The organism is Rhodococcus sp. NPDC059968 (assembly GCF_042738615.1).
Lineage (GTDB): Bacteria > Actinomycetota > Actinomycetes > Mycobacteriales > Mycobacteriaceae > Rhodococcus_F.
The window spans coordinates 56687-97137 of the sequence record NZ_JBHWUE010000038.1 but is presented as its reverse complement, the minus strand read 5'-3'; the positions used below and the strand labels follow the sequence as shown (position 1 = coordinate 97137).

General features: G+C 67.4%; 46 protein-coding genes and 1 riboswitch (1 of these 47 cut by a window edge). Of the genes, 20 read left to right on the top strand and 26 right to left on the bottom strand.

Annotated elements, in window-relative coordinates:
• Positions 1–284 precede the first annotated feature (284 nt).
• Positions 285–1892 (top strand): PucR family transcriptional regulator, encoded by a 1608-nt coding sequence (locus ACFWAY_RS27455; protein ID WP_378512864.1) that lies wholly within the window; start codon positions 285–287, stop codon positions 1890–1892.
• A gap of 213 nt (positions 1893–2105) precedes the next feature.
• The gene (ald, locus tag ACFWAY_RS27450) at positions 2106–3212 is read left to right on the top strand and encodes an alanine dehydrogenase (protein WP_378512863.1); all 1107 of its coding nucleotides are present in this window, start codon (positions 2106–2108) and stop codon (positions 3210–3212) included.
• A 14-nt stretch (positions 3213–3226) separates the two neighbouring features.
• On the opposite strand, the gene ACFWAY_RS27445 is transcribed toward ald, so the two are convergent.
• Positions 3227–3916, bottom strand: a complete 690-nt coding sequence (locus ACFWAY_RS27445) for a ZIP family metal transporter (RefSeq protein ID WP_378453518.1) — start codon at positions 3914–3916, stop codon at positions 3227–3229.
• A gap of 47 nt (positions 3917–3963) precedes the next feature.
• Between ACFWAY_RS27445 and ACFWAY_RS27440 the strand changes: the two genes are divergently transcribed.
• Positions 3964–4845 carry a biotin-dependent carboxyltransferase family protein gene (locus ACFWAY_RS27440; RefSeq protein WP_378512862.1) on the top strand — a complete coding sequence of 294 codons (882 nt, stop codon included), beginning with the start codon at positions 3964–3966 and terminating at the stop codon, positions 4843–4845.
• A 12-nt stretch (positions 4846–4857) separates the two neighbouring features.
• Here the strand turns inward: ACFWAY_RS27440 and rlmB are convergent, their stop codons facing one another.
• From rlmB to carD, 5 genes are read right to left on the bottom strand one after another with little or no spacing between them, the layout of a single operon-like run.
• Complete coding sequence (gene rlmB / locus ACFWAY_RS27435) at positions 4858–5826, bottom strand: 23S rRNA (guanosine(2251)-2'-O)-methyltransferase RlmB (protein WP_378453520.1); 969 nt, start codon at positions 5824–5826, stop codon at positions 4858–4860.
• 2 nt (positions 5827–5828) lie between these two features.
• Positions 5829–7223 carry a cysteine--tRNA ligase gene (gene cysS / locus ACFWAY_RS27430; protein ID WP_378453521.1) on the bottom strand — a complete coding sequence of 465 codons (1395 nt, stop codon included), beginning with the start codon at positions 7221–7223 and terminating at the stop codon, positions 5829–5831.
• 11 nt (positions 7224–7234) lie between these two features.
• Positions 7235–7711, bottom strand: coding sequence for a 2-C-methyl-D-erythritol 2,4-cyclodiphosphate synthase (gene ispF, locus ACFWAY_RS27425; RefSeq protein ID WP_378453522.1), 477 nt, complete (start codon positions 7709–7711; stop codon positions 7235–7237).
• Positions 7711–8391 carry a 2-C-methyl-D-erythritol 4-phosphate cytidylyltransferase gene (ispD, locus tag ACFWAY_RS27420; RefSeq protein WP_378453523.1) on the bottom strand — a complete coding sequence of 227 codons (681 nt, stop codon included), beginning with the start codon at positions 8389–8391 and terminating at the stop codon, positions 7711–7713. The genes ispF and ispD overlap by 1 nt, the downstream gene beginning before the upstream one ends.
• 18 nt (positions 8392–8409) lie before the next feature.
• A complete protein-coding gene (gene carD / locus ACFWAY_RS27415; protein ID WP_005262216.1) occupies positions 8410–8898 on the bottom strand; it encodes an RNA polymerase-binding transcription factor CarD in 489 nt (162 codons plus the stop codon).
• Between the two features lie 263 nt (positions 8899–9161).
• Here carD and ACFWAY_RS27410 point away from each other — a divergent pair, with 263 nt between their 5' ends.
• A complete protein-coding gene (locus ACFWAY_RS27410) occupies positions 9162–9794 on the top strand; it encodes a hypothetical protein (protein WP_378453524.1) in 633 nt (210 codons plus the stop codon).
• A gap of 46 nt (positions 9795–9840) precedes the next feature.
• Positions 9841–11223, top strand: coding sequence for a DNA repair protein RadA (gene radA, locus ACFWAY_RS27405; protein WP_378453525.1), 1383 nt, complete (start codon positions 9841–9843; stop codon positions 11221–11223).
• 31 nt (positions 11224–11254) lie between these two features.
• On the opposite strand, the gene ACFWAY_RS27400 is transcribed toward radA, so the two are convergent.
• Complete coding sequence (locus tag ACFWAY_RS27400) at positions 11255–11818, bottom strand: PaaI family thioesterase (RefSeq protein WP_378453526.1); 564 nt, start codon at positions 11816–11818, stop codon at positions 11255–11257.
• 85 nt (positions 11819–11903) lie between these two features.
• Between ACFWAY_RS27400 and disA the strand changes: the two genes are divergently transcribed.
• The gene (disA, locus tag ACFWAY_RS27395) at positions 11904–12989 is read left to right on the top strand and encodes a DNA integrity scanning diadenylate cyclase DisA (protein ID WP_005244912.1); all 1086 of its coding nucleotides are present in this window, start codon (positions 11904–11906) and stop codon (positions 12987–12989) included.
• Here disA and ACFWAY_RS27390 read toward each other — a convergent pair.
• Together ACFWAY_RS27390 and ACFWAY_RS27385 are read right to left on the bottom strand one after the other, a co-directional pair.
• Entirely contained in the window at positions 12986–13771 is a 786-nt protein-coding gene (locus ACFWAY_RS27390) for an HpcH/HpaI aldolase/citrate lyase family protein (RefSeq protein WP_378512861.1), read from the bottom strand. The genes disA and ACFWAY_RS27390 overlap by 4 nt on opposite strands.
• Positions 13772–13827: 56 nt before the next feature.
• Positions 13828–14547, bottom strand: a complete 720-nt coding sequence (locus tag ACFWAY_RS27385; protein ID WP_378512860.1) for a FadR/GntR family transcriptional regulator — start codon at positions 14545–14547, stop codon at positions 13828–13830.
• Between the two features lie 219 nt (positions 14548–14766).
• On the opposite strand from ACFWAY_RS27385, the gene ACFWAY_RS27380 reads away from it, so the two are divergent.
• Genes ACFWAY_RS27380 through ACFWAY_RS27370 form a run of 3 tightly spaced genes read left to right on the top strand, consistent with a single transcriptional unit; the run spans position 14767 to position 18638 of the window.
• A complete protein-coding gene (locus tag ACFWAY_RS27380; RefSeq protein WP_378512859.1) occupies positions 14767–16218 on the top strand; it encodes an aspartate ammonia-lyase in 1452 nt (483 codons plus the stop codon).
• The gene (locus tag ACFWAY_RS27375; RefSeq protein WP_378453530.1) at positions 16215–17660 is read left to right on the top strand and encodes an amino acid permease; all 1446 of its coding nucleotides are present in this window, start codon (positions 16215–16217) and stop codon (positions 17658–17660) included. The genes ACFWAY_RS27380 and ACFWAY_RS27375 overlap by 4 nt, the downstream gene beginning before the upstream one ends.
• Positions 17661–17675: 15 nt before the next feature.
• Positions 17676–18638, top strand: a complete 963-nt coding sequence (locus tag ACFWAY_RS27370; protein ID WP_378453531.1) for an asparaginase — start codon at positions 17676–17678, stop codon at positions 18636–18638.
• On the opposite strand, the gene ACFWAY_RS27365 is transcribed toward ACFWAY_RS27370, so the two are convergent.
• Positions 18631–19386, bottom strand: a complete 756-nt coding sequence (locus ACFWAY_RS27365; protein ID WP_378512858.1) for a hypothetical protein — start codon at positions 19384–19386, stop codon at positions 18631–18633. The two genes, ACFWAY_RS27370 and ACFWAY_RS27365, sit on opposite strands and share 8 nt — an antisense overlap.
• Before the next feature lie 59 nt (positions 19387–19445).
• Positions 19446–20072 carry a carbonic anhydrase gene (locus tag ACFWAY_RS27360; protein ID WP_378453533.1) on the bottom strand — a complete coding sequence of 209 codons (627 nt, stop codon included), beginning with the start codon at positions 20070–20072 and terminating at the stop codon, positions 19446–19448.
• A gap of 100 nt (positions 20073–20172) precedes the next feature.
• On the opposite strand from ACFWAY_RS27360, the gene ACFWAY_RS27355 reads away from it, so the two are divergent.
• On the top strand, positions 20173–21051 hold the full coding sequence (locus ACFWAY_RS27355; RefSeq protein WP_378512857.1) for an A/G-specific adenine glycosylase: 879 nt from the start codon (positions 20173–20175) through the stop codon (positions 21049–21051).
• Positions 21052–21062: 11 nt separating this feature from the next.
• Here the strand turns inward: ACFWAY_RS27355 and ACFWAY_RS27350 are convergent, their stop codons facing one another.
• Positions 21063–21818, bottom strand: a complete 756-nt coding sequence (locus ACFWAY_RS27350) for an alpha/beta fold hydrolase (RefSeq protein ID WP_378512856.1) — start codon at positions 21816–21818, stop codon at positions 21063–21065.
• A 32-nt stretch (positions 21819–21850) separates the two neighbouring features.
• Between ACFWAY_RS27350 and ACFWAY_RS27345 the strand changes: the two genes are divergently transcribed.
• The 3 genes from ACFWAY_RS27345 to ACFWAY_RS27335 all read left to right on the top strand — a co-directional run bounded on the left by ACFWAY_RS27345 (position 21851) and on the right by ACFWAY_RS27335 (position 23352).
• A complete protein-coding gene (locus ACFWAY_RS27345; protein WP_378453536.1) occupies positions 21851–22165 on the top strand; it encodes an antibiotic biosynthesis monooxygenase family protein in 315 nt (104 codons plus the stop codon).
• Between the two features lie 51 nt (positions 22166–22216).
• Positions 22217–22350: riboswitch (cobalamin riboswitch) on the top strand.
• A gap of 22 nt (positions 22351–22372) precedes the next feature.
• Positions 22373–22567: a CbtB domain-containing protein gene (locus tag ACFWAY_RS27340; protein WP_005244930.1), complete on the top strand. Its 195-nt coding sequence runs from the start codon at positions 22373–22375 to the stop codon at positions 22565–22567.
• Entirely contained in the window at positions 22558–23352 is a 795-nt protein-coding gene (locus ACFWAY_RS27335) for a CbtA family protein (RefSeq protein ID WP_378512855.1), read from the top strand. Before ACFWAY_RS27340 ends, ACFWAY_RS27335 begins: the two co-directional genes overlap by 10 nt.
• A 14-nt stretch (positions 23353–23366) precedes the next feature.
• Here ACFWAY_RS27335 and ACFWAY_RS27330 read toward each other — a convergent pair whose 3' ends face one another.
• Positions 23367–24308 (bottom strand): DUF5996 family protein, encoded by a 942-nt coding sequence (locus ACFWAY_RS27330; RefSeq protein WP_378453538.1) that lies wholly within the window; start codon positions 24306–24308, stop codon positions 23367–23369.
• A gap of 140 nt (positions 24309–24448) precedes the next feature.
• On the opposite strand from ACFWAY_RS27330, the gene ACFWAY_RS27325 reads away from it, so the two are divergent.
• Positions 24449–24904 carry a hypothetical protein gene (locus ACFWAY_RS27325; RefSeq protein WP_378512854.1) on the top strand — a complete coding sequence of 152 codons (456 nt, stop codon included), beginning with the start codon at positions 24449–24451 and terminating at the stop codon, positions 24902–24904.
• On the opposite strand, the gene ACFWAY_RS27320 is transcribed toward ACFWAY_RS27325, so the two are convergent.
• The gene (locus ACFWAY_RS27320) at positions 24901–25566 is read right to left on the bottom strand and encodes a DsbA family protein (protein WP_378512853.1); all 666 of its coding nucleotides are present in this window, start codon (positions 25564–25566) and stop codon (positions 24901–24903) included. The genes ACFWAY_RS27325 and ACFWAY_RS27320 overlap by 4 nt on opposite strands.
• Positions 25567–25820: 254 nt before the next feature.
• On the opposite strand from ACFWAY_RS27320, the gene ACFWAY_RS27315 reads away from it, so the two are divergent.
• Genes ACFWAY_RS27315 through ACFWAY_RS27295 form a run of 5 tightly spaced genes read left to right on the top strand, consistent with a single transcriptional unit; the run spans position 25821 to position 27796 of the window.
• Positions 25821–26015 carry a CbtB domain-containing protein gene (locus ACFWAY_RS27315; protein ID WP_005244942.1) on the top strand — a complete coding sequence of 65 codons (195 nt, stop codon included), beginning with the start codon at positions 25821–25823 and terminating at the stop codon, positions 26013–26015.
• Positions 26016–26038: 23 nt separating this feature from the next.
• Complete coding sequence (locus ACFWAY_RS27310) at positions 26039–26482, top strand: hypothetical protein (RefSeq protein ID WP_378453541.1); 444 nt, start codon at positions 26039–26041, stop codon at positions 26480–26482.
• Positions 26479–26778, top strand: a complete 300-nt coding sequence (locus ACFWAY_RS27305; RefSeq protein WP_009477495.1) for an SH3-like domain-containing protein — start codon at positions 26479–26481, stop codon at positions 26776–26778. The genes ACFWAY_RS27310 and ACFWAY_RS27305 overlap by 4 nt, the downstream gene beginning before the upstream one ends.
• Positions 26775–27464, top strand: a complete 690-nt coding sequence (gene scnC / locus ACFWAY_RS27300) for a thiocyanate hydrolase subunit gamma (protein ID WP_378453543.1) — start codon at positions 26775–26777, stop codon at positions 27462–27464. The genes ACFWAY_RS27305 and scnC overlap by 4 nt, the downstream gene beginning before the upstream one ends.
• The gene (locus tag ACFWAY_RS27295) at positions 27461–27796 is read left to right on the top strand and encodes a ScnB (RefSeq protein ID WP_378453544.1); all 336 of its coding nucleotides are present in this window, start codon (positions 27461–27463) and stop codon (positions 27794–27796) included. The genes scnC and ACFWAY_RS27295 overlap by 4 nt, the downstream gene beginning before the upstream one ends.
• Positions 27797–27806: 10 nt before the next feature.
• On the opposite strand, the gene ACFWAY_RS27290 is transcribed toward ACFWAY_RS27295, so the two are convergent.
• Complete coding sequence (locus tag ACFWAY_RS27290; protein WP_378453545.1) at positions 27807–28244, bottom strand: OsmC family protein; 438 nt, start codon at positions 28242–28244, stop codon at positions 27807–27809.
• A gap of 40 nt (positions 28245–28284) precedes the next feature.
• Positions 28285–29235 (bottom strand): helix-turn-helix transcriptional regulator, encoded by a 951-nt coding sequence (locus tag ACFWAY_RS27285; RefSeq protein WP_378512852.1) that lies wholly within the window; start codon positions 29233–29235, stop codon positions 28285–28287.
• Between the two features lie 37 nt (positions 29236–29272).
• Between ACFWAY_RS27285 and ACFWAY_RS27280 the strand changes: the two genes are divergently transcribed.
• Complete coding sequence (locus ACFWAY_RS27280; protein ID WP_378453547.1) at positions 29273–29881, top strand: TIGR03086 family metal-binding protein; 609 nt, start codon at positions 29273–29275, stop codon at positions 29879–29881.
• 67 nt (positions 29882–29948) lie between these two features.
• Here ACFWAY_RS27280 and ACFWAY_RS27275 read toward each other — a convergent pair whose 3' ends face one another.
• The 10 genes from ACFWAY_RS27275 to ACFWAY_RS27230 all read right to left on the bottom strand — a co-directional run.
• On the bottom strand, positions 29949–32486 hold the full coding sequence (locus tag ACFWAY_RS27275; RefSeq protein ID WP_378453548.1) for an ATP-dependent Clp protease ATP-binding subunit: 2538 nt from the start codon (positions 32484–32486) through the stop codon (positions 29949–29951).
• 612 nt (positions 32487–33098) lie between these two features.
• On the bottom strand, positions 33099–34034 hold the full coding sequence (locus ACFWAY_RS27270; RefSeq protein ID WP_378512851.1) for an esterase/lipase family protein: 936 nt from the start codon (positions 34032–34034) through the stop codon (positions 33099–33101).
• A gap of 100 nt (positions 34035–34134) precedes the next feature.
• Complete coding sequence (locus ACFWAY_RS27265) at positions 34135–34485, bottom strand: Lsr2 family protein (RefSeq protein WP_378453550.1); 351 nt, start codon at positions 34483–34485, stop codon at positions 34135–34137.
• A 138-nt stretch (positions 34486–34623) separates the two neighbouring features.
• Positions 34624–36135: a lysine--tRNA ligase gene (gene lysS, locus ACFWAY_RS27260; protein WP_378512850.1), complete on the bottom strand. Its 1512-nt coding sequence runs from the start codon at positions 36133–36135 to the stop codon at positions 34624–34626.
• A gap of 114 nt (positions 36136–36249) precedes the next feature.
• Positions 36250–36672, bottom strand: coding sequence for a rhodanese-like domain-containing protein (locus tag ACFWAY_RS27255; RefSeq protein WP_005244960.1), 423 nt, complete (start codon positions 36670–36672; stop codon positions 36250–36252).
• The gene (locus ACFWAY_RS27250) at positions 36669–37202 is read right to left on the bottom strand and encodes a cysteine dioxygenase (protein WP_378439656.1); all 534 of its coding nucleotides are present in this window, start codon (positions 37200–37202) and stop codon (positions 36669–36671) included. Before ACFWAY_RS27250 ends, ACFWAY_RS27255 begins: the two co-directional genes overlap by 4 nt.
• A 122-nt stretch (positions 37203–37324) precedes the next feature.
• Positions 37325–38140, bottom strand: coding sequence for a type III pantothenate kinase (locus ACFWAY_RS27245; protein WP_011596827.1), 816 nt, complete (start codon positions 38138–38140; stop codon positions 37325–37327).
• 3 nt (positions 38141–38143) lie between these two features.
• Positions 38144–38590, bottom strand: coding sequence for an aspartate 1-decarboxylase (gene panD, locus ACFWAY_RS27240; protein WP_005262154.1), 447 nt, complete (start codon positions 38588–38590; stop codon positions 38144–38146).
• Between the two features lie 18 nt (positions 38591–38608).
• Positions 38609–39547 (bottom strand): pantoate--beta-alanine ligase, encoded by a 939-nt coding sequence (gene panC, locus ACFWAY_RS27235; protein WP_378512849.1) that lies wholly within the window; start codon positions 39545–39547, stop codon positions 38609–38611.
• Between the two features lie 5 nt (positions 39548–39552).
• A protein-coding gene (locus ACFWAY_RS27230) for a Rossmann-like and DUF2520 domain-containing protein (protein ID WP_378453555.1) crosses the window boundary here: on the bottom strand, positions 39553–40451 show its 3' portion. Its footprint extends 28 nt past the window's final position; 899 of the gene's 927 nt are visible here — the last part of the coding sequence; its start codon lies off the right edge, out of view — the gene reads right to left on this strand; it ends in the stop codon at positions 39553–39555.

The window sequence follows — 40451 nt, the reverse complement described above, 5'->3', positions numbered from 1 at the left end:
GACGCTGGCGAGGGCGACCTGACCGGTCACGGCACCGGTCGCCGGGTTCGTCACGGGCGCGGTATCGACGCGCGTTCCGGGGTAGGACTTGTTGTCGAACCAGTGCGAGATCGTTCGGGTCTGCGCTGCGCCATCGCTGTGGGTCATGAAATGGGTGTCCTTACCGAGAGAGCCGATACGCGGGAACTCCGCGTGAAGTGCGATGTCTTCACTCTGGTCCGTGAACCAGCCCCCAGAGCCCGACGATCTGTATAGAAATCCGGCTTCTGATTTACACTGCGTAAATGCAGCCCACCATCGTCGACATCCTGGCGCTCCCGGTCGTGCAGGCGGGAACGCCCGAGGTGATCGGCGGCGGACCGCTCGACAGGCCGGTGCGATGGGTGCACGTCAGCGATCTACCCGACCTGTCGAACCTTCTCCAGGGTGGCGAACTCGTCCTCACCACCGGCCAACCCCTCGCGGACGACTCGTCGAGCGTGGCGTACCTGGAGGGACTGGCCGCGGCGGGCGCAGCCGGACTCGTCGTCGAACTCGGCGTCCACGTCGACACCGTGCCGGAAGGGGTGGCGCGCGCCGCCGACAGACTGTCGTTCCCGGTGATCGCGCTGCACCGCCAGATCCGGTTCGTCGAGGTCACCGAGGAGGTGCACCGATCGATCGTCGCGGAGCAGTACGACGAGGTCGCCTTCGCACGGCACGCACATGAGGTCTTCACCGACCTGAGCATGAAGCGGGCGTCGCTCGGTGAGATCGTCGACGCCGCGGCCGGCATGCTCGGCGCCCCGATCGTGCTCGAGGACCTCAACCGGCAGGTGCTGGCCTTCGCAGCGCAGGGAACCACGGCGGCGGATCTCCTCGCCGAGTGGGAACGTCGGTCGCGGCTGACGCCCGTATCGCGTCAGACCGCGGTCGACGGCCCGGAGTCGTGGACGACGACGCCCGTCGGCGCACATCGGCAGGAATGGGGACGACTCGTCGCCCCTCGCCCCGTCGCCGCGGAAGGTCGGGCGCGGATGACCCTCGAGCGTGCCGCGCAGGCGCTCGCACTGAACCGCATGGTCGAGCAGGACCGGACCGCACTCGAGCAGCAGGCCCAGAGCGGACTCGTCGACGAACTCCGCCGCGGGCGCATCCAGGACGAGGCAGAGGCGACCGCGCGCGCCCATGCGCTCGGCCTCCGTCCAGCACTGACCTACCTGCCGATGACGGTGCGAGTCAGCGAAACCGCCAGCGCCGACCAGGTTCTCGCGCAGCGACGCCGAGTGAACATGCTCGATGCCGTCCGCCACGCGGTCCGGACGTCGCGGCAAACCGCACTCACCGCGAACACCCGCGCCGGGCAGATCGACCTGCTCCTGTCCCATCCGCCGGCGTCCACACCCGACGCGCTGCCCGAACTCTGCGCGGCGATCCGTGCCGCGCTCACCCGTCTCGACGGCGTCCTGCATTGCACGATCGGCGTCGGTCCCGAATCGACCCGGCTCCTGGACGCCGCGGGCGGCCTGACGGAATCCGCTCACATCGCCGAGGTCGCGCTGTCGTTGCCACCGGGCGACAAGGCCTTTCACCGAGCAGCCGACATCCGGTTGCGCGGTCTCCTCGCCCTCATCCGGAATGACCCGCGGGTGCAGGCCTTCGCCGAGACCGAACTCCGCGGCCTGCTGGAGTATCAGGCGCGCCACGGCGGCGACAGCGTCGACGTCCTGCGCAGCTTTCTCGAACTCGGTGGCAACAAGACGGAACTCGCGAAACAGCTCCACCTCTCCCGCCCCACGCTCTACGCGAAATTGGCCACGATCCAGCGCCTGCTCGGTGTCGACCTCGACGACGCCGAGTCCCGGACGTCGCTGCACACGGCGATGCTGATCCTGCGGCTCCGCCACCCGTGAGTACTTGTTAACGGCGGGCGGTTAATAAGTACTCACGGGGCGAAGCCACTGGCCGAACATCCTTCGACGAGGACCGGCTCAGGGTGCCGGCATCCGAATAGTCGCGAGCCAGCACCCCAAGGTTGAGAATTATCTTCACAACTGTTGGCAAGAATGGACGTTTTCTTCACTATTGGCACCTACCAATCGAATTTCCGACAGCACGGAGCTCTCATGAAGATCGGCATCCCCCGCGAAATCAAGAACCACGAATACCGTGTGGCCATCAGCCCCGCCGGTGTCCACGAACTCAGCGAACGCGGCCACGAAGTCGTCATAGAATCCGGCGCCGGCATCGGCTCGTCCTTCGCCGACGAGGACTTCAAAGCCGCAGGCGCCCAGATCCTCTCGACCGCCGACCAGGTATGGGACACCGCCGACCTGCTCCTGAAGGTCAAAGAACCCATCGCCGAAGAATACGCACGCCTGCGCCAGGGCCAGGCGCTCTTCACCTACCTGCACCTCGCCGCGTCCAAGGACTGCACCGACGCCCTGCTCGCATCGAAGACCACCTCGATCGCCTACGAAACCGTCGTCGGCGGCGACGGCTCCCTCCCCCTGCTGGCCCCGATGAGCGAGGTCGCCGGACGCCTCGCCCCGCAGGCCGGCGCCTACCACCTCATGCGCCAGGGCGGCGGCCGCGGCGTCCTCATGGGCGGCGTCCCCGGCGTGCGCCCGGCGAAGGTCGTCGTCATCGGTGCCGGCGTCTCCGGCCGCAACGCCATCGCCGTCGCCTACGGCATGCAGGCCGACGTCACCGTCCTCGACCTGTCCATCGCCCGCCTCCGCGAGATCGACGCCCAGTACTCCGGCCAGGTCAAGACCATCACCTCCAACAGCCTCGAACTCGAGCAGGCCGTCCAGGGCGCCGACCTGGTCATCGGTGCGGTTCTCGTCCCGGGCGCCAAGGCACCCACCCTCGTCTCCAACACCCTCGTCTCGCGGATGAAGCCCGGCTCGGTGCTCGTCGACATCGCCATCGACCAGGGCGGCTGCTTCGAGGACTCGCGTCCCACCACGCACGCCGAGCCCACCTACCAGGTCCACGACTCCGTGTTCTACTGCGTCGCCAACATGCCCGGCGCCGTCCCCCGCACCTCCACCTACGCCCTCACCAACGCCACCCTCCCCTACGTCGTCGCCCTCGCCGACAGAGGCTGGAAAGAGGCCACCGCGACCGTTCCCGGACTCGCCGAGGGACTGTCCACCCACGACGGACAGCTGCTGTCCACCGAAGTCGCTGCTGCGCACGGCTACACGGCGGTGCCGCTGCCTGCCTGAGCGACATCGCCCGGCTAGGCGCCGAGACCGAATGCGACGAGGAACCCGAGTGCGGTGGACAGGCCGACCCACCACCCGCCTTCGCGGTACGCCTCGGGCATCAGCGAGTCCGCAAGCACGGCGATGGTCGCGCCTCCGGCGAACGCCTGGACCGTTGCGATGGTGCCGTCGGAGATGGTGTCGGACACGGCGTCGGCGCCGATCACGACCAGCACCAGCAGGGCTGCAGTCGCCGCCCACACGGACAGCGCACGACCGCGACTGAAGTGCGGCTGTGCTCGCATGGAGGCCGCGCCCGCCACCGCCTCCGGCACGTTTCCGACGGCGACGGCCACGAGCAGCACCACCCCGCCGGCGCCGCTGATCGATACGCCGAGGGCGGTGTTCTCGGGGATGCCGTCGAGTAGCGCACCGAGCATCAACGCCCAGCCCAGTGCGCCCGCACCCAGTTTCAGCTCGATGAGCCGGTCCGCGCCCACGTAGACGAGTGCTCCCGCGAACAGGGCCGCGCCTGCTGTCCAGATCCCCTCGGTCTCGAACGCGGGCTGGAACAACTCGGTGGACACGGCGGCGACCATCGTTCCGGCGCCGAAGGCCATGAGTGCCGCGAGAACCGGCCGCGGCAAATCGAAGCGCAATCCGACGACAGCACCGATCAGCAAGGGCAGGGCCGTACCGAGGCCGTACAACGTCGCGGTCAACATGGTCGAGAGCGTATCCACAAGACCTGCGGATGCGGGACAATCGAACGATGGCTTGGCTCGAGGTCGTGCGCACCGGACCCTTCACCACCGTGCAGGATCGTGGCCGCCCCGGTTACGCGTCGATCGGCGTCGGCGAGTCGGGTGCCGCCGACCGCGACGCGCACGACAGCGCAAACCGTTTGGTGGGCAACCATTCCGACGCAGCAACCCTGGAAGTCACGCTCGGTGGGCTCGCGGTGCGTGCGGCCGGGACCGTCTCCGTCGCCGTCACGGGCGCCCGCAACCCCGTCACCGTCAACACCGAACCCCGGCCCGACTACACGATGCTGCACCTGAATACCGGGGACCTGCTGGAGATCGCGTTCGCGTCGGAGGGCCTTCGCAGCTACGTCGCGGTGCGCGGAGGTTTCGACGTGCCCGCGGTGATGGGGAGCCGGTCCACCGACAGTCTGTCGGGGATCGGCCCCGATCCCGTCGCCCTGGGTGATCGGCTGCTGGTCGGCGCGGATGCCGGCGACTGGCCTGCGGACGAGATCATCCCCCCACCCGTAGCTCCCGAGGATCCGCTGACGATGCGGGTTCGGCTCGGACCGCGGGACGACTGGTTCACACCTGCGTCCGTCGAGGCCCTTCTCCGCGAGACGTGGACGGTCAGCTCCGACACCAATCGCGTGGGGGCGCGGCTCGAGGGTCCGGGACCGTTGCACCGCGCCGTGACGCACGAGATGCCGAGCGAGGCCATGGTTGCGGGGGCACTGCAGGTGCCGCCCAACGGTCGGCCCATCCTGTTCCTCGCCGACCATCCGGTGACCGGCGGCTATCCGGTGATCGCCGTGGTCACCGAGGCCGACCTCCCGGTGGCCGCACAATTGCGGCCCGGGCACCGAGTCCGCTTCCACCGCGCGGTGGCGTCGCCGATCCCGAGGTGACCGTGGCGGAATCTAGCCCCGGCGACGGCGGGCGATGTCGGCGAGCACGACACCCGCAGCGACGGACGCGTTGAGCGATTCGACGGGGCCTGCCATCGGGATGCTGAGGATGGCGTCGCAGTTCTCGCGGACCAGACGCGACAATCCCTTGCCCTCGGAGCCGACGACGACCACCACGGGGCCGCTGCCGTCGAACTCGTCGAGGGTGGTGTCGCCACCCGCATCGAGACCGACCACCTGAACACCCTTGGACGCCCAATCCTTCAGCGTGCGAGTCAGATTGGTGGCGCGGGCGATCGGCAGGCGGGCCGCCGCGCCGGCACTCGTCCGCCACGCGACCGCGGTGACCGACGCACTGCGGCGCTCCGGGATCACCACACCGTGACCACCGAACGCGGCCACCGAACGCACGACGGCACCGAGGTTGCGGGGATCGGTGATGTTGTCGAGGGCCACGAGCAGCGGCGCCTCCTGATGCTTGCGGGCCTCCGCGATCAGGTCGTCGGGGTGCGCGTAGCGGTACGGCGGCACCTGCAACGCGATGCCCTGGTGCATGCCGTTGGCGCTGAGCCGGTCGAGATCGGTCCGGGGAACCTCGAGGATGGAGATGCCCGCGTCGGCCGCCCGCTGAACGGATTCCTTCAGGCGATCGTCGCTCTCGGTCCCGACCGCGACGTACAGCGCGGTCGCGGGGACACCGGCGCGCAGGCACTCGACGACGGGGTTGCGGCCCAGCACCGTCTCGGGGCCGTCGAGCACCTTGCGTCCGGCGGTCTGACGACCGCGCCCGGGCTGCTTGTCGGCTTCCCTGGCTGCGCGGGCGGCGCGCTTGGCGGCGGGGTGCTTGGTGCGGGCCTCCGCGGGCGGCGTGGCGCCGCGGCCTTCCAGCCCCTTGCGGCGCTGGCCACCGGAACCGGCGACCTGCCCCTTCTTCGTACCGGTCTTGCGGATGGCTCCGCGCCTACTCGAATTTCCAGCCATTACTACTGTCCTGCCTTGAGAGACCACTCGGGCCCGTTGGGGGTATCGGTGACCTCGATGCCCGCCCGGATGAGACGGTCACGCACCTCGTCGGCCACAGCCCAGTTCTTCTCGGCGCGGGCACTCTGCCTGCGCTCGAGTTCGGCCCGGACCAGAACGTCCAGGGCATCGGTTGCCGCGGACGCATCCGCGGTCTCCTGAGTCCAGTGCTCGTCCAGCGGGTCGACGCCGAGGATTCCGAGCATGGCCCGGACCTGCGACGCGATCTCGCGCGCACGCTCGAGACCTCCACCGTCGAGGGCGATATTGCCCTCGCGGACCTTGCCGTGCACCTCGGCGAGCGCGGCGGGGACGGCGAGGTCGTCGTCGAGCGCGCGAGCGAACGCCTCCGTCCACCGACCGACGGACACCTCACCGGCACGCTCCTGCGTGCGCATGACGAACGACTCGATCCGGCGGAACGCCGCGGCCCCCTCGTCGAGCGCGGTGTCGGAGTACTCGAGCATCGACCGGTAGTGGGCACTGCCCAGGTAGTACCGAAGCTCTTGCGGCCGAACCTTTTTCAATACGTTCGGCACCGAGAGAACGTTGCCGAGCGACTTCGACATCTTCTCGCCACCCATGGTGACCCAGCCGTTGTGCAGCCAGTACTGCGCAAAGTCGTCGCCGGCACACTTGGCCTGCGCGATCTCGTTCTCGTGGTGCGGGAACACCAGGTCCAGGCCACCGCAGTGGATGTCGAACGCCGCCCCGAGATAGAACTCGGCCATCGCGGAGCATTCGAGGTGCCAGCCCGGACGGCCCCGGCCCCACGGCGTCGGCCACGACGGCTCACCCGGCTTCTCCGCCTTCCACAGCGTGAAGTCGCGGGGATCACGCTTGCATTCGCCGGCGCTCTCGCCCTGGTGCACGTCGTCGAGCTTGTGCCCGGACAGGCTGCCGTACCGGGGGTAGCTGCGGACGTCGAAGTAGACGTCCCCGCCCGCCGCGTACGCGTGGCCGTTGTCGATGAGGCGCTGCATCATCTCGACCATCTGCGTGATGTGCCCGGTGGCACGCGGCTCGACGGACGGCGGCAGCACACCCAGCTGCTGATAGGCCCACGTAAAGGACCGTTCGAACGTGGCGGCCCACTCCCACCACGGCCTGCCCGCCTCCGCGGCCTTGTTCAGGATCTTGTCTTCGATGTCCGTTACGTTGCGGACGAACGCCACGTCGTAGTCGTGGGCGAGCAGCCACCGTCGCAGCACGTCGAAGGCGACGCCGCTGCGTACGTGGCCGATATGGGGGTCGCCCTGCACCGTGGCGCCACACAGGTACACCGATGCGTGTCCAGGGGCCAGCGGAACGAAGTCACGCATGGCCCGCGTCTCGGTGTCGAATAGGCGCAGGGTCACGACCAGCGATCCTACCTGGCGCTTCGATCGGGAATGACCAACGCGGTGGCCATGGCGGCGATCCCCTCGCCGCGCCCGGTGAGGCCGAGCCCGTCCGTGGTGGTCGCGGACACCGAAACCGGCGCGCCCAGAATGTCGCTCAGCACCTTCTGCGCCTCGTTTCGGCGCGGGCCGATCTTCGGCCGGTTCCCGATCACCTGGACGGCGGCGTTGGCGATGCCGAAGTCGTCCTCTTCGAGGAGCCGGCGTACCTCGGCGAGCATCGCGGCACCGCTCACCCCGGACCACTCGGGCCGCCCGGTTCCGAAGACGGAGCCGAGATCGCCGAGCCCGGCGGCGGAGAGCAGGGCGTCGCAGAGTGCGTGAACGGCCACGTCGCCGTCGGAATGACCCGCGCAGCCGTTCTCGTCCTCGAACAGCAGGCCGGCCATCCAACACGGCCGACCCTGCTCGATCGGGTGGACGTCCGTCCCGATTCCGACTCGCACTAGTGCGCTCCCTCTTCCACCAGCGCGCGGGCCAGCACGAGGTCCAGCGGCGTGGTGATCTTGAATGCTGTGGGTTCTCCGACGATGCTGCGGACCCGTTCGCCGAGACGCTCCACCAGGCCGGCGTCGTCCGTGGCAATGCCGTCGGCGGCGTCGTAGGCGCGCCGGAGCAGTTCCGCGGTGAAACCCTGCGGAGTCTGCACTGCCCGCAGTTCGGACCGTTCGGGGGTGCCGGTGACCGCGCCGAGAACGTCGACGGTCTTGATGGTGTCCGTCACCGGGAGGACGGGAATGACCGCGTTGCGACCGCACCGCAACTCCGCGACCACCCGCGCGATGAGCGTCGGCGGCGTGAGCGCGCGGGCGGCGTCGTGCACGAGCAGGTATTCGGCGTCGTCCGCGACGGCGAGTCCGGCACGAACCGAATCGGTCCGCTCGCTTCCACCGGCCACGACGGTGACGCCACCGGGGAGGAGGGTCCGCGTCGACTCGACCAGTTCCTCCGGAACGATCACGACGACGCGGTCGACAGCCCCCGACTGGAGGAGCCCGTCGACCGCGCGTGCCAGCATGGTCGTCCCACCCAGATCAACGAATGCCTTGGGCTTGTTCTCGCCCAAACGCACTCCCTGACCTGCGGCGGGAACCAGCGCGACTACAGGACCCTTTCCCTCGGCCACTGTGTGTGTCGCGACTGGCTAGGACGCGGCCGCGAGGACCTCGTCGAGGATGGTCTCGGCCTTGTCGCTGTCGGTACCTTCGGCCAGTGCGAGTTCGCCGACAAGAATCTGCCGCGCCTTCGCGAGCATGCGCTTCTCTCCTGCGGACAGGCCGCGATCCTGCTCACGACGCCACAGGTCACGCACGACCTCGGCGACCTTGTTGACGTCACCTGACGCGAGCTTTTCGAGATTCGCCTTGTAGCGGCGCGACCAGTTGGTGGGTTCTTCGGTGTGCGGTGCCCGCAGTACCTGGAAGACCTTGTCGAGACCTTCCTGGCCGACGACGTCGCGTACGCCTACGTACTCTGCGTTGTCTGCGGGAACCCGTACGGTGAGATCGCCCTGAGCAACCTTGAGAACGAGATATTCCTTCTGCTCACCCTTGATGGTGCGGGTTTCAATAGCTTCGATCAGCGCCGCTCCGTGATGGGGGTATACGACGGTGTCTCCGACCTTAAAAATCATCTGTCCCGTGCCCCTTTCGATCATTCGAGTTTAACACGTGTCCGGAACCTGGTCTCATCAACGGTGCAGGTCAGGGGCATCATGGCCTGACCGTAGGGGTTGACAGGGTCCCCGATACGTGCATTCCGGACACCCCGATCGGGCGGTTCTTCAGCGCCGAAACCGCACGCAGACAACCATTGTGAGTACCCAGCGAGCAGGCCCCGCGGGCGAACTACTACTCTGCCTAGTTGAAGTGCGAACCTGACACCGGAGGACAACTCGTGACTGCTCTCGACAAGTCGACTCGCCGAGTCGCCACCGCCGTCGCTCTCGCTGCCGGCGCAGCACTCGTGCTGTCCGCCTGCAGTGCAGGCCAGATCACTCAGACGTCGAGTCAGGTCGCCGCGGTCAACGGCAACAGCGCGGACGCCGGGTCGATCGCCCTGCGCAACGTGCACGTGGTCTACCCCGACTCCGCCGAGTACAGCCTCGAGCCGGGCGGCAACGCCGTCCTCGCGTTCACCGCGATCAACAACAACGAGGACACCCCGGACAAGCTGACCCGGATCAGCACCGACTTCGCGCAGTCCGTCACGCTCGGCGAGAAGAGCGGCGGCCTCGAGATCCCGCCGCAGACCGCGCTCATCGCCGGCCTGCCGGGCGAGGACGCCGAAGCGAGCGCCGACGCCGCCGGTCAGAAGGACGAGAGTGCCGACGCACCGGCCGACGTCGTCCTCGTCACGCTGAACGGCCTGAAGGAAGGCGTCCGCCCGGGACTCACCTTCCCCGTCACGTTCGCGTTCGAGAAGGCCGGAGACGTCACCGTGTCCGTTCCCGTCGACGCGGGCCACGAGACCGAGCGCCACGTCTCCGACAAGTCGCCCGGATCCGAAGCCGAGGGCGGCGGACACTAGCAGCCGGACCGGGTCCGCTGTCGGACCCGATACCTAGGCTGGCCGGGTGGCCAAACTCAAATCCAGCTTCCGCTGCTCGTCGTGCCAGTGCACGGTTCCCAAATGGGTCGGCCGGTGCCCCGAGTGCGATAGCTGGGGATCGATGGACGAGGCCCCGATCGTCGCGTCCGTCGCGAGCCGCCCCGGGGCCTCGCTCGCGAAAGCCGGGGCCGGAGCGGTACTTCCGTCCACCCCGGCCACTCCGATCACTCAGATCGACAGCACGTCCACCCGCGCCAAGCCCACAGGCATCGACGAACTCGACCGTGTTCTCGGCGGCGGCGTGGTTCCCGGTTCCGTCGTTCTCCTCGCCGGCGAACCCGGCGTCGGCAAGTCGACGCTGCTCCTCGAGGTGGTCCACCAGTGGGCCCGCCGCGGCCCGGACGACCGGTCCCTCTACGTCACCGGTGAGGAATCCGCCGGACAGGTGCGACTGCGGGCCGACCGCACCGGCGCCGTCCACGAGCGGGTCTACCTCGCCGCCGAATCCGACCTCGCGACCATCCTCGGTCACGTGGAGCAGGTGCGCCCCACCCTGCTGATCGTCGACTCCGTGCAGACCATGCTGGCTGCGGACGTCGACGGCGTGGTCGGCGGAGTCACCCAGGTGAAGGCCGTCACCAGCGCCCTCACCTCCCTCGCGAAGGCCAGCGGCGTGCCGGTGCTCCTCATCGGCCACGTCACCAAGGACGGCGCGGTCGCCGGACCGCGGTCGCTCGAGCATCTCGTCGACGTGGTGCTGCACTTCGAAGGCGACAAGCACTCCACACTGCGGATGGTGCGCGGCGTCAAGAACCGTTTCGGCGCCGCCGACGAGGTCGGTTGCTTCGAACTGCGGGAAGACGGCATCGCCGGCATCAGCGACCCGTCCGGACTGTTCCTCCACCACCGCGCCGAGGCCGTTCCCGGAACCGCCGTCACCGTCATGATGGACGGCAAACGGCCCCTCCTCGGTGAAGTGCAGGCCCTCGTGGCGGCCACGTCCATGCCCGCACCCCGGCGCGCCGTGAGCGGGCTCGACAGCGCCCGCGTGGCCATGGTCCTGGCCGTGCTCGACCGCCGGTGCGGGGTGCAGATCGCGAAGAACGACGTCTATGCGGCCACGGTCGGCGGAATGCGGATGACCGAACCCTCCGCCGACCTCGCGCTGGCAATCGCCGTCGCGTCCGCGGTCAAGGACAAGCCTGTTCCGGACGGACTGGTGATCCTCGGCGAAGTGGGACTGGCCGGCGAGGTCCGCCGGGTACCCGGCGTCGGGCGCAGGCTCGCGGAGGCATACCGCCTCGGATTCACCCGCGCCATCGTTCCCCTCGACTCCGGGGCGGCTCCGAAGGGCATGAAGGTCACCGAGGTCGGGAACCTGGGAGCAGCCATCGCGTCACTGCGGTGACGCTCGGATCGAGGTGTCACTGCAGTGACACTCAGATCGACGACGTGCCGAACGGGCGCTCCGGCACGCCGTCCACGAAGTCCTTGGTCTTCTCGAAGTGCTCGGCGGTGACGGTGAGGAACAGCCCCCGCGACGTCGCCACCACCACGTCGGGATCGGCTGTCGGCCCCTCGACGATGCGCGCCTCGGCGCTCGCGTACACCTTGCGGCGGATCGATCCGTCGATGCTCGCGTGGAATTCGAGGACGGAACCCAGCGGGATGGGCTTGGCGAAGTCGATCTCGAGATGACCCGTGACGACCGGTCCGTCGACGATTGATCGGCACACCATGCCCAGTGCCTCGTCGAACGCGGTCGAGAGGATGCCGCCGTGGATCACTCCCGGACCGCCCTGGTAGCGAGGTGCCACCTCGAGGCGCCCCCACACGTCGAGCCCCTCCCCGGCCGTGAAGCTCATCGACATCCCGGCGGGCGACTGGTCGCCGCACCCGAAGCACCGTGACCAGTGCTGCGGCACGCGCTGACCTGCGGCGGGAAAGCTGCCGACCAGTTCGGGCAGGGTCAGGTCGTCGGGCAAAGTCCAGGTACTACTCATGGATAGGTAATCTAAACGCGGGTCCGGACGTGTTTCCGCGGCGGTCCCCGACAAGTGACGTCTACCTCAGCGGGAGTATTGCGCGATGAACGATGCCGAGTCGTCGTCAGCGCTGCGCGAAACGATTGCCCGGCTGGCTCCCGGAACGGCACTTCGCGACGGCCTGGAGCGCATTCTGCGCGGTCGCACGGGCGCACTGATCGTCCTCGGCTACGACGAGCAGATGGAAGAGATCTGCGACGGCGGCTTCGAGCTCGACGTGGAGTTCGCCCCGACCCGCCTGCGTGAGCTGTCGAAGATGGACGGCGCCGTGGTCCTGTCCACCGACGGGTCCCGCATCGTGCGCGCCAACGTCCAGCTGGTCCCCGACCACAAGATCCCGACCGTCGAGTCCGGCACGCGTCACCGCGCCGCCGAGCGGACGGCCATGCAGACCGGGTACCCCGTGGTGTCGGTCAGCCAGTCGATGAGCATCGTCAGCGTGTACGTCGGCGGCATCCGGCACGTCATCGACGGTTCCGCCACGATCCTGTCGCGTGCCAATCAGGCGGTGGCCACCCTCGAGCGGTACAAGGCGCGGCTCGACGAGGTGACCCGTCAGCTGTCGGTGGTCGAGATCGAGGATTTCGTCACGCTCCGGGACGCCCTGACCGTGGTGCAGCGCCTGGAGATGGTGCGCCGCGTGTCCGTCGAGATCGAGCAGGACGTGCTCGAACTCGGCACGGACGGGCGTCAGCTCGCACTGCAACTCGAGGAACTCGTCGGCGACAACGACGTGGCGAGGGAACTCATCGTGCGCGACTACCTGGCCGGTACCGGCCCGGCGCCCGCCGACGACGTCGAGAAGTCGCTCTCCGCGCTCGACAGGATCACGGACGCAGACCTTCTCGACCTCACGACGTTGGCGCGGGCGTTCGGTTATCCGGGCACCATCGAAGCGCTCGAGGCCCCGATGAGTCCTCGCGGCTACCGCGTCCTCACCCGCGTTCCCCGACTGCAGTTCAACCAGATCCACCGGCTCGTCGGCTCGTTCGGAACGCTGCAGTCGTTGCTGGCCGCGACGGCCGCCGACCTGCAGTCGGTGGAGGGGATCGGCGGGCTGTGGGCCCGGCACATCCGCGAGGGCCTGTCCCGGCTCGCCGAGACGTCGATCTCCGGCCCGTACGACTAGTAGGACAGCCGCAGCGCTTCGAGGCGGGTGCGGATGGTCAGTGCACGCGCGAGTTGCGGACGGTCGCTGCCGCTCCGGACACCCGAACCGTCGACGCCGAGGCGGTCGATCACTTCGTCGGCCCATGCCGCGTCCGCGGCGGACGGGCTCAGCTCGCGATTGACGTCGCCGGTGTGTGCGGCCTTCATGCACAGCTTGCCGGACATCCCCATCGACCGCGTGACGGCCAGATCCGCGACCCGGGTGTTCAGGTCGTCGACCAGCGTCGGCCCGTCGACGGGTGCCGCGATACCGGCGGCGCCGCTCGCGACGACGAGGCGTCCCCGGGCGTAGGCGAGCGCGTCCGCCTCCGCGCCCGCGCCCGTGTCCCGCCGGAAATCGCCACTGCCGAAAGCCAATCGCAGCGTTGCCGGCTCGGAGGCGATCCCGAACGCGAACTCGATTCCCCGCGCGGACTCGACGAGGGCGAGCACCGGAACCGCACCGTCGAGCCGGGCAGCGGTGTCCCGGACCTGTTGCCCGGATTCACTTTTCGCCAGCATGACGCCCTGCAACCCGGTGAGGCCCCGGAGCGCGTCCACGTCTGCCGACCAGTCCTCGGTGGTCGCGGCGTTGATCCGGACCCAGGCGGCGCCGCCACCGGACAGCCACGCGGCGACCGAGCGCCGGGCATCGGATCGTTCCGCGGTGACCACACCGTCCTCGAGATCGAGGATGACGGCGTCCGCGTCGCTCCGTTCGGCGAGGTCGAAATCCTCGGTCCGCGAGGCAGATACCAGCAACCACGACCTCGCGTGCCGAGCGTCGAGGGGAATCGTTGTGAGAATGGTTCTCGTCCTTACTGTCGGTGGTCCGGGGCGGCGTCTCCGACCACGGATTCCAGTGCGACCCGGACCGCGTCCAGGTGTTCGGCCATGGCGCGGGCGGCCTCGTCGTAGCTTCCGGACGCGATGCCGTCCACGATCCGGTCGTGTTCGTCGTTCGACTTCTGCTGACGCCCCGCAACGAGATTCAGCGTTTCGGACTGCCGGGTGAGTGCCTCGCGGATGTCGACGATCACGGATTCGAATACGCGATTCCGGCTCGTGCGGGCGATGAACGCGTGGAACTGCGCATCCAGGGACACCCACACGAGGGGGTCGTCCTCGTCCCGCATCTGGTCCACCAGGCCGCGCAGGGCGGTCAGGTCCTCGCCGGTGTGCCGCTGCGCCGCCCATCCGGCGGCGGGAATCTCCACGTGCGGGCGCGCCTCGACGAGTTCGTTGGCCGCGTAGTTCCCGAAGTCGAGGTCGCGGGCTATCGAATCGCTGACGACGAACGTCCCGAGGCCCGACTTCGTCTCCGTGAGTCCGAGCGCATGACAGGACCGCAGGGCCTCCCGGATCACCGACCGGCTGACCCCGTGCCGCGCCGCGAGGGACGCTTCGGACGGAAGTCGTTCACCGACCGACAGCTCACCCGACGTGATCGCGTCACGAAGATCCGCGAGGACCGCCTCCGCGGCGCTGACCCGCGCCGTGACAGGGCGCCTGGCTGCCCAGCTGTCTGACAGGTTCATGTGGATATTCTTCTCACGCCCCGGCCACAACGTCAATACGGGACACCTCTGGGGTTGACGCCTGCAAGTGAGCGAGGTAACAATTGCACCTGTCTGACAGCCTGGCAGGTGGATAGCCGGGTGGCTCGACCGAGAATCGACCCTCTTCGAGCAGCAGACTCCGTCCACCGCATCCGTGCAGAGCAACGGCTCGCGCGAATCCCCGTGAGGAATGATCAAGTGCTCGAAACGCGAACAGAACACGATCTGCTCGGCGACCGCCAAGTGCCTGCGGATTCCTACTGGGGAATCCACACGCTGCGGGCCGTGGAGAACTTCCCCGTCACCGGCCGGCCGATCTCCACGAACCCCTACCTGATTCGCGGGCTCGCCTACGTCAAATGGGCCGCGGCGAGCGCCAACGAGAAACTCGGGATCCTCGACAACCGCCGGGCCGACGCGATCGGGCAGGCGTGCCGGGAGATCGTCGACGGCCGCTGGCACGAGCAGTTCGTCGTCGACGTCATCCAGGGCGGCGCCGGGACGTCGACCAACATGAACGCCAACGAGGTGATCGCCAACCGGGCACTCGAGATCCTCGGCCACGGGCGCGGGGAGTACGCGAAGCTCCATCCCAACGAGCACGTGAACCTCAGCCAGTCGACCAACGACGTCTACCCCACCGCGGTCAACATCGCGACGATCTTCGCGATCGACGACCTGCTGGACGCGATGCGCGTCCTGCAGGACGCCTTCGCGACCAAGTCCGTCGAGTTCGCCGACACCGTGAAGATGGGGCGCACCCAACTCCAGGACGCGGTGCCGATGACGCTCGGCCAGGAGTTCGCCACGTACTCGGTGATGATCGACGAGGACCGCGCCCGTCTCGGCGAGGCCGCTCTCCTCGTCCACGAGATCAACCTCGGCGCCACCGCGATCGGCACGGGCCTGAACGCTCCCGCCGGCTACGCCGAGGCAGCGTGCGACACGCTGCGGGAACTCACCGGACTCCCCCTCGTCCTGGCCACGGACCTGGTCGAGGCAACCCAGGACGTCGGTCAGTTCGTCCACCTCTCCGGCGTGCTCAAGCGGATCGCGGTCAAGTTGTCGAAGGTGTGCAACGACCTCCGCCTGCTGTCGTCAGGGCCGCGCGCAGGCCTGAACGAGATCAATCTTCCACCGGTACAAGCCGGTTCGTCGATCATGCCCGGCAAGGTCAATCCGGTGATCCCGGAAGTCCTCAACCAGGTGGCCTACGAGGTCATCGGCAACGACGTCACCATCACCATGGCCGCCGAATCCGGCCAGCTCCAGCTCAACGCATTCGAACCGATCATCGTGCACTCCCTGTCCGAGGGGATGCGCCACCTCGCCGCCGCCTGCCGGATCCTGGCCGACCGCTGCGTACTCGGCATCACCGCCAACACCGATCTGCTGCGTGCCCGGGTCGAGGACTCCATCGGACTCGTCACCGCGCTCAACCCGTACATCGGGTACACCGCCTCGACCCGGATCGCGCAGGAAGCGCTGGTCTCCGGCCGCAGGGTCGCCGACCTCGTGATCGAGGCGGGTCTGCTCGACCGTGAAGAACTCGACCGCCTCCTCAGCCCCGAGCATCTCGCCAACCTGAGAGCGTCCGGTTCGCCACGGCAGACACCTGTCGCCGCTGCCGCGGTGGTGGTGGTCTCGTGACGATCGAGAAGGACGATACCTCCGGCGCCGACATCTTCGTCGAGGAAGACCTCGGCTACCGGAAAGCGCTCGGCCCGAGACAGATCCAGATGATCGCGATCGGCGGAGCGATCGGCACCGGCCTGTTCATGGGCGCGGGCGGACGCCTCCAGCAAGCCGGCCCCGCACTCGTCCTCGTCTACGCCCTCTGCGGGTTCTTCGCCTTCCTGATCCTGCGGGCCCTGGGCGAACTCGTGATGCACCGACCCACATCCGGGTCGTTCGTGTCGTACTCTCGGGAATTCTTCGGCGAGAAGATGGCCTTCGCCGCGGGCTGGCTGTACTGGATGAACTGGGCGATGACGGCCGTCGTCGACGTCACCGCCGTCGCGCTGTACATGAACTTCTTCAAGAAGTACTGGGCACCGCTCGGGAACGTCGACCAATGGGTCTTCGCCCTGGCCGCAGTCGTACTGGTCCTCGGGCTGAATCTCGTCTCCGTCAAGGTGTTCGGCGAACTGGAGTTCTGGTTCGCCCTCATCAAGGTCGTCGCCCTCGCCGCGTTCCTCGGCTTCGGCATCTACTTCGTGCTGTTCGGAACGCCGATCGAAGGACATTCGTCGGGCTTCAGCATGATCACCGACAACGGCGGACTCTTCCCCAACGGAATCCTGCCCGCCGTCGTGGTGATCCAGGGCGTCGTCTTCGCCTACGCCTCGATCGAACTCGTGGGAACCACTGCGGGCGAGACGAAGAACCCACAGAAGGTCATCCCCAAGGCGATCAACACGGTCATCATCCGGATCCTCGTCTTCTACGTCGGATCCGTTCTGCTGCTGTCGCTACTGCTCCCCTACACCGAGTACCACGCCGGCGAGAGCCCGTTCGTCACGTTCTTCGGTTCCATCGACGTGCAGGGCGCCGACGCGATCATGAACCTCGTGGTGCTCACGGCCGCACTGTCCTCGCTCAATGCGGGCCTGTACTCCACCGGCCGAATACTGCACTCCATGGCCATGGCCGGGTCGGCGCCCTCGTTCGCCGCCCGGATGAACAAGGCCGGAGTGCCGTACGGCGGCATCGCCCTCACCGGATTCGTCATCCTGCTCGGGGTGGGACTCAACGCCGTCGTTCCCGCACAGGCATTCGAGATCGTCCTGAACCTCGCCGCGCTCGGGATCATCAGCGCCTGGGCCGTAATCGTGCTGTGCCAGCTGAAACTCTGGAAACTCGCGAAGGAAGGGAAACTCGCCCGGCCCGGGTTCCGGATGTTCGGCGCCCCCTACACCGGGCTCCTGACCCTGGTCTTCCTCGTGTGCGTCGTCATACTGATGGCGTTCGATCACCCTGTCGGAACCTGGACCGTCGGGTCCATCGCGATCATCGCCCCGCTGTTGGTGATCGGCTGGTTCGGCGCGCGGAACCGCATCCGCACCCTGGCCTCGGACCGCCCGACCGCTTAACGAGAGAGGACAACTGTGCCGAAAGTCGCCGTCGTCACCACCGGAGGCACCATCGCCAGCAGGCGGGACGGGCAGGGTGTCAGCAGACCGGTTGTCGCAGGCCCGGATCTGCTGGGCAGTGCGTGGACCGGGACGGAACTCCGTGTCGTCGACGTGATGTCGAAGGACAGTTCGAGCATGACGTTCGCCGATATGGACCGGGTACGCGACGCCGTCACCGCGGAACTGCGCGATCCCGATCTCGACGCTGTGGTCGTGCTTCACGGAACCGACACCATGGAGGAGACCGCATTCCTGGTCGACCTCCACCACGCCGACCCGCGGCCGGTGGTGTTCACGGGTGCGCAACGCACGTTCGACCACCCGGAATCCGATGCCCAGGCCAATCTGACCGACGCGGTCGCCGCGGGATCGGACCCCGCTCTGCGCGGAGCGGGTGTGCTCATCGCGTTCGGAGGCGCCCTGCACCGGGCGTCGGGAACGCGAAAGGTCGACACGACGTCCCTCGACGCGTTCCGATCCGTCCACCCCGCCGGTGTCACCTCACGGCGAAGTCTCGATCCGCTGCCGTGGCATCCGATCTCCGGAACCCGCGTCGACATCGTCGCCGCCTATCCGGGCGCCGACCGCGTCCAGATCGACGCGTGCCGGGCGGCCGGGGCCCAGGGTCTGGTGCTCGACGGCCTCGGATCCGGGAACGCGAACCCTGCGATCGTCGAGGCGGTCCGGGACTGCGCGTCCGCCGGGATTCCGGTCGTGGTTACCACCCGGGTGCCGCACGGCCCGACCTCCGCCACGTACGGCGGTGGAGGCGGCGGGCACGACCTCGTTTCGGCGGGCGCACTGTTCTCGACCGACCTCAGAGCAGGTCAGGCCCGCATCCTTCTCGCGGCGCTGCTCGCCGACCCCGAGCACACCGACCTCGACAAGGAATTCGGTCGACGCTCACGCATCGACCCCGCACCGAGGCTCAGCTGAGGTTGAACGGCTCCGGCGCGCTGCGGAGCTGGCCGAGCTGACCGACCACGGTGTACGCACCGGGCCCCACCGGATCGCGCTGGGGTTCCGGTTGCGTCAGGCAGTCGGGCGTGGACGTCTTGGCCGACCACTTCACGGTGAACTGTGCCTGCTCACCGGGCGCGAGGGTGCGCACGTCGGCCGCGGACTGTGGGAAGCAATCGATGTTGGACCACAGACGCACGGCACCGTCGATCGTGTAGACGAGCACCTGCTGGAGGCTGCTGCCCAGATCGCGTTCGCACGGTGTGGTGCCGATGTTGGTGACGACCGTCGTGAAGCTGGGCTCCTCACCCGCCAGGTACGTCGGCTTGTCGGCGGCCACCTTGATGGCCAGCGACTGGTCCGGGCACTGCCCCGCGGCGACCGGCTGGCCGCTGGGAGCCGCGCTGCTCGAGGCGCCGCTGCTCGACGCCCCGGACGAGCCGGACGTGCCCGAGGAGGCCTCCCCGCCGGCGGCAGCGGCGCCACCGCCGGCGCCACCGGACCCACCGCTGGACGTGGACGAACCCGAGGCTGTCGGGGAAATCGACACAGGGGTGGTCAACGAGGAACTCGCTGCCGCCGGATCCGTCTCTGAGTCACCGCCACCACGAAGTGAGTTGATCAACCACACCACGAGCAGCAACACGACGATGGCGCCGCCGATCGCCAGCGCCCTGCGGCGCCAGTAAATCTCGGGGGGCAACGGTCCATTCGGTTCCAGCACGACGTCAACGGTAGTTCGGCGTCGCGCGGCAACGGCTCAGCGGGTGCGGCGTGTCGCGGTCAGTCCGTGAGCTCACCGATGTCCCCGACTGCGCCCTGCAGGTGGGTGCGGCCGTCGGACAGCTTGTACGTGACACCCGCGATGGCGCACGCGCCGCTCTCCACCTTCTCCGCGATGATGCGCGACCGCTGCATGAGCAGCGCCCCGGTCTCCACCACGTGGCGACCCTCGAGTTCGTCGACGGTAGTGAGGCCTTCTCGGCGTCCCATGAGGATCGACGGCGCTACCCGTTCCACGATGCTGCGGATGAACCCGGGCGGCACGTTGCCCTCGTCGAGGGCGTCGAGCGTCGCCTTGACGGCACCGCAGCTGTCGTGACCGAGCACGACGATGAGCGGCACGTTCAAGACGCCGACGGCGTACTCGATGGACCCGAGCACGGCGTCGTCGATCACGTGACCCGCGGTGCGGACGACGAACATGTCGCCCAGACCCTGATCGAAGATGATCTCGGCGGCGACGCGGGAGTCTCCGCATCCGAACAGGACGGCCGTGGGGTGCTGGCCGCCGACGAGCTTCGCGCGATCGGCGATGCCCTGGCTGGGATGGAGCGAGGTGCCGCTCACGAATCGGTCGTTACCCTGACGCAGGGCCTTCCACGCGGACACGGGGTTGGAATTAGGCATGGGAACATTGTGCACCGGGCGCGTCGCACCGTCGCAACGGGAATGTGACGACGGCGGAAATTCCGTTTCCCCCGTGAACGAAGGGACTTGTGAGGACGAAGTGGCCGTTGACTCCTCCGCGCTGATCAGCTGGTACGACGTACAGGCCCGGGATCTGCCGTGGCGCCGCGGCGGCGTCACGGCCTGGCACATCCTGATGAGCGAGATCATGCTGCAGCAGACGCCCGTCGTCCGGGTGGCCCCGATCTGGGAGGAATGGGTGCAGCGCTGGCCCGTCCCGTCCCGCATGGCCGCGTCGAGTCAGGCCGACGTTCTGCGCGCCTGGGGCAAGCTCGGCTACCCGCGTCGGGCGCTGAGACTCCACGAGTGCGCCGGGGTGCTGGCCGCCGAGCACGGCGACGTGGTTCCCAGTGACGTCGACACCCTCCTCGGTCTGCCCGGCATCGGTGCCTACACCGCGCGGGCCGTCGCCTGCTTCGCCTACGGACAGCGCGTCCCCGTCGTCGACACGAATGTCCGGCGAGTGGTCGCCAGGGCCGTGCACGGAAGCGCCGAGCCGGGAAATCCGTCGACCACGCGTGACCTCGCCGACGTGTCCGCGCTGCTCCCCCGAACCCGCGCGCGGGCCGCCACGTTCTCCGCGGCCCTGATGGAACTCGGGGCCACCGTGTGCACCGCACGCTCCCCCGAATGCGCCCGCTGCCCGCTTCCGAAATGCGCCTGGGTGGATGCCGGACGTCCCGCGCACACGGGTGAGCGCCGGAAGGTCCAGAAGTTCGCCGGCACCGACCGTCAGGTGCGCGGCAAGCTCATGGCCGTACTCCGTGAGAGCTCCGCCCCCGTAGAGCGCGTCCGGCTCGACCAGGTGTGGCTCGGCGATCCCGGGCAGCGCGACCGCGCCCTCCACTCCCTGCTGATCGACGGACTCGTCGAGCAGACCGACGACGGCCTCTTCGCCCTCGCGGGCGAGGGGAGCTGACTGCCAAACGCTCAGCCGAGCCCGTCGAGGAATGCCTCGACCACTTTCCGGTACTGCTCCGGCTGGTCGTCGTGGACGAGGTGCCCGGCCTGCTCGATGCGGACGTACTCGGCGCCCGGGTGCCGCTCCGCCATGGTCCGCATCTGACCTTCGGGAGTGATCGTGAACTCTCCCTCGATCAGCAGGGCCGGAACGCTGATCGACGCCCACTGGTCCCAGAAGTGCCTGCCGCCCCACTCCTCGGAGATGTCGCGGAACGTGTCGACGTCCCCGTGCAGGTACCAGCCGTCGGCGCGCTTCTCGAACGAATCCAGGAAGTACTGTCCGGCAACCGGACCGAAGAACTCGAAGAGGTCTTCCCGCGTCGCGAACGGCCGCGGCCAGTTCGAGATCATCGCCGCCCAGTCCGCGGCGGTACGGCCCCGGAAGTCGGGGGCCATGTCTTCGAGCACGAGCGCCGACACCTTCTCCGGGTGTTCGGCCGCCAGGCACCACGCGTGCAGGGCGCCCATCGAATGACCGATCACCACCCACGGCCCGGCGAAGGGCGCGAGCGCGACGACCAGGTCTTCCACGAATGCTTCCGTCGTCAACCGCGACGGTGCGGGCCTGCCGTGACCTGCGGCGTCGAAGGTGAAGACGTGGCCGTGTTCGCGCAACCACGGCACGTGCCGCCCCCACGTCCGCGCGCTGCCCATCAGCCCGTGCAGGAGCAGAATCGGCTGTCCCGTCCCGCCCTCGTCGTGCAACGCACTCTCACTCGCCACCCCTCCGACGCTAGCGGAGTAACCTCGCCCGCATGGCAGTGGTGAAGATCAACGCAATCGAAATTCCCGAGGGCGCGGGCCCCGAACTCGAGAAGCGCTTCGCGGCGCGGGCGCACGCCGTGGAGAACTCCCCCGGCTTCCTCGGCTTCCAGCTTCTGCGCCCAGTCAAGGGCGAGAGCCGCTACTTCGTCGTCACCCAGTGGGAGAGCGAAGAGGCATTCGCGGCGTGGCGCGACGGTCCGGCCAGGGAAGCACACGCCGGTGAGCAGAAGAAGCCGGTGGCGTCCGGAGCTTCCCTGCTCGAGTTCGAGGTCGTGCTCGACGTCGCGGCGGCGAGCAAGAGCTGAGAGTCGGGGCCGAGCGGGAGGATTGACACGGCGGCCCGCCGGGTGCAAAAGTTCGCAGGACAAAGCGATGGTTCGGCAGGAATCCGGTGCAATCCCGGAGCGGTCGCGCCACTGTAAATCGGAGTAGTCCTTCACGGGAGCCACCTCGACAGCCAGATACTGCGGCCATCGCCTGGACCTAGGGGACGCGAAATCCCAGGAGGAACTATGGCACTCGCCTACGCACCCGGCTCGTCGGTCGACACGACCCGCCTCGCCGTCATCTCTTTCGCGATCGTTCTGTTCGCGATGCTCGCTCTCTATCTCGTTGGTTTCGACCAGGGCGCGATTTCGCGCAGTGGCATGTACATGCATGAATTGATGCACGACGGCCGCCACCTCCTGGGTCTGCCATGCCACTGACCGATTCCTTCGCGAAACTCCTCATCCGTGGTCTGCTGGCCGGCCTGATCGCAGGCATCCTGGCCGGTGGCGTCGCCTTCGTCCTCGGTGAGTCACACATCGATGCGGCCATCGCGATCGAAGAGTCGCACAGCGCTTCCGAAGCCGAAGTCCACTCGCACGACGCCACCCAGGCAGAAGAGCCGGCCGGGCACTCGCACGACGAGGAAGAAGCACTGGTCAGCCGTGACGGACAGCGCTTCGGACTGTTCCTCGCCACGTCCCTCGCGGGCCTGGCTCTGGGAGCGATCTTCGCCGTCGTCGCGAACTACGCGCGTCGGGTGACGACGCTGTCGGGGCCGTTGCTCGGGCTGACACTGGCCACGTTGGGCTGGTTGGCAATCGAGGCGGTGCCGTTCTTCAAGTACCCCGCCAACCCGCCCGCTGTCGGAGACCCCGAAACGATCACCCAGCGCACCTGGCTGTGGCTCGCCGCAGTCGTGCTGGGCCTGCTCGCGGTGGTGGCCTCCGTCTTCGCGGCGAAGGCCGTCGCAGCGCAGGAGTTCCTGTCGGTGCGGATCGCGGCGCCGGTTCTCGCCTTCCTCGCGGTGGTGACCATCGGATACCTCGTTCTGCCCACCGTCAACGAAGTGGGCGACGACTTCCCCGCAGTGCTGCTGTGGCAGTTCCGCCTGTCGTCCCTCGCGACGCAGGCCACGTTGTGGCTGGTTCTCGGACTAGCCTTCGCGTTCCTCACGGAGCGTGCCACCCGGGCCACGACGCCCGCGACGGCAAACGCCACCTGACCCGCCTCTCGGGGTCAGCGGGATCTGTCCCATCGGGCCGGGTCCGCCTCCAGGGCGGCCCGGTCCCAGCCACCCCGCTCGGCGGCCGCGTCGTACGTGCTGTGCAGGAACTTCAGCAGTGCGGCATCGGGATCGTCTGCGGTGCGGACGGTCTCGTACGGCAGCAGGAACTGCCCGTTCTCCTTGCTGTAGAAAGCTCCTTCAGGCCCGACCGGGTAGTCGGCGAAGCCGTCCGGTTCCGGATAGGCGTACGCGTAGAACGCGCCTTCGACACCACCACCGGGCCAGAAACCGCAGCTGCTCAGCTCGTGCGAGTAGCCCTCGACCATCACCCAGTCTCCGCAGTTCGGTGCTCCGCCAGGGTGAGTCGGTGCGGTTCGCCCGGAGAACCGTGTACAGGCCAGGTCGAGCGCACCCCAGAAGAAGTGCACGGGACTGACCTTCCCGATGAAATGGGAACGGAACTCGTGCAGGACGCGGTCTGCCTGCACGAGCTGCCGCCAGAACTGGTGCACCGACTCCCCGTCGTACGAACAGTGCTGGGTGTCCTCCGCGAACGGAACTGCGGGGTCCACCTCGTTGGGCCGGGCCAGAATGGTCGTCGCCACACCCAGTTCGGCCAGCGTGCCCATCGTCTCCGCATAGAAATCGGCCACCGACTTCGGTTCGAGGGCAATCGTCCCGGTGCCGCCCGTGCTCGTGCGGATCACCAGTCGGTGGTCGGCGAAGTCGAATTCGATGTCGAAACAGTCGGTGTCGTACGGGATCGTCGACGTCGTGAGACCGCGGGGGCTCACGTACAGCGGGACCTGCCACCAGTGGTTGATCAACGGTGCGTGGGCCAAGCGGATCTTCCCGACTATCTGCGTCCACATGTGCAGGGTGTCCCGCGTCGACGTCCAGTCGTCCACCTTCAACGCCGGCCATGCATCTCCGGATCGTGTCTGCTCGCGCACAGTGCCTCCCTGCTACGACGTGCATTCAATGTGCCCCTCGTCCGGGGTGATGGCAAGCGCGTCGCACCGATACCCGGGTAGGGGTGGACTCCACTCTCCGGGGTGATGTGCCGCGACGTCACCGATACCAGCATGGAGACATGACCACTCGCACTGCACCCTCGGTCCCGCAGCCGGTCGAGCGCGCGTACTGGCTGCTCGGACTCGCCTTGTTCGCCGGCGTGGTCGAGGCCATCGCGCACGCGTCGACGGCATTGCAGGGCCCGGGCGCCGACGTCGGGAGCCTCGCCGGACAACTCGCGGTCCGCGTCGTCGTCTACGGTGCGGTGCTGTCCGTCATGACCCGTTTCCGCAGTGGCAGGGCGTGGGCGCGGAACACCCTCGCGATCGGTCTCGGCGTGTTCGGCGTCGCTTCGCTCGTGATCGAACCGATCGCCTGGGTGTCGGCCGGCAACGACCCGATGTCCGCCGTCACCGGTCTGACGCTCGACGTCGCGGTGATCGCGACCGCCCGGCTCACCCATCTCATGGCGGTGATCGGTGCGGTGGCACTCATGTTCCGGCCCGACGCCAACCGGTACTTCGCGCGCCGCTAGTTCACCGGCGCTGCGCTCGCCTGCGTCAGAAGCTGCAGGAACACGTCCTTCGGCTGCGCGCCGGACACGGCGATTCGGCGGTTCGCAACGAAGAACGGCACCGCCGACACCTGCAGTCGACGGGCGGTCTCGAGGTCGGCGCGGACCGCGTCCGCACCGGCATCGGACTCGAGTTCGGCGCGCACGGTGTCGGCATCGAGCCCGGCCCGCGCCGCGATGTCGACGAGCACCTCACGGTCGTCGATCACGGCTCCCTCACCGAAGTGCGCGCGGAACAGCGCCTCCACCAAGGCATCTCGTTCGTCGCCCGCCAGCTGGATCAACCGGTGGGCGTCGAAGGTGTTGGCCGCGATCACGGTGTCGAAATCGAGACTCAGCCCCTCGTCGGCCGCCGTGCGCGCAACCTGACCGAACATCTGACGGACCTGCTCGGCAGGCATACCCTTGTGCTCCACCAGGGCGTCGAGTTCACTGCGCCGCTCCCCCACCGGCGTCTCCGGCGACAGCTGATACGACCGCCACACCACATTCACCCGGTCGCGCCCCTCGAACTCCGCGAGGGCCGACAGGAAACGGTGCTTGCCGATATAGCACCAGGGGCAGGCGACGTCGGACCAGATCTCGATCTCGATGTCGCCGTCGGTGTTCTGCTGTGTCGTCACAGTTCAGTGGAACGAATCGCTGGCACATTCTGTTCCGCCACGTTCGACACGGTGTTTGTCTTGGCTCGACGTTTGTCTTGGCTCGACGCGCTGCATTTCCGCACGCCGAATTCGACCGAACGGTACGGTGATGGGATCGACACGGCGAGAGTAACGTCGTATCGATCGTGCCGCTGAGTGAGGGGCGCTCGTTGCGATGCCCGGACAATCGGCGGCTCGATGATCGTGGAACCCGAACTCCTCCAGGAGTAACCATGGTTTACGTCTCCTCACCGAGCAAGTCCGTCGAGTCACTCGGAATCGTGCTGATCGCCGTCGGAGTCGTCCTGCTCGCTCTGCTCACCCTCTACCTGGTCGGATTCGACCAGGGTGCGATCTCCCGAAGTGGCATGTACCTGCACGAATTGATGCACGACGGCCGCCATCTCCTGGGAGTTCCCTGTCACTAGTTCCACCACGACCGGAGCACGCGATGAACTCTCCAGCAGATTTCGAAGCACACGCGAACAGGGTCGCGGAGTACGGCCCGGTCCATCACACTGAGATGGATTCGCCGTATTACCTCTCCAATTCCGCGTTCGACGCGTTGCGGCACGTTCTCCACGACGTCGGCGGCCAGACCGCCCTCCCCGTCAAGTACGAGGAGAAGGTCGAAGAGGACTGGGAGATGAGCACATACGTCACGTGCGAATGCCTCGGGTGGCGCGGTGTGTGGAACTCCGAGGAGCGCCGCCGCGCCGAGAACGATCTGGGCGCAACGCTCTATTTCGGGTTGCCGTACTACGCGCGGTGGATCACGGTGGCCGCCAAGACGCTCATCAACAAGGGCCTGATCACGCCCGACGAACTCTCCGCCAAGATCGACGAGGTCCGGGCGCGGTCGGGTGCCGGGAACGCGACTGGAGGCCAGTCATGACGAAGTTCGAGATCGGCGACCGGGTCACCGTCAAGGACGCGACCTCGATGTTCCACACCCGAACTCAGGCATTCATCCGTGGGCACACCGGCGTCGTCGTCGAACACCGCCCGGAGTGGGTGATTCCCGAGGACGAGGCGTGGGGACGCGTGGAGGACGGCCGGACCGAGCCGTTCTACGTCGTCCGCTTCCGGCAGACCGACCTCTGGCCCCGCTACACCGGATTCGAGATCGACACGTTGGAAACCGAGTGCTCCGAGCGCTGGCTCGAGCCGGCAGGAGAGGCGGACACATGACGCATTCGCACGGCGATCACGCCCCGATCCAGGCCTCGGAGGAGGTCAGCGAGTTCGAGATCCTGGAGACCGCCATTCGGGAACTGTCCATCGAACACGGACTGTTCTCCCGCGAGGACCACCGCCGTTTCTCCGAATGGGCCGAATCGGTAGGGCCGTCGGGTGGTTCGAAATTGGTTGCGAAAGCGTGGGTCGACCCGGAATTCAAGAAGCGACTACTGGCCGACGGCACCGAAACCTGTAAGGAAGTGGGGATCGACTGGCGCGACCCGACCGGATCGGGCACGCCGAGCGACTACACGTACTTCTACGTGCTGGAGAACACCCCGAAGGTCCACAACGTCATCGTCTGCACGTTATGTTCCTGCTATCCGCGGCCCGTTCTCGGTATGTCTCCGGACTGGTACCGCACCCCCAACTATCGCCGCCGGCTGGTGCGCTGGCCCCGCGAGGTGATCGCGGAGTTCGGTCTGCACTTCCCATCGGATGTCGAAGTGCGCGTGCATGATTCGAATCAGAAATCACGGTTCATGGTGATGCCGATGCGCCCCGAGGGCACCGAGGGGTGGAGTGAGGAACAGTTGGCGTCGATCATCACCCGCGACACCATGATCGGCGTCGCCGTCCCGCAGGTCGATTGGACCGCGACCACACCACCCTCGGACAACGGAGGAACCGCGCGATGATGACGGACAAGGCATACGACGTCATCCTGAACACGTTGGCCCCGGAGACGACCCGCGACGACGCGACGCTACCGGACCTCGACCGCAAGCCCGACCCGTGGGAATCGAGCATGCAGGCCACCGCGGAATGCTTGTCCTGGCGTGGCGCCTGGGACAATCTCGACAGGCGCCACACCGAGGACCAGTTGGGCGAAACCATATACCGCGACTTCCCCGTCCGCTCCCGGTCCGTCGTCGCCACCGCTCACGCGTTGATGGACAAGGGCGTCATCAGCCCGGACGAACTCCAGGCGAAGATGGCGGAAGTGCGCGCACGGTTCAGCCGTCAGTAGCCGGCTGGACTCAGGACTCGAGTGCCGCGTCCAGCGTGATCTCGACTCCGGTGAGTGCCTTGCTCACCGGGCACGACTCCTTGGCGGCCTGAGCGGCCTTCGCGAACCCGTCGGCGTCGAGACCCTCTACCTCACCGCGGACCGTCAGCTTGATGCCGGTGAGCTTGAAACCCGGGTTGTCCGGTCCGAGTGAGACATCCGCCCTCACCTCGAGGCTCTGCGGGGTGCCGCCTGCCTCCGCGATGAGTGCGGACAGCTGCATCGCATAGCAGGAGGAATGCGCCGCGGCGATCAGCTCCTCCGGGCTGGTGGTTCCACCAGCCTCCTCGGCCGCCCGCTTGGGGAACGAGACGTCGAAGGTCGCGACACCGGAACTGGTGAGTTCCACCTGGCCGCTTCCCTGTTCTAGCGATCCGTTCCAAGCGGTCCGTGCGGTACGTGTCGGCATGCCACATCCTCTCGTGGTTCTTCGGGTTGACGTCTCGAACCTACTCGTACCGGGCGGACATGCGCACCGCCCGGGAACGCAGGGCGGCCCGCAGATCATCCGGTGCCAGCACTTCCGCGTCCTCGCCGAATGCCCACAGAACCCCGCTCGCGTGGGAGTCGTCGCCGAATACCATTTCCAGGCGGACCCGGTCGTCGTCGGCCGACTGCTCGGACCGGACGGCGTAGGCGCGCTCCACCAGGTCGTCGCGGCGCTCACGGCGCACGAGAACGTCGGCGACCACTGGTGTCCCGCGCGCCCGGAACGTCGAGCGGCGACGCTCCCAGATCGCGGCGAGGTCGATGTCGGCCGATCGCTGCGCCGGCTCGTCGAGTTCGCGGACGTCCTCGATTCGCTCGAGCCGGTACGTCCGGTCGCGGCCGGAGTCCGTCGCGACCAGATACCACCGTCCCGCCGCATGGATGAGGCCCTGCGGGTCGATGACGCGCCACACCGCATCGTTGCCCCGCGACGGGTAGAGGATGCTCAGCCGCCGGCCCACGAACACCGCCTGCTGGATCAGCCCGAGATGATCGTCGACCGGTTCCGGATCGGTCAGCCACGATCCCTGGGTGACGAACACCCGCTCCGCCACCTTCGTCGCCGCCGCCCGGTGCGCGTCCGGCATCGCCGCCACCACCTTGCGCATCGCCGACGCGAACGCCGGTGCCATGCCCAGCGATTCCGATGTCATCGCCGACCCGGCCGCCAGCAGGGCCTTGGCCTCGTCGACGGTCAGGCCCGTGAGGTCGGTGGTGAACCCCGGGAGCAGTTCGAAGCCGCCGGCCCGGCCGCGCTCCGCGTAGACGGGTATCCCCGCCGTCGACAATGCGTCGATGTCCCGCAGCACCGTGCGGGGTGACACCTCGAGTTCGCGGGCCAGCTCCGACGCCGACATGCGGCCGCGGTTACGGAGCAGGAGTACGAGTGAGAGCAGGCGGTCGGCGCGCATGGGGAAAGTCTGGCAGAAATACATGACAGGAGATGTCATGTATCGCGGCGATAGTTGCCTCATGACAAACAACACGACAGATCCCCGACCCCTCTACCGCGAAGCCCTCACCTGGACCACCGGCCTCATCGAGAAGGTCCGCGAGGACCAGCTGACGGCGTCCACTCCCTGCGTCGACTTCGACGTCCGCACCCTGCTCGGCCACCTGGTCGCCACCGTGGAGCGTGCCCGCGTGATCGGTGAGGGCGGCGACCCGGGCACCGTTCCGCTCGTCGTCACCGACATCCCCGACGACGGCTACGCCGACGCCTACCGGTCCGCCACCGACCGCATGTGGCCCGTCTGGGCCGACGACAGCCGGCTCGACGCGACGGTGACCGCACCGTGGGGCACCGTCCCCGGCAGCGCCGCGATCTGGGGGTACATCAACGAGACGCTCGTGCACGGCTGGGACCTGGCAGTCGCCACGGGCCAACCCTCCGAAACCCGCCCGGAACTCGCCGAGGCCATGCTCGCCGTCGCACGGCACGCGATCCCGGCGGAGACGCGCGGCGGGCACGTGCCCTTTGCGGACGTGGTCGAGCCGCACCCCACCGCCGGTCCCACCGAGCGCCTCGCCAACTGGTCGGGACGCAAGAGCATCTGACCCCGCACACACGAACGGGCCGCCGGTGGAAAACCACCGGCGGCCCGTTCGTTCGCCTTCTGCCTGTTTACTCCGAGTCGGCTGCGCCGGACTTGGCCAGGTCGACCGGAACCTCGTCGGGGACCGTGACCGGCTTCGCCTCGCCGCGGAACGTGAACTTCGCGTCCTCGCCCGCGCCTTCGCCGTCCCAGTTCTCGACGTCGACGTACACGATCTGACCGGGGCCGACCTCGCCGAAGAGGATCTTCTCCGACAGCTGGTCCTCGATCTCGCGCTGGATGGTGCGACGCAGCGGCCGCGCACCCAGGACCGGATCGAAGCCACGCTTGGCCAGCAGCGACTTGGCCTTGTCGGTGACCTCCATCGTCATGTCCTTGTTCTTCAAGGCCACCTCGACACGTGCCACCATCAGGTCCACCATCTGAACGATCTGCTCGGTGGTGAGCTGGTGGAACACGACGATGTCGTCGATGCGGTTGAGGAACTCGGGACGGAAGTGCTTCTTCAGCTCGTCGTGGACCTTGAGCTTCATCCGCTCGTAGTTCGACTCGTCGCCCTTACCGGACGTGAAGCCGAGCCCCACGGCCTTGGAGATGTCCGAGGTACCGAGGTTCGAGGTGAAGATGAGCACCGTGTTCTTGAAGTCCACGGTCCGGCCCTGACCGTCGGTGAGACGACCGTCTTCGAGCACCTGCAGGAGGGTGTTGTAGATCTCCTGGTGTGCCTTCTCGATCTCGTCGAACAGCACCACGCTGAACGGCTTGCGGCGCACCTTCTCGGTCAGCTGTCCGCCCTCTTCGTAGCCGACGTAGCCGGGAGGGGCACCGAACAGCCGCGACGCGGTGAAGCGGTCGTGGAACTCACCCATGTCGATCTGGATGAGAGCGTCGTCCTCACCGAACAGGAAGTTGGCGAGCGACTTGGCCAGCTCGGTCTTACCGACACCGGACGGGCCGGCGAAGATGAACGAACCGGACGGACGCTTCGGGTCCTTCAGGCCGGCACGGGTACGACGGATGGCCTTGGCGACAGCCTTGACCGCGTCTTCCTGACCGATGATCCGCTTGTGCAGCTCGTCCTCCATGCGGAGCAGACGGGTGGTCTCCTCCTCGGTGAGCTTGAACACGGGGATGCCGGTCCAGTTACCCAGGACCTCGGCGATCTGCTCGTCGTCGACCTCGGCGATGACGTCCAGGTCACCGGAACGCCACTGCTTCTCCCGCTCCGCGCGCTGAGCGACGAGGGTCTTCTCCTTGTCGCGCAGGTTCGCGGCCTTCTCGAAGTCCTGCGCGTCGATCGCGGACTCCTTCTCACGGCGGGCATCGGCGATCTTGTCGTCGAACTCGCGGAGGTCCGGCGGTGCGGTCATCCGGCGGATGCGCATCCGGGCTCCGGCCTCGTCGATGAGGTCGATGGCCTTGTCCGGCAGGAAGCGGTCGTTGATGTAGCGATCGGCCAGGGTGGCCGCGGCGACGAGTGCACCGTCCGTGATGGACACGCGATGGTGCGCCTCGTAACGGTCGCGAAGACCCTTCAGGATCTCGATGGTGTGCTCCACCGTCGGCTCGCCGACCTGCACCGGCTGGAAGCGGCGCTCGAGTGCGGCGTCCTTCTCGATGTACTTGCGGTACTCGTCGAGGGTGGTGGCACCGATGGTCTGCAGCTCACCGCGGGCGAGCTTCGGCTTGAGGATCGAGGCCGCGTCGATGGCGCCCTCGGCCGCGCCGGCACCCACGAGGGTGTGCAGCTCGTCGATGAACAGGATGATGTCGCCGCGGGTGTTGATCTCTTTGAGGACCTTCTTCAGGCGCTCTTCGAAGTCACCGCGGTAGCGGCTGCCGGCCACGAGCGACCCGAGGTCGAGCGTGTACAGCTGCTTGTCCTTGAGCGTCTCGGGGACCTCGCCGTTGACGATGGCCTGAGCGAGACCCTCGACGACGGCGGTCTTACCGACACCGGGCTCGCCGATCAGCACCGGGTTGTTCTTGGTACGGCGCGACAGCACCTGCATGACGCGCTCGATTTCCTTCGAGCGGCCGATGACGGGGTCGAGCTTGCCTTCGAGGGCGGCCTGGGTGAGGTTACGACCGAACTGGTCGAGCACCAGCGACGTGGACGGGGTGCCCGCCTCGCCGCGAGTGCCGCCGGCCTCGGCCGGCTCCTTGCCCTGGTAGCCGGAGAGCAGCTGGATGACCTGCTGACGCACCCGGTTGAGGTCGGCACCGAGCTTGACCAGCACCTGCGCTGCGACGCCTTCACCCTCGCGGATGAGGCCGAGCAGGATGTGCTCCGTACCGATGTAGTTGTGTCCGAGCTGCAGTGCCTCGCGCAGGCTGAGCTCCAGGACTTTTTTGGCACGCGGGGTGAAGGGGATGTGGCCGGACGGGGCCTGCTGGCCCTGGCCGATGATCTCCTCGACCTGGCTGCGCACTCCTTCGAGGGAGATGCCCAACGACTCCAGCGACTTGGCAGCGACACCTTCGCCCTCGTGAATGAGGCCGAGCAGGATGTGCTCCGTACCGATGTAGTTGTGGTTGAGCATCCTGGCTTCTTCTTGAGCCAGGACAACAACGCGCCGTGCGCGATCGGTGAACCTCTCGAACATCGCTCTCCCTCACACTTTCCGACGTGCAGTCACGAGACCGGGTGTCTCGTCCCTGTTCGCCGCGTTTCGCTCCGGCACTACAAGCAGATCGCCAGCGCCTGCTCCGAGGGCAGAAGCCCCGAACCGACGAACGTTCCACGACCCCAGCTATTACTCTAGTTGGCTGCCGATCGACCTGCTGCCCCTCCACCCCTTTAGATGGAAGAGCAGGCCTGCTTACCCGTATTTAACGCCCCAGCTCCGGCAATCGTTTCCCCTTCGCTGTACGCCTGGAGCGAACAGGTCCCGCGATGCCGATGTGGACCACCATTTCGTGCCGCTGGGACTGGCTCGAATGGACACTTCTTTCCAGTTGTTCGCCATCCAGACGTTCCTGGACGGGACCCTGCGGGCACGTCGCGACGGTGGTTTCGCAGAAATGCGACAACCGCTTGCCCGCGAAGTTCGCGACCCGCTCCCCGAAGGAAGCGAGACCTGCGTGTCCGGACAGGGTATGTCGATGAGCTGTGAGTTCGCCACCCATAAGTTTCCGCCGGCGTCGGTGGCGATACCCAGCGGGTTGCTCAGGCCACCCCCGGTAACCGGCCGCGCAGCGACGCCTGTCGGGCAGGGCTACCCCGCAACCGGGGCGACGAAACGGCACGGCACGTCCCGCGGATGGTCGGGATCGAGCGCGTTCAGCACGAATCCGGCGGCCCGTGCCGAACCGGCGACCGCGACGTGGTCGGAGTAGTCCTGCTCGCAACCGTCCTGGACGACGATGTTCGTGGTGTTCGGGCCCGGCTCGATGCCGCTGGTGTACGGGACGACCAATTCGTCGTAGCGGGTGGCGATGTTCGTGTACTCGATGCCGGGGACGTAGACCCCGTCCGCCCGCATGCGGTCGATGAACGCGGACCCCTGGAGCATCTCGGGGCAGGCCCCGCAGACGGGGAAACCTGCCGCCACCTCGTCGTCGATGCCGAGCGACCGCATGAATCGCCCGACGCTGATCTGATCGTTGCCGTACGTACCGTGCCACGGCGGTGCCAGCGACACGACCTTCGAGACCTTGTCGGCTCCGCCGAAGAACTTCACGTAGTTGTTCGCCTGGAGAGTGCCCTGGGAATGTCCCACCAGGTCGACTTTCGAGGCCCCCGTGCTCGACAGCACCTGGTCGACGAATGCGGCGATCTGAGCGGTGCCGGTGTCGATGGGTGTCATCCCGCCGATCGCATCGAGCGGCCACGGCAGTTCGGGGAAGTTGCCGTAGGTGAGGGAGTACACGCAGTAGCCCTCGTTGGCGAGGAGCGGTGCGTACACCGCCCAGTTGGTCTGGCGTGCTCCTCCCGTGCCGTGGACGAGGACCACCGGTTCGGGATGTGCGTAACTCGGCCGGCAGGACCAGTCGTTCGAACCCGGGGCCGAACTGCCCGGATTTCCCAATTCGAGGGGCACGCCGGCGAGGAACGAATCCGGCACCGGATAGGTCGGCGCTGCGGACGCCACCCCGGCCCACATCACGAACGCCAGGAACAGAATCCCTGAAACGGCCACGCAGCGACGCACAGCTACCCCCCGGACTTCCCGATTAACGGATCAGTGCGGGACGGTAACAGTCCAGGTCACCTCGCGGAGCGAATCAGCGAATTCTGTTCCCAGCTAACTTTCAGTTCGCCTTGTTGTAGGCCTCGATAATTTCCGCGGAGATACGTCCGCGCGCAGAAACCTTTTTGTTGTTCTTGCGCGCCCATTCACGGATAGCGGCGCTCTGTTCCCGATCGACCGAAACCCGGGACTTGGTGGCAGCCGGGGCCGCCACGGCCTTGCCGCGCTTGCGCGAGCTCACCTTGCGCGCGTGGGAAACCCACACGTCGAGCTGCTCGCGCAATTTCGCCGCATTATCCGAGGAAAGGTCGATCTCGTACTGAACACCGTCGAGTCCGAACTCGACCGTCTCGTCGGCAGACGCCTCTTGATCGACATCGTCGATCAGGGTGACAGTGACCTTCTTAGCCATGGGATGACATTCCTCTCGAATGAAGCGACGTCTCATCGTCAACGTGAGCTACGACCCGGAGGTAACCATACCCCTGTTCTTCCGATTCGGAATACGAGGAATGGATCGAATTTATCCGCCCGAATTCACCCTGGTGAATCAGCGAGAAGAAGGCCGAACAATGGGAAAGAGGATTGTTTCGCGGATTCCCAATCCCGTCAAAGCCATGAGCAGACGGTCGATTCCCATTCCGGTGCCGGTGGTCGGCGGCATTCCCTGCTCCATTGCGGCGAGGAATTCTTCGTCGAGGGCCATCGCCTCGTCGTCGCCGGCCGACGCGAGACGCGCCTGGTCGACGAACCGCTCACGCTGGATGACCGGATCGACCAATTCCGAATAGCCCGTGGCCAACTCGAACCCGCGGATGTAGAGGTCCCACTTCTCGGTCACCCCGGCCTTGCTGCGGTGGTCACGAGTCAGTGGCGACGTCTCGACCGGGAAGTCACGGACGAACGTCGGCTCGAACAACTGGTCGCCGCACTGGTGCTCCCACAGTTCCTCGACGAGCTTTCCGTGCCCGTAACCCTTGTCCTTGGGGACCTCCAGGCCCACCTTCTCGGCGAGCGCCAGCAATTCCTCGACGGTGGTGTCCGGAGAAACCTCGACACCGATCGCCTGCGACAGCGACGGGTACATCTCGAGGGTGTTCCATTCACCGCTGAGGTCGTATTCGGTGCCGTCGGCGAGAGTGACGACCTGCGAACCGAAAGCGGTCTGCGCCACTTCCTGCACGAGTTCGCGGATCATGACAGCGGAATCGTCGTACGTGCCGTACGCCTCGTACGTCTCGAGCATCGCGAATTCCGGCGAATGCGTCGAGTCGACACCCTCGTTGCGGAAATTCCGGTTGATCTCGAAGACCTTCTCGATACCGCCGACGACGCACCGCTTGAGGAACAGTTCGGGAGCGATACGGAGATAGAGGTCGATATCGAGGGCATTGGAATGCGTGATGAACGGGCGGGCCGCCGCGCCACCCGCCACCGTCTGCAGCATCGGCGTCTCGACCTCGAGGAACCCGCGACGCTCGAGCGCGTTCCGGAGCTCACGGACGACAGCCACCCGCTTACGCGCGTTCTCCCGCGCCTCGGGGCGCACGATCAGATCGGCGTAGCGCTGCCGGACCCGGGACTCCTCGTTCATCTCCTTGTGCGCAACCGGGAGGGGCCGGAGCGACTTGGACGCGATCTGCCACGAATCGGCCATCACGCTCAGCTCACCGCGACGGGAGCTGATCACCTCACCGTGCACGTACACGAAGTCACCGAGGTCGACATCGGCCTTCCACGAGGCGAGAGCGTCCTCGCCGACAGCGGCGAGACTGATCATCGCCTGCAGCTGGGTGCCGTCGCCTTCCTGCAGCGTCGCGAAACACAACTTGCCAGTGTTGCGCACGAAGATCACCCGGCCGGCGACACCGACCTGGTCACCGGTGGTCGTGTCGGGCTCGAGTTCCGGGTACTTGGCCCGGATCTCCGCCAGCGAGTGGGTGCGCGCCACCGACACCGGGTACGCCTCGCGTCCCTCCGCGAGGATGCGCTCACGCTTCTCCTGGCGGATCCGAAGCTGCTCGGGGGTGTCGTCGACTGGCTGGGCTGCTACTTCACTCACGGGTCACCAGCCTAATCGACGGCCGGGCGTGCCCCTATTTCAGAGGTCAGCGTCAACCCGACGGCTCGCCGTCAGCGTCAACCCGACGGCTCGCCGTCAGCGTCAAGCCGAACATCAGTGAGCCGAGACGGTGGCCAGCTCCCGCACGCAGTGCTGCGTGGCGATGAGCGAGCCCAGCAACCCCGCAGCCTTGATCGCCTTGTACCCGCCGACGAGATCGGTCGCCTTGTGCAGACCCAGCTGCTGCAGCGCCGCAGCGGCGAGACTCGACGTGTAGCCCTCGGAGCAGACGATGATCCACTCGACGTCGTGGTCCACTGCCAGCGCCAGGTGCGCCGAGCTGGTGGGATCGCAACGCCACTCGAGGACGTTGCGTTCGATGGCGAGCGCGCCGGGCAGCGTTCCCTCGATCGCCCGCTGCGCCTGCGGGCGGATGTCCACGACGATCGCGCCGCGCGCCACTGCCTCGGGCAGCTCGAATGCGTACATGCGGTCGATCTGGGTACGGGCCTCTTCGAGCATCTGGTCGATGTTCACTTCGAACCACCCTCGGGGAGATCGGTGAGCTCGGTCCGGGTACGGCGCAGCGTGCCGTGGTCGGTGACCTCGTAATAGGACATGGCCGATAGCGGCGGCGAGTAGGCGTGCACGCTCAGCGTCGGCGTCACCACCTCCGCCCCGGGTGCATCCGGCGCCCGCACGACGTCGTGGACCCAGCCGAGCGGGAACGAGGCCTGATCGCCGGCGTCGAGAATGCGGTGACGCAGTCGGTCACCCGCCCAACGGAACTCGGACAACGCCCCACTGAGAACGGTGAGCGCTCCGAAAGAACCTGCGTGGTCGTGCAATTCGGTGTTCCGGTCGGGAACCCAGCTGATCAGCCAGACGTCGACGTCGTCGTCCGAGTAGAGCCGGGTCGACCAGCGCTCGTCGGTGGGCCAGCTCTGCGGGAGCAGGACGTCGTGGCGGCCGTCGAGGACCTCGGAAGCACCCTGATCGGTGATGCGCAGCAGGTCAGCCGGGCGAAGACGGGTGGGTACAGATGCAGAAGAATACGTTGCGAGCACGAGAGAGACTCCCAGAAGTGTGAATTGGTCAAGGCAGCGTTCAGCCTCGACAACACTCCTGAGCACTCGTGCAGAGATTCACGGGGACCATTCTGACATAACTTCCGCGAAGAGGGAACCCGTCACTCGAGCGGGCTGCGACGCGCACCCCGCCGAGCCTGATTCCGCTCGTAGACCAGGCGCAGCCCTTCGAGCGTGAGGTCCGGTTCGTGCTCGTCGACCGTCTCCGTCTCGGGCATGATCAGCGGCGCGCGGTCACCGGTCGCGATCACCACGACGTCGGAACCGGAGAAGGCGGGCAGTTCCTTGCGTACGCGGCGGACCAGCCCGTCGACGAGCCCGGCGAAACCGAACACCGCACCGGACTGCATGCATTCGACGGTGTTCTTGCCGACGACGGAGCGGGGCCGCACCAGTTCGACCTTGCGCAGCGCCGCCGACTGCGACGCGAGTGCGTCCGAGGAGATCTCGAGGCCGGGCGCGATGGCGCCGCCGAGAAACTCGCCCTTGGCGGACACGACGTCGACGCACGTGGACGTCCCGAAGTCGACCACGATGCACGGTGCGTCGTAGAGGTGATGCGCCGCAAGACTGTTCACGATCCGGTCGGCGCCCACCTCCTTGGGGTTGTCGACGAGCAGCGGAACACCGGTTCGCACCCCGGGTTCCACCAGCACGTGCGGGACGTGTCCCCAGTACCGTGTCAGCATCACGCGGATCTCCCGCAGCACCGACGGCACCGTCGACAGCGCGGACACACCGGTGATCTGATCGGTGTGCGCGCCGAGGAGCCCACGGAAGATGAGGGCCAGCTCGTCGGCCGTCATCCTCGCGTCGGTGCGCATCCGCCAGTCCTGCACCAACTTCGAGTGTTCACCGGAACCGGTGAACAGTCCGAGAACGATGTTCGTGTTCCGGACGTCGACGGTGAGGAGCATGGGTTACACCAAACTGGATTCGCGCTCGGCGTCGAGCGTCGACAGCATGCGCGGGGTGATGAGACCGGAGCCCTCGGGCGCGTGCGCCGGGTCGGCGCCGAGCTCGATCGGCGAGTTGGCGGCGTCGACGAACACGACGCGCGGCTCGTAGTCGCGCACCTCCTGCTCGTTCATGACGCCGTAGGCGATGAGGATGACGAGGTCGCCGGGCTTGACCAGATGCGCTGCCGCACCGTTGATCCCGATGACGCCACTTCCCCGCTCGCCGGCGATCACATAGGTTTCGAGCCGCGCGCCGTTGTCGATGTCGACGATGCACACCTGCTCGCCCTCGAGAAGGTCGGCGGCGTCCATCAGATCCTGGTCGACCGTCACCGAGCCCACGTAGTGCAGGTCGGCGTGTGTGACGGTGGCGCGATGGATCTTCGACTTCATCATGGTGCGAAACATGTTCCGGTCCTTACTCTTCTAGCGGGAAAGAAGTTCGTCTGCGGCCGACGCGTCCGACTGTGGTTCGGCGTCGCGTTCGAGGAAACCGGTGCCGACGGCGACACCGACGTTGTCGATCAAGCGGGTGGTCCCGACCTTGGCGGCGACGAGCAGCCGGCCGTCGCCTCGATCGGGGGCGGGGCCGAGATCGACGCCCCGCACTTCGAGGTAGTCGACCTCCACCTCCGGGACGGACGCCAGCACCTCGCGAGCGGTGGCGAGGATCGCCCCGGCGCCACCGGCCGCGGCGTGGGCGCCGGCGATCAGGGCCGCCGACAATGCCGTCGCCGCGTTGCGCTGCGCCTCGTCGAGGTAGCGGTTGCGCGAGGACAGTGCCAGTCCGTCGTGCTCACGCACCGTGGGCACGCCGAAGATCCGGACGTCGAAGTTCAGGTCGGTCACCATCTGCCGGATCAGCGTCAGCTGCTGGTAGTCCTTCTCGCCGAAGTACGCGACGTTCGGCGCGGCGATCTGGAGCAGCTTGGCGACGACGGTGAGCATGCCCGCGAAGTGCGTCGGCCTGGACGCGCCCTCCAGCTCGGCGCCCAGCGGTCCGGGATGGATCGTGGTCCGCGGTCCTGCCGGGTACATGGTGGCTGCAGTGGGCACGAACGCCAGCTCGACTCCGGCCTCGCGCAGCAGTTCGAGATCGGTGTCGAGGGTGCGCGGGTAGGCGTCGAGGTCTTCGCCGGCGCCGAACTGCAACGGGTTGACGAAGATCGAGACGATCACCACCGCGCCGGTGAGCTTCGCCTGCCGCACCAGCTCCAGGTGACCCGTGTGGAGGGCTCCCATCGTCGGCACGAGCGCGACCTGGCGGCCGACACCGCGCAGGGCCTTCGAGACCCGGGTCAGCACGCTCGGGTCGTGGTGCACGGTCAGCTCGCCGCGCTTGTATCCGCCCTGCAGATCGCTCACGGAACTCACCTCCGGTCTTCCAGGATTTCCAGCAGTTCAGGTGTCGCGCCGGCGCGTTGCGCCGACCGCAGAGACAGGGCGCGGTAGCCGGCCGCGATCCGCGGATCGACCTCTTCGAGTACCCGCAGATGCGTGGCGACCGCCTCCGAATCGCCCCGCGCAACCGGCCCGGTCAGCGCCGCCGGCCCGCGCCGCAGAGCGTTGTCGAGCGCCGCGGACAGCAGCGGCTGGAGAACTCGTTCGGCCAGGCCGTTCGGATCGTCGCCGATCAGCTCCTGGCCGAGCAGTTCCTGGCCTTCGAGGGCGACGCGCAGTGCGGCCACGGCGTCGACGACGAGCGTCACCAGGTGGTTGCTGCCGTGAGCGAGAGCGGCGTGGTACAGCGGTCGCATGTCCTCGCGGACCCGGACGGGCTCGCCGCCGATCTCGAGGACCAGCGACTGCGCGATCGCGTATCCGATGTCGTCGCCGGCGGTGATGCCGAAACAGGCGGATGCGAGACGGACGGTGTCCTCGTCGTGCCCGGTGAACGTCATCGCGGGGTGAATCGCGAGCGGAACGACGCCCTGCTCGGTGAGGGGGTCGAGGATCCCGATGCCGTTCGCACCGGACGTGTGGGCCACGATCGCGCGACTGGGCACCGCACGGGTGGAGGCCAGCCCGGCGATCAGCGACGGCAGTTCGGCGTCGGGGACGGCGAGAATGAGCAGTTCGGAGCGGGCCGCGACCTCTGCCACCGGCAGAATCTCGGTCTCGGGGAGCCGGGTGCGGGCCCGGTGACGTGACGCGTCGGAGACAGCCGAGCAGGCGACGACGACGTGACCTGCCCGCTCCAACGCGGCACCGATTGCTGTACCGACCCGGCCGGCGGAGACGATTCCTACCGTCAACCTCGCAGGCGCAG

Bases quoted from the DNA above. Each gene is read 5' to 3' on its own strand.
- ACFWAY_RS27455 (WP_378512864.1), top strand. From the start codon at position 285: ATGCAGCCCACCATCGTCGACATCCTGGCGCTCCCGGTCGTGCAGGCG.
- ald (WP_378512863.1), top strand. From the start codon at position 2,106: ATGAAGATCGGCATCCCCCGCGAAATCAAGAACCACGAATACCGTGTG.
- ACFWAY_RS27445 (WP_378453518.1), bottom strand. From the start codon at position 3,916: ATGTTGACCGCGACGTTGTACGGCCTCGGTACGGCCCTGCCCTTGCTG.
- ACFWAY_RS27440 (WP_378512862.1), top strand. From the start codon at position 3,964: ATGGCTTGGCTCGAGGTCGTGCGCACCGGACCCTTCACCACCGTGCAG.
- rlmB (WP_378453520.1), bottom strand. From the start codon at position 5,826: ATGGCTGGAAATTCGAGTAGGCGCGGAGCCATCCGCAAGACCGGTACG.
- carD (WP_005262216.1), bottom strand. From the start codon at position 8,898: ATGATTTTTAAGGTCGGAGACACCGTCGTATACCCCCATCACGGAGCG.
- ACFWAY_RS27400 (WP_378453526.1), bottom strand. From the start codon at position 11,818: ATGAGTAGTACCTGGACTTTGCCCGACGACCTGACCCTGCCCGAACTG.
- disA (WP_005244912.1), top strand. From the start codon at position 11,904: ATGAACGATGCCGAGTCGTCGTCAGCGCTGCGCGAAACGATTGCCCGG.
- ACFWAY_RS27385 (WP_378512860.1), bottom strand. From the start codon at position 14,547: ATGAACCTGTCAGACAGCTGGGCAGCCAGGCGCCCTGTCACGGCGCGG.
- ACFWAY_RS27360 (WP_378453533.1), bottom strand. From the start codon at position 20,072: ATGCCTAATTCCAACCCCGTGTCCGCGTGGAAGGCCCTGCGTCAGGGT.
- ACFWAY_RS27345 (WP_378453536.1), top strand. From the start codon at position 21,851: ATGGCAGTGGTGAAGATCAACGCAATCGAAATTCCCGAGGGCGCGGGC.
- ACFWAY_RS27340 (WP_005244930.1), top strand. From the start codon at position 22,373: ATGGCACTCGCCTACGCACCCGGCTCGTCGGTCGACACGACCCGCCTC.
- ACFWAY_RS27335 (WP_378512855.1), top strand. From the start codon at position 22,558: ATGCCACTGACCGATTCCTTCGCGAAACTCCTCATCCGTGGTCTGCTG.
- ACFWAY_RS27325 (WP_378512854.1), top strand. From the start codon at position 24,449: ATGACCACTCGCACTGCACCCTCGGTCCCGCAGCCGGTCGAGCGCGCG.
- ACFWAY_RS27315 (WP_005244942.1), top strand. From the start codon at position 25,821: ATGGTTTACGTCTCCTCACCGAGCAAGTCCGTCGAGTCACTCGGAATC.
- ACFWAY_RS27310 (WP_378453541.1), top strand. From the start codon at position 26,039: ATGAACTCTCCAGCAGATTTCGAAGCACACGCGAACAGGGTCGCGGAG.
- ACFWAY_RS27305 (WP_009477495.1), top strand. From the start codon at position 26,479: ATGACGAAGTTCGAGATCGGCGACCGGGTCACCGTCAAGGACGCGACC.
- scnC (WP_378453543.1), top strand. From the start codon at position 26,775: ATGACGCATTCGCACGGCGATCACGCCCCGATCCAGGCCTCGGAGGAG.
- ACFWAY_RS27295 (WP_378453544.1), top strand. From the start codon at position 27,461: ATGATGACGGACAAGGCATACGACGTCATCCTGAACACGTTGGCCCCG.
- ACFWAY_RS27290 (WP_378453545.1), bottom strand. From the start codon at position 28,244: ATGCCGACACGTACCGCACGGACCGCTTGGAACGGATCGCTAGAACAG.
- ACFWAY_RS27285 (WP_378512852.1), bottom strand. From the start codon at position 29,235: ATGCGCGCCGACCGCCTGCTCTCACTCGTACTCCTGCTCCGTAACCGC.
- ACFWAY_RS27280 (WP_378453547.1), top strand. From the start codon at position 29,273: ATGTATCGCGGCGATAGTTGCCTCATGACAAACAACACGACAGATCCC.
- ACFWAY_RS27275 (WP_378453548.1), bottom strand. From the start codon at position 32,486: ATGTTCGAGAGGTTCACCGATCGCGCACGGCGCGTTGTTGTCCTGGCT.
- ACFWAY_RS27265 (WP_378453550.1), bottom strand. From the start codon at position 34,485: ATGGCTAAGAAGGTCACTGTCACCCTGATCGACGATGTCGATCAAGAG.
- ACFWAY_RS27245 (WP_011596827.1), bottom strand. From the start codon at position 38,140: ATGCTCCTCACCGTCGACGTCCGGAACACGAACATCGTTCTCGGACTG.
- panD (WP_005262154.1), bottom strand. From the start codon at position 38,590: ATGTTTCGCACCATGATGAAGTCGAAGATCCATCGCGCCACCGTCACA.